This is a genomic window from Pseudomonas sp. DCB_BI, assembly GCF_026240995.1.
Classification (GTDB): domain Bacteria; phylum Pseudomonadota; class Gammaproteobacteria; order Pseudomonadales; family Pseudomonadaceae; genus Aquipseudomonas.
This window is the reverse complement of record NZ_JAPFCG010000025.1, coordinates 1-57,671: the sequence shown is the minus strand read 5'-3', so window position 1 is coordinate 57,671 and position 57,671 is coordinate 1. Positions and strand designations below refer to the sequence as shown.

General features: G+C 57.6%; 53 protein-coding genes and 2 pseudogenes (1 of these 55 running past the window's edge). 16 read left to right on the top strand and 39 right to left on the bottom strand.

Annotated elements, in window-relative coordinates:
* Together OO258_RS23495 and OO258_RS23490 are read right to left on the bottom strand one after the other, a co-directional pair.
* Positions 1-68, bottom strand: the 5' end (the start) of a protein-coding gene (locus OO258_RS23495; protein WP_266033235.1) for a hypothetical protein. 1,318 nt of this gene lie to the left of the window's left edge; 68 of the gene's 1,386 nt are visible here — the first part of the coding sequence; its start codon is at positions 66-68; the stop codon falls past the left edge of the window.
* A 514-nt stretch (positions 69-582) separates the two neighbouring features.
* Positions 583-1,605 (bottom strand): zinc-dependent alcohol dehydrogenase family protein, encoded by a 1,023-nt coding sequence (locus tag OO258_RS23490; protein WP_110744355.1) that lies wholly within the window; start codon positions 1,603-1,605, stop codon positions 583-585.
* 206 nt (positions 1,606-1,811) lie between these two features.
* Between OO258_RS23490 and OO258_RS23485 the strand changes: the two genes are divergently transcribed.
* The gene (locus tag OO258_RS23485) at positions 1,812-2,726 is read left to right on the top strand and encodes a LysR family transcriptional regulator (protein ID WP_110744356.1); all 915 of its coding nucleotides are present in this window, start codon (positions 1,812-1,814) and stop codon (positions 2,724-2,726) included.
* A gap of 150 nt (positions 2,727-2,876) precedes the next feature.
* The gene (locus tag OO258_RS23480; RefSeq protein WP_266033228.1) at positions 2,877-4,151 is read left to right on the top strand and encodes a tyrosine-type recombinase/integrase; all 1,275 of its coding nucleotides are present in this window, start codon (positions 2,877-2,879) and stop codon (positions 4,149-4,151) included.
* A 554-nt stretch (positions 4,152-4,705) separates the two neighbouring features.
* On the opposite strand, the gene OO258_RS23475 is transcribed toward OO258_RS23480, so the two are convergent.
* Together OO258_RS23475 and OO258_RS23470 are read right to left on the bottom strand one after the other, a co-directional pair.
* On the bottom strand, positions 4,706-4,966 hold the full coding sequence (locus OO258_RS23475; protein ID WP_266033225.1) for a 2Fe-2S iron-sulfur cluster-binding protein: 261 nt from the start codon (positions 4,964-4,966) through the stop codon (positions 4,706-4,708).
* A 90-nt stretch (positions 4,967-5,056) separates the two neighbouring features.
* Positions 5,057-5,509, bottom strand: a complete 453-nt coding sequence (locus OO258_RS23470) for a hypothetical protein (protein WP_266033222.1) — start codon at positions 5,507-5,509, stop codon at positions 5,057-5,059.
* Here OO258_RS23470 and OO258_RS27780 point away from each other — a divergent pair.
* Positions 5,405-5,662 (top strand): annotated as a pseudogene (locus OO258_RS27780) (2,3-dihydroxybenzoate-AMP ligase); the annotation flags it as partial. The gene OO258_RS23470 and the pseudogene OO258_RS27780 overlap by 105 nt on opposite strands.
* 513 nt (positions 5,663-6,175) lie before the next feature.
* Here OO258_RS27780 and OO258_RS27775 read toward each other — a convergent pair.
* From OO258_RS27775 to OO258_RS23455, 3 genes are all read right to left on the bottom strand, one after another.
* Positions 6,176-7,012, bottom strand: coding sequence for an alpha/beta hydrolase (locus tag OO258_RS27775; protein ID WP_401081342.1), 837 nt, complete (start codon positions 7,010-7,012; stop codon positions 6,176-6,178).
* A 619-nt stretch (positions 7,013-7,631) separates the two neighbouring features.
* Entirely contained in the window at positions 7,632-7,949 is a 318-nt protein-coding gene (locus OO258_RS23460) for a DUF2790 domain-containing protein (protein WP_266033216.1), read from the bottom strand.
* Positions 7,946-11,110, bottom strand: a complete 3,165-nt coding sequence (locus tag OO258_RS23455; protein ID WP_266033213.1) for an efflux RND transporter permease subunit — start codon at positions 11,108-11,110, stop codon at positions 7,946-7,948. The genes OO258_RS23460 and OO258_RS23455 overlap by 4 nt, the downstream gene beginning before the upstream one ends.
* Before the next feature lie 309 nt (positions 11,111-11,419).
* Here OO258_RS23455 and OO258_RS23450 point away from each other — a divergent pair, with 309 nt between their 5' ends.
* The gene (locus OO258_RS23450) at positions 11,420-12,109 is read left to right on the top strand and encodes a response regulator transcription factor (RefSeq protein WP_266033210.1); all 690 of its coding nucleotides are present in this window, start codon (positions 11,420-11,422) and stop codon (positions 12,107-12,109) included.
* Positions 12,099-13,448 (top strand): sensor histidine kinase, encoded by a 1,350-nt coding sequence (locus OO258_RS23445; RefSeq protein WP_266033207.1) that lies wholly within the window; start codon positions 12,099-12,101, stop codon positions 13,446-13,448. The genes OO258_RS23450 and OO258_RS23445 overlap by 11 nt, the downstream gene beginning before the upstream one ends.
* 2 nt (positions 13,449-13,450) lie before the next feature.
* On the opposite strand, the gene fliE is transcribed toward OO258_RS23445, so the two are convergent.
* The gene (gene fliE / locus OO258_RS23440) at positions 13,451-13,780 is read right to left on the bottom strand and encodes a flagellar hook-basal body complex protein FliE (protein ID WP_266033205.1); all 330 of its coding nucleotides are present in this window, start codon (positions 13,778-13,780) and stop codon (positions 13,451-13,453) included.
* A gap of 473 nt (positions 13,781-14,253) precedes the next feature.
* Between fliE and OO258_RS23435 the strand changes: the two genes are divergently transcribed.
* On the top strand, positions 14,254-14,553 hold the full coding sequence (locus tag OO258_RS23435) for a hypothetical protein (RefSeq protein ID WP_266033202.1): 300 nt from the start codon (positions 14,254-14,256) through the stop codon (positions 14,551-14,553).
* Positions 14,554-14,852: 299 nt separating this feature from the next.
* Here the strand turns inward: OO258_RS23435 and OO258_RS23430 are convergent, their stop codons facing one another.
* From OO258_RS23430 to OO258_RS23420, 3 genes are all read right to left on the bottom strand, one after another.
* Positions 14,853-15,143, bottom strand: a complete 291-nt coding sequence (locus tag OO258_RS23430) for a DUF1330 domain-containing protein (protein ID WP_266033199.1) — start codon at positions 15,141-15,143, stop codon at positions 14,853-14,855.
* A 76-nt stretch (positions 15,144-15,219) separates the two neighbouring features.
* Positions 15,220-15,411: a 4-oxalocrotonate tautomerase gene (locus tag OO258_RS23425; RefSeq protein WP_266033196.1), complete on the bottom strand. Its 192-nt coding sequence runs from the start codon at positions 15,409-15,411 to the stop codon at positions 15,220-15,222.
* 2 nt (positions 15,412-15,413) lie between these two features.
* Positions 15,414-16,217, bottom strand: coding sequence for an NAD(P)H-dependent oxidoreductase (locus OO258_RS23420; protein ID WP_266033194.1), 804 nt, complete (start codon positions 16,215-16,217; stop codon positions 15,414-15,416).
* A 283-nt stretch (positions 16,218-16,500) separates the two neighbouring features.
* Between OO258_RS23420 and OO258_RS23415 the strand changes: the two genes are divergently transcribed.
* Both OO258_RS23415 and OO258_RS23410 read left to right on the top strand, forming a co-directional pair.
* Positions 16,501-17,385, top strand: coding sequence for a LysR substrate-binding domain-containing protein (locus tag OO258_RS23415; protein WP_266033191.1), 885 nt, complete (start codon positions 16,501-16,503; stop codon positions 17,383-17,385).
* 45 nt (positions 17,386-17,430) lie between these two features.
* Positions 17,431-18,168: an AraC family transcriptional regulator gene (locus OO258_RS23410; RefSeq protein ID WP_266033188.1), complete on the top strand. Its 738-nt coding sequence runs from the start codon at positions 17,431-17,433 to the stop codon at positions 18,166-18,168.
* Positions 18,169-18,191: 23 nt separating this feature from the next.
* Here the strand turns inward: OO258_RS23410 and OO258_RS23405 are convergent, their stop codons facing one another.
* From OO258_RS23405 to OO258_RS23380, 6 genes are all read right to left on the bottom strand, one after another.
* Entirely contained in the window at positions 18,192-18,908 is a 717-nt protein-coding gene (locus OO258_RS23405) for an ABC transporter ATP-binding protein (protein ID WP_266033185.1), read from the bottom strand.
* Positions 18,905-19,780: an ABC transporter ATP-binding protein gene (locus tag OO258_RS23400; protein WP_266033182.1), complete on the bottom strand. Its 876-nt coding sequence runs from the start codon at positions 19,778-19,780 to the stop codon at positions 18,905-18,907. Before OO258_RS23400 ends, OO258_RS23405 begins: the two co-directional genes overlap by 4 nt.
* The gene (gene livM, locus OO258_RS23395; RefSeq protein WP_266033180.1) at positions 19,777-21,090 is read right to left on the bottom strand and encodes a high-affinity branched-chain amino acid ABC transporter permease LivM; all 1,314 of its coding nucleotides are present in this window, start codon (positions 21,088-21,090) and stop codon (positions 19,777-19,779) included. The genes OO258_RS23400 and livM overlap by 4 nt, the downstream gene beginning before the upstream one ends.
* A 2-nt stretch (positions 21,091-21,092) precedes the next feature.
* Positions 21,093-22,007, bottom strand: coding sequence for an ABC transporter permease subunit (locus OO258_RS23390; RefSeq protein ID WP_266033177.1), 915 nt, complete (start codon positions 22,005-22,007; stop codon positions 21,093-21,095).
* A 76-nt stretch (positions 22,008-22,083) separates the two neighbouring features.
* Positions 22,084-23,199 carry a branched-chain amino acid ABC transporter substrate-binding protein gene (locus OO258_RS23385; protein ID WP_266033174.1) on the bottom strand — a complete coding sequence of 372 codons (1,116 nt, stop codon included), beginning with the start codon at positions 23,197-23,199 and terminating at the stop codon, positions 22,084-22,086.
* Between the two features lie 252 nt (positions 23,200-23,451).
* The gene (locus OO258_RS23380) at positions 23,452-24,627 is read right to left on the bottom strand and encodes an NAD(P)/FAD-dependent oxidoreductase (protein ID WP_266033170.1); all 1,176 of its coding nucleotides are present in this window, start codon (positions 24,625-24,627) and stop codon (positions 23,452-23,454) included.
* 322 nt (positions 24,628-24,949) lie between these two features.
* On the opposite strand from OO258_RS23380, the gene OO258_RS23375 reads away from it, so the two are divergent.
* From OO258_RS23375 to OO258_RS23360, 4 genes are all read left to right on the top strand, one after another.
* Positions 24,950-25,726: an SDR family NAD(P)-dependent oxidoreductase gene (locus OO258_RS23375; protein WP_266033168.1), complete on the top strand. Its 777-nt coding sequence runs from the start codon at positions 24,950-24,952 to the stop codon at positions 25,724-25,726.
* A 463-nt stretch (positions 25,727-26,189) separates the two neighbouring features.
* Entirely contained in the window at positions 26,190-27,896 is a 1,707-nt protein-coding gene (locus OO258_RS23370; RefSeq protein ID WP_266033166.1) for a DUF5597 domain-containing protein, read from the top strand.
* Positions 27,897-28,430: 534 nt separating this feature from the next.
* On the top strand, positions 28,431-29,588 hold the full coding sequence (locus OO258_RS23365; protein ID WP_138736392.1) for an alpha/beta hydrolase family protein: 1,158 nt from the start codon (positions 28,431-28,433) through the stop codon (positions 29,586-29,588).
* A gap of 16 nt (positions 29,589-29,604) precedes the next feature.
* On the top strand, positions 29,605-30,540 hold the full coding sequence (locus OO258_RS23360) for a VOC family protein (RefSeq protein ID WP_243055402.1): 936 nt from the start codon (positions 29,605-29,607) through the stop codon (positions 30,538-30,540).
* A 96-nt stretch (positions 30,541-30,636) separates the two neighbouring features.
* Here the strand turns inward: OO258_RS23360 and OO258_RS23355 are convergent, their stop codons facing one another.
* From OO258_RS23355 to OO258_RS23320, 8 genes are all read right to left on the bottom strand, one after another.
* Positions 30,637-31,425, bottom strand: coding sequence for a cyclase family protein (locus OO258_RS23355; protein WP_266033155.1), 789 nt, complete (start codon positions 31,423-31,425; stop codon positions 30,637-30,639).
* 44 nt (positions 31,426-31,469) lie between these two features.
* Positions 31,470-32,453, bottom strand: a complete 984-nt coding sequence (locus OO258_RS23350) for a fumarylacetoacetate hydrolase family protein (RefSeq protein ID WP_266033152.1) — start codon at positions 32,451-32,453, stop codon at positions 31,470-31,472.
* A gap of 40 nt (positions 32,454-32,493) precedes the next feature.
* The gene (locus OO258_RS23345; RefSeq protein WP_266033149.1) at positions 32,494-33,699 is read right to left on the bottom strand and encodes an MFS transporter; all 1,206 of its coding nucleotides are present in this window, start codon (positions 33,697-33,699) and stop codon (positions 32,494-32,496) included.
* Positions 33,700-33,708: 9 nt separating this feature from the next.
* Positions 33,709-35,058: a carbohydrate porin gene (locus tag OO258_RS23340; protein ID WP_138736395.1), complete on the bottom strand. Its 1,350-nt coding sequence runs from the start codon at positions 35,056-35,058 to the stop codon at positions 33,709-33,711.
* 95 nt (positions 35,059-35,153) lie between these two features.
* A complete protein-coding gene (locus OO258_RS23335; RefSeq protein ID WP_138736396.1) occupies positions 35,154-36,368 on the bottom strand; it encodes an MFS transporter in 1,215 nt (404 codons plus the stop codon).
* 70 nt (positions 36,369-36,438) lie between these two features.
* Entirely contained in the window at positions 36,439-38,889 is a 2,451-nt protein-coding gene (locus OO258_RS23330) for a glycoside hydrolase family 3 protein (RefSeq protein WP_266033140.1), read from the bottom strand.
* Positions 38,879-39,499 (bottom strand): NADPH-dependent FMN reductase, encoded by a 621-nt coding sequence (locus tag OO258_RS23325; RefSeq protein WP_132845601.1) that lies wholly within the window; start codon positions 39,497-39,499, stop codon positions 38,879-38,881. The genes OO258_RS23330 and OO258_RS23325 overlap by 11 nt, the downstream gene beginning before the upstream one ends.
* An 18-nt stretch (positions 39,500-39,517) precedes the next feature.
* A complete protein-coding gene (locus OO258_RS23320; protein WP_266033135.1) occupies positions 39,518-40,612 on the bottom strand; it encodes an LLM class flavin-dependent oxidoreductase in 1,095 nt (364 codons plus the stop codon).
* A 369-nt stretch (positions 40,613-40,981) separates the two neighbouring features.
* Here OO258_RS23320 and OO258_RS23315 point away from each other — a divergent pair, with 369 nt between their 5' ends.
* The gene (locus tag OO258_RS23315) at positions 40,982-41,626 is read left to right on the top strand and encodes a TetR/AcrR family transcriptional regulator (protein WP_132845603.1); all 645 of its coding nucleotides are present in this window, start codon (positions 40,982-40,984) and stop codon (positions 41,624-41,626) included.
* A 199-nt stretch (positions 41,627-41,825) separates the two neighbouring features.
* On the opposite strand, the gene OO258_RS23310 is transcribed toward OO258_RS23315, so the two are convergent.
* The 14 genes from OO258_RS23310 to OO258_RS23245 form a co-directional block, all read right to left on the bottom strand.
* Positions 41,826-42,737, bottom strand: coding sequence for a LysR family transcriptional regulator (locus tag OO258_RS23310; RefSeq protein ID WP_266033126.1), 912 nt, complete (start codon positions 42,735-42,737; stop codon positions 41,826-41,828).
* Positions 42,738-42,812: 75 nt separating this feature from the next.
* The gene (locus OO258_RS23305) at positions 42,813-44,045 is read right to left on the bottom strand and encodes an OprD family porin (protein WP_266033123.1); all 1,233 of its coding nucleotides are present in this window, start codon (positions 44,043-44,045) and stop codon (positions 42,813-42,815) included.
* Positions 44,046-44,126: 81 nt separating this feature from the next.
* Entirely contained in the window at positions 44,127-44,528 is a 402-nt protein-coding gene (locus OO258_RS23300) for a hypothetical protein (RefSeq protein WP_266033120.1), read from the bottom strand.
* Positions 44,518-45,894: an acetyl-CoA carboxylase biotin carboxylase subunit gene (gene accC / locus OO258_RS23295; protein ID WP_266033117.1), complete on the bottom strand. Its 1,377-nt coding sequence runs from the start codon at positions 45,892-45,894 to the stop codon at positions 44,518-44,520. Before accC ends, OO258_RS23300 begins: the two co-directional genes overlap by 11 nt.
* Positions 45,887-46,321, bottom strand: coding sequence for an acetyl-CoA carboxylase biotin carboxyl carrier protein (locus OO258_RS23290; RefSeq protein WP_266033114.1), 435 nt, complete (start codon positions 46,319-46,321; stop codon positions 45,887-45,889). The genes accC and OO258_RS23290 overlap by 8 nt, the downstream gene beginning before the upstream one ends.
* Positions 46,321-47,103, bottom strand: coding sequence for a LamB/YcsF family protein (locus tag OO258_RS23285; protein ID WP_266033111.1), 783 nt, complete (start codon positions 47,101-47,103; stop codon positions 46,321-46,323). Before OO258_RS23285 ends, OO258_RS23290 begins: the two co-directional genes overlap by 1 nt.
* Positions 47,104-47,118: 15 nt before the next feature.
* Entirely contained in the window at positions 47,119-48,084 is a 966-nt protein-coding gene (locus OO258_RS23280; RefSeq protein WP_266033108.1) for a biotin-dependent carboxyltransferase family protein, read from the bottom strand.
* The gene (gene pxpB, locus OO258_RS23275) at positions 48,081-48,767 is read right to left on the bottom strand and encodes a 5-oxoprolinase subunit PxpB (RefSeq protein ID WP_266033105.1); all 687 of its coding nucleotides are present in this window, start codon (positions 48,765-48,767) and stop codon (positions 48,081-48,083) included. The genes OO258_RS23280 and pxpB overlap by 4 nt, the downstream gene beginning before the upstream one ends.
* Before the next feature lie 71 nt (positions 48,768-48,838).
* Positions 48,839-50,170 (bottom strand): MFS transporter, encoded by a 1,332-nt coding sequence (locus tag OO258_RS23270; RefSeq protein WP_266033102.1) that lies wholly within the window; start codon positions 50,168-50,170, stop codon positions 48,839-48,841.
* The gene (locus OO258_RS23265; protein WP_265979060.1) at positions 50,170-50,811 is read right to left on the bottom strand and encodes a DUF4286 family protein; all 642 of its coding nucleotides are present in this window, start codon (positions 50,809-50,811) and stop codon (positions 50,170-50,172) included. Before OO258_RS23265 ends, OO258_RS23270 begins: the two co-directional genes overlap by 1 nt.
* Before the next feature lie 270 nt (positions 50,812-51,081).
* A complete protein-coding gene (locus tag OO258_RS23260; protein WP_266033099.1) occupies positions 51,082-52,290 on the bottom strand; it encodes a pyridoxal phosphate-dependent aminotransferase in 1,209 nt (402 codons plus the stop codon).
* Positions 52,287-52,916: an RraA family protein gene (locus tag OO258_RS23255; RefSeq protein ID WP_180688135.1), complete on the bottom strand. Its 630-nt coding sequence runs from the start codon at positions 52,914-52,916 to the stop codon at positions 52,287-52,289. Before OO258_RS23255 ends, OO258_RS23260 begins: the two co-directional genes overlap by 4 nt.
* Positions 52,913-53,578: an RraA family protein gene (locus tag OO258_RS23250; RefSeq protein WP_266033095.1), complete on the bottom strand. Its 666-nt coding sequence runs from the start codon at positions 53,576-53,578 to the stop codon at positions 52,913-52,915. Before OO258_RS23250 ends, OO258_RS23255 begins: the two co-directional genes overlap by 4 nt.
* Before the next feature lies 1 nt (position 53,579).
* Positions 53,580-54,242 (bottom strand): RraA family protein, encoded by a 663-nt coding sequence (locus tag OO258_RS23245; RefSeq protein WP_266033092.1) that lies wholly within the window; start codon positions 54,240-54,242, stop codon positions 53,580-53,582.
* Between the two features lie 107 nt (positions 54,243-54,349).
* On the opposite strand from OO258_RS23245, the gene OO258_RS23240 reads away from it, so the two are divergent.
* The 3 genes and pseudogenes from OO258_RS23240 to OO258_RS23230 form a co-directional block, all read left to right on the top strand.
* Positions 54,350-55,246: a LysR substrate-binding domain-containing protein gene (locus OO258_RS23240; RefSeq protein ID WP_266033089.1), complete on the top strand. Its 897-nt coding sequence runs from the start codon at positions 54,350-54,352 to the stop codon at positions 55,244-55,246.
* A gap of 90 nt (positions 55,247-55,336) precedes the next feature.
* On the top strand, positions 55,337-56,146 hold the full coding sequence (locus tag OO258_RS23235) for an alpha/beta fold hydrolase (protein ID WP_047602664.1): 810 nt from the start codon (positions 55,337-55,339) through the stop codon (positions 56,144-56,146).
* Positions 56,147-56,229: 83 nt separating this feature from the next.
* Positions 56,230-57,546: pseudogene (locus OO258_RS23230) on the top strand (alanine/glycine:cation symporter family protein); the annotation flags it as partial.
* Positions 57,547-57,671: the final 125 nt, after the last annotated feature.

The window sequence follows — 57,671 nt, the reverse complement described above, 5'->3', positions numbered from 1 at the left end:
TGGCTCAGCAAGCGTTCGAGCACTTGCTGGTAGATATATTGCATTGCCTGATCGTGAATAGCCGTCACGAAACCACCTCACCTACTACATGTAGCGAACGCAAGCCGTGCCAAGCACTTGAACTTCAACATGCGTCGAACTTGTCCAGAAGAAATTTCCTACATCCAAGCGAAAGTAATCATGTAAAGCATCACTGTCGCCAAGCCATTGAGAGGAAACCACCCCTGCGACCGCCCGCTGCTGCCCTAGACTGCCTTGACTCAGGCATCGCCATGCTCATGCCACGCTCCTTGCGCAAACCATCACCGGGCCATTATCGAGGGATGCAAAGCGAATTGAAGATACAGATCGCGGTAAAAAAACCATTCAGCACGAAAGCAGGATCACATTGAACGCTGCAAGAAAACAGTTCAAGTCGGAATGCTTGGCGGAATATTTCCGAATCGCTTGAAGTTTTCGTCACGCATGTAATCCATGCCGTCTTTTAATGTAGGAATTGTCCTATTTTGATGCCAACAATCATTTATTCGGCGTATAAAAAACCCGGGACTCTGCCCGGGTTTCAAATTACGCAAACAACCGTCAGTGTTGCGCCATGTCCAGCACCACTCGCCCGCCACACGGACATTGATCCATGTAGCGGTGGGCTTCCACCACCTGCTCGAAGGGGTACACCTTGATGATCTGCGGGGTCAGCAACTGGTCAGCGGTGAACTGGTTGATATCACGCAGGGCACGCTGCAAGGCCACCTGGTCCTGGCTGATGCCAAGCTCCGGCTTGCCGGTGAAATTACCGATGCAATGCACGTAGAACTGGATGTTCTTCTGGAATGCCGCACACGCCGGGAACGGCGTCTGGTTGCCGCCTTGCAGACCGTACAGCACCAGGCTGCCGCGAGGTGCCAGCACATCGCCCAGCAGCGACATCTGCGGCCCACCCATGCCATCGAGCACCATGTCCACGCCGCGACCGTCGGTGTACTTGCCAATCTGCAGCAGCAGGTCCTGTTCTTCGGTGACGATCACCTTCTCGGCCCCCAGGCCCAACAGGTACTCACGCTGCTGTTCCTCCTTGGTGGCAGCGAACACCCTCAGCCCCAGCGCCTTGCCCAACTGCACGAAGGCAGGCCCGGCACAATGGCTTGCATCCGTTACCAACGCGGTCTGCCCAGCCTTGGCCCGCGCCAGGTCGACGTAGGCGAAATAGGCGATCAGCAGCGGCGTGTAGTGCACGCTGGCCTCGATCGGGGTGAGCACACCCGGGTAACGGGTGATAGCCGTGCGCGGCAGGACGATGACATCGCCATACACCGGATGGTCGTTGGCACTGGTAGCCGGAAAACTGGCGACGCGGTCGCCTACGGCAATGTCGTCAACCCCTTCACCGACCGCAGTCACCACCCCGGCCATCTCGTGGCCGATTCCCGCGGGCAGACGCGCCTGGGACGGTGCCAGGTTCTGGCGCCAGAGCACGTCATACCAGCTGACACCAACCGCCTCGACGCGAACTTGCACTTCGCCGGCAGCCGGTGACGGTTCGGCCTGCTCCTCGCAACGGAGCACATCGGCAGCGCCGAACTTGTGGAAACGGATCATGCGGGACATCGCATACCTCGCCTTTGTGAACCTCTAATTACCCCTGACTCTATCCGGGCTTTGCCGGTTAGACCATCAGTGGTCATTAATAGTCGACATGCTTGTCATCGATTGGGCACCTGACTTTCCCTGCGATTGGTCCCCCTAAACCCGTGCAGGGTAACAGCCTTTGGCCTTAAGATTCACCCCTGCCCCACTTTAGGCGAAGCGCACCGATGAATCGAAACGACCTGCGTCGCGTAGACCTCAACCTGCTGATCGTGTTCGAAACGCTGATGCACGAGCGCAGCGTAACGCGGGCTGCAGAAAAACTGTTCCTCGGCCAACCGGCCATCAGCGCGGCCTTGTCGCGCCTGCGCAACCTGTTCGACGACCCACTGTTCGTACGGACCGGCCGCAGCATGGAGCCCTCGGCGCGAGCTCACGAGATCTTCGCCCTGCTGTCGCCAGCGCTGGACTCGATTTCCACTGCTGTCAGCCGCGCCGCCGAATTCGACCCGGCCACCAGCAATGCGGTGTTCCGCATCGGCCTGTCGGACGACGCCGAGTTCGCCTTGCTGCCGCAACTGCTCAAGCGCATTCGCGCCGAGGCGCCCGGTATCGTGTTGGTGGTGCGCCGAGTCAACTACCTACTGATGCCGACGCTGCTGGCTTCGGGGGAAATCTCGGTGGGGGTCAGTTACACCAGCGAGCTGCCGGCCAACGCCAAGCGCAAAGTGCTGCGCCGCAGCATGCCGAAACTGCTGCGCGCCGACAGCGTGCCCGGCAGCATCACCCTCGACGATTTCTGCGCTCGGCCCCACGCATTGGTGTCCTTTGCCGGTGACTTGTCGGGTTTTATCGACGAGGCACTGGAAGAGATTGGCCGCAAGCGCCATGTCGTGCTGGCGGTGCCGCAATTCAACGGGTTGGGGAGTTTGCTGGCGGGCACCGACATCGTTGCAACGGTGCCGGATTACACGGCCGACGCGCTGACGGCTGCCGGTGGCCTGCGGGCGGAAGACCTGCCAATCCCCGTGCGCAGTTTCGAGCTCCACATGGCCTGGCGCGGAGCGCAGGACAACGACCCGGCGGAAAAATGGTTGCGGTCGCGGATACAGATGTTCTTTGGGGATCCCGATAGCCTCTGACTGACTTCCATCAAGATCCACAAAAGCCAATAAATTCATCACCTTACCTATTAATCCAATCCAAAGCCGTCCGTCGCATTCCACTCATTACCGACGCGCCGCGGGTATATTTTTGGGTACTTTTCATGTTTCGAAAAAAAGTACCCACACATGACGACATCCCTCCCTACGCCTGCATTGCGTCGAAAACTCAGCGATGCTTTCCTGCGTGCCATTGCAGAACCCGGCAAGTACGCTGACGGCGAGGTGCCTGGACTGTACCTACATGTCCAGGCCTCGCAGAAGTCGAGCAAGCCTGCCGCCAAGTACTGGCGGATGAGGTATCGCCTGCATGGGAAGGAGAACGTGTACGCGATCGGCCGTTATCCCGACATTGGCTTGAAAGACGCCCGCGACCTGGCCCGAGCCGCGCGACAGAACGTAGCCCATCACATCGCCCCGCTGAAGGCCAAACGCAAGAAAATCGCCGATCAATTACTCAATGAGGAACGCACCTTCACTTACGTGGCCGAACAGTGGCTGGCCTTCAAATCGCACGACCTCGTGAGCAAATCCCTCGCGGGCTTCCGCGGCGCGTTGAACAATCACATCCTGCCCACGATCGGCAGTATCCCCGTCAGCGAGATCAAGCTGGATCACATCATCGAGATAATCGCCACCTTGCGCCGCGCACGTACACTGGCCATGGCCAAACGCGTACGCACCATCATTCGTGCCGTGCTCGGTTTCGCCGAGGGGCGGGGCTGGGTGGAGCGCAACGTAGCCCTGAGCAACACCGAGGAACTCAAGGTTCGCCACGTGGTAACCAGTAATCCGGCGATCGAGCGACCGGCCGATTTGGGGAAGTTTTTGCTGCGCCTGGATGAACTTAGCCCGAGCAGCGTAAGCATCGCGATGCGCCTGCTGGTGATGCTGCCGGTTCGCCCTGGAGAGTTGGTGAAAATGCGCTGGGAAGATGTCGACCTCGTCAGTGCCGACTGGCGTTATGTCGTCGGAAAAACCCGCCACCTAGACAAAAGCAAACACATCGTGCCACTGCCTGAGCAGGCCCTTCTGCTGTTGCGTGAGCTCCATGAACGGCGGGTGGTCGATGAGGCGGGCAATGGCTGGGTTTTTGTCTCACCGGTCTACCCGGGCACCCCAATTGACGCCACTTCCCTGGCCAAGGCTTATCAGCGGATCTGGCCGGACTACCCGATTACTGCGCACGGATTCCGCGCGACCTACCGCACTATCGCCCACGAGCATTTAAGCGTCGATCCGATTGTATTGGAGTTGTCGTTGTCTCACCGCATGCCGGGCGCGCTGGGCGCGGTTAACGCGCGGGCCCAGTTACTGCCGCAACGCAGGGAGGCCGCTCAACAATGGACAGACTATTTGGATCGGCTTCGAAAAAATGCAGTGCTGGTAGCGCACACTGATTGAACCAGCATGGTGGTAGTGGCGCTGCACTAAGCTCGACTTGCTCCGCCGCCATTCTTGCGTCCGTAGACGGCTATCTGGGTCGCTACCGCGACCCGAATAGCCCAGGCAGCACCCTGGTGTCCGACTCAGGTAGATCTGCACTTACATCCGCTGATGTTGGAGGATATCCTAGCTTCTTTCGCTTTTCGACGTACCTACTTGCGTTTTCACACAGCCTGGGCCGAGAGGTGAGATTATAATTGATCGACCATTTCAGCCCTGGTCGTAGCTACCCATAGCACATAATCAATTGATCTTAGTTCTTGAATATGAAATGCACGGTCGGAAAGCTTATTATCCCAACCCTACTAGATCTCATAATTAAATCTTATCCGACCCTATTGGCCGATAAACTATATTATAATACGTTCAACGCACTAAATAATACATCTCGTGATTATGGCGACGAAAGTCACCTAGGTCACTAGATGCCTTTGCCTCACGGTAGCCTTGCGGCCGAATAGGCGTTCGTCTTTGCCGCTCCTGCAGCTCAATTACTAGAGCTCGGTTAGTGACTACAGGTCGAGCGTGAGGGTCGGCGTGAAAGCTCGAGAAACGCACATCGTCATCACGTTTCCCTGCGCCCGCTCGCTTTCACTGAGCAGCAGGTCGCGATGATCCGGCACCCCATCCAGCACCCGCGTCTCGCACATGCCGCACACACCCTGTTCACAGGATGACGCCACTTCGTACCCCGCCGCCCGCAGCGCCGGCATCATCGTGCAACCGAGCGGCACCTGCAGTTGAGTGCCGCTGCGAACAAGAATGATCGTCAACGCTTAACCACCCTGCTCCACCGGCGCCTGCACCGGGGCGAAGCGCTCCAGGTGCAGGCGCTCCAGCAACCCTGCCTCGGCAAAATGCCGTCAGGTCATCCAGCAGCGCTGCCGGCCCACAGCTGTAAACCTGACGCCCAGCCCGTGCAGCGGCCACAACGGCGTCCAGGTCGAGCAGGCCGACCTCGTCATCGGCACGACCTCGACACGACCCGCGCCCATGACCTGCAGCTCATCAATGAAGGCCATCGACTGGCGCGAACGACCGCCATAGAGCATTTGCCAATCGAAACCCGCGCGCTGGGCGGTCTGCGCCATGGCCATGATGGGCGTAACCCCGATGCCGCCAGCGACAAACAGATAGGCTTCACCTTCCTGCATCGTGAAGGCGTTGCGCAGCCCGCGTATAGCCAGTTGCTGGCCCAGACGCAAGGCACCATGCACCTCACGCGAACCGCCCCGGCCATTGGCCTCCAGCAGCACGGCGATGCGCAAGCTGCGACGCTGCTGGGCGGCGCCAAGCTGCATCGCGAACTGGCCCACAAGGCGATTGCCAATGCCAGTATCCGGCTTCAGCAAGTTTTCGGCATGGCTGAGGGGCTGGTCTGTTACACCTGTACAAACGACCCAACGGAAGTCGTGGCGTCCATCCAGGGTACTCCCATGTCCGAGCTGGATGAGGTCGAGCTGCGGGGCCAAACCGATACTGCTGGAGAACTCTGTGCCCGCGGTCCTTGCATGATTCCAGGCTATTTCAATGACCCGCATGCCGATCGACAGGCATTCGATCAGCGAGGGTTCTGCCGCAGCGGGAACCTAGTACGGCATGCTCATGGCGATTATTTGGAAGTGATTGGCCGTAGCGTAGAAACCCTCAACCGCAATGGGGAAAAGATTGACCCCCACGAAGTTGAAAACGTGATAATGAAGCATCCAGCAGTGATTGATGCCGTTCTGGTCGGGCTGACTGCAGCCGATGGCACGCTGCGTCTGGTACTCTTTGCCATTGCCACTCAGCCGCTCACGCTGGTGCAGGCGCGCGCATACCTAGTATTGACTTCCCGCAGCGCTCTGGATGTCGAGCGCCTGATTTCTACCGACCACCTGATGGCCCATGGACTGACCTCCATGGAGATGCTCCAACTGGTTGACTATTTCAACGACCAAGACTTTTTGATCTCGGCTATGCCGACCTTTACCGTCAATGCTCTATCCGCGATTGGCTGGTTTTGCTGGCAGGGCGAATTGAGGCGCATGGAACCAGTGAGCCAAGTCGCGAATGACAGTACCGGCGATGGGCCTGCGGCGGGCGTAGTCCTGCTCGGGACGCCCCGACTGACTACGTTTGAACAGATGGTCCAGCCCCTCGTACGCTCGCCATTGGCAAGCAGGGCGCTGGTCGGCGGCGCTCACCCATTGCTCAAAGTCGAGCTGCGGAGAGATCTGCTCGTCAGCCAGCCCCTGCAACAACAGCAGGGGCGTATGAGTGTCGATATTGAGCCAGACGGCAGGATGGTGCTCACGTATGGCCGCCAAATAAACTGAAGACATGCCAAACGCAAGCTTTTCTGACCCACGCGGTGCGCTGGCTACTGTACGCAAGCACTCAAGATCCCGCTGCAGATCCTGCGCCTCGTTTTCGTTCAACAAGGGCAACAGTCCGTTGGCTTGTGCTGCTATAAGGTTTTCCAAGGTACGCCAGGGTGCCGCCATCGCAACGACGCCGGCAAGTGGTGCTCCTATTTGTGTCTGCCGCCAAGCAATAAGTGGCGCGACATAGCCACCCAGACTATGCCCCAGGAGATAAACCGGACTGTCGGGTAGATTGAGAGCCAAGGCGCGGAGGATCGCCATGACGGGCAAAACGTATTCTTCATGGACTGTGCCGCTAATTACCGCATTAGCTGGCATCCTTTTGTCAAAGCGCACCGTGCCGATGCCCCGCCCCGCCAGCTCCCAGGCCAACTCAGAAAAAATATGACTGGGTCCGATGGTGTAGTCGGCATTCTGAGGACCTGAACCTGGAAGTAATACTACGACGGGCATAATGCGGTACTGCCGTCGAGGCAGGCACAGTAAGCCTAATAGTTGCTGGGTATCCGGATGATGCAACCGTTGCTCTCTGAAACGGCGCCCCCTGGCAAGCCTGAAAAAGGGAACGGCAGCCAGCCCGATGATGCTGTCGGTGAAGCGCGCGGTGAAACGCACGCTGGTGCCACCTACGCGCATTAGACACTCGATGCGTCCACCTGGCCGTTCGCGCAATGAGCGCGGCACTGCCACTGTCACCAAAGCCTGTAACGGTCGTAAGACATCGTCTGTTAGGCGCTCAACAACCGTCGAGTGCGCTTCCTCACGAATCCTGTCGAAGTACCCTGCGCGCAAATTGCTCAACAATCGTCGGAACCGTTTGCGCGGTGAATAATCCTTCATGCACCACCCTAGATTTCTTGGCCCACCACTACGGTTTTCAGACAGATAGGCCGATAATAGATGGCAAGTACTTCCGTGCAATCAACCAGACGCGGGATTGCCGTTCGCTATGAGGCCAGATGGCACATTCAGCGATCGCGACCGCGTTGAATATCCTTACCGTCTGTACAAAGTTATTGAAGACTGACGACCGAGGCACACCACGTCTCATGGTGCGCCTTCACCCTTCCTGTCAGCTTTTGGGGCACGTTCCCATTGCCGAATACAGCACCGTCGTTAGTTGTCCGGCTCTATCCTCGTACGTCATCGCCATGGGGACTAGCTCACAAGAGCTGAGCGCATCGGTCATGCCAATCATTCTGGCAATATCGAGTTTTTCGCCGTAGGCATAGTCTTTTACCACCGGTTTAGCTTTTCCTGCCTTTTGCGCGTAGGCCAGCATGGCCTCGTGATGGTCTTGCAGGCGCCCATCTTGACCGGCTGCAGCCGCGCTGGCCACAAAAAATCCAAATGCGCAGATACTCATGCGTGAATAGTAAAGCCAGCTCACTGGTTCGACTCCTTTGGTGTAACTATTGGCGGACGCGCCGCCGTTGAGATGTTCTGGGCCGGCCTGTTGCGCTGGAACATTGAGCTGACAGACAGGTAAAACAGCGGTACCCAGAAGATCGCCAGCAAAGTGCCGGTAATGACGCCACCGATCACACCTGTACCAATGGCATGCTGGCTGCCCGCCCCTGCCCCGCTTGAAAGCACCAAGGGCACCACGCCCAGCGTAAAGGCAAGCGATGTCATGATGATTGGCCGAAGGCGCATACGACACGCCATTACCGCCGCATTGAGGTGGCTCAAGCCCTGCCTGTGTAGGTCAGTGGCGAACTCGACGATCAGGATTGCGTTCTTTGCAGAGAGGCCCACAGTTGTAAGCAGGCCCACCTGGAAGAACACATCGTTCGACAAGCCCCGCATGCTGGTAAACAGCAGTGCGCCGATTACACCTAGCGGAACAACCAGCATCACGGAGAACGGGATTGACCAGCTTTCATACAGCGCGGCCAAGCACAGGAACACCACCAGCAGCGAGAGGATGAACAGTGCTGGAGCCTGATCCCCCGACAGTCGTTCCTCGTAAGACTGGCCAGTCCACGAGAAGCCCACCCCAGGCGGTAGCTCTTGAGCAATTCGCTCGATCGCTGCCATGGCATCACCCGAACTGTACCCGGGAGCCGGTTCACCTTGGATCTCCAGAGCTTGCACACCGTTGTAACGCGAGAGCTTCGGCGGACCATAACTCCATTCACCACGGGCAAACGTGGTCAGCGACACCATTTGCCCACTGGCATTGCGCACATACCATTTGGCTACGTCTTCAGGGCTCATACGCGAAGTTGCTTCACCCTGAACGTAGACCTTCTTGACTCTGCCGCGGTCAATGAAATCGTTGACATAGTTTCCGCCCCAGGCAATCGCGACGGTGTCGTTGATATCAGACAATGACAGGCCGTGGGCACGCGCACGTTCATCGTCGATGAACAGGTTGTATTGCGGCTCGTCGCGCGGTCCATTTGCCCGCACGTTCGCGAGTGCTGGCTCCTTGGCCGCCAACTCGATCAACTGGTCACGAGCCAACCCCAACGCCTCGTGCCCCAGCCCTGCGCGGTCTTGCAGGAACAGGTTGAAGCCGGTCGCATTGCCCAATTCCATTACAGCCGGCGGGGCAAATGCGTTCACCTTCGCATCGCGCAGGCCGGCAAAGTGCTGCTGCGCACGCTCCGCCAGTTCGAAGACGCCCTGCCCCGGCTCGGTACGCTGCTCCCAAGGTTTCAGCATGACGAATGCCATGCCAGAACTCTGCCCGCGACCACCGAAGTTGAAGCCGTTGACATTGAATACCGAGGAAACAACCTCCCCCTCCTCTTCCAGCAGATACCGGCGGACTTCATCTATGACCGCCTGAGTGCGCACGGCGGTAGCTCCGGAAGGCGCTTGAATCTGCGCGTACAAGACACCCTGATCCTCTTCCGGCAAAAACGCTGTAGGAATTCGGGTAAACATCCAGGCCATGGCCATTACTATTACTGCATACATCATCAGGTAAGGCAGCTTGCGCTTGAGCACGCCTACGACAGCGCGCTCGTAAGAACCAACGACTTTGTCGAACGTGCGATTGAACCAACCGAAGAACCCGCGCTTGTGGTTGTGGTCAGCGGCCGGCTGTTTGAGCATCGTGGCGCAGAGAGCCGGGGTAAAGACCAACGCGACCAATACCGACAACGCCATCGCCGACACGATAGTGATAGAAAACTGTTTGTAAATGACCCCGGTGGAACCGCCGAAGAACGCCATGGGAAGAAACACGGCCGTGAGCACCAGACCGATCCCCACAAGCGCACCTTGGATTTGATCCATCGACTTACGCGTCGCCTCCAACGGTGGCAGCCCATCTTCGACCATCACGCGCTCGACGTTTTCCACCACTACGATGGCATCATCGACCAACAAGCCGATCGCCAGCACCATGGCGAACATGGTCAGGGTGTTGATGGTGAAGCCAAACATCGCCAAAACACCGAAGGTGCCCAGCAGCACCACGGGTACCGCCAGCGTCGGGATCAGGGTGGCCCGAAAGTTCTGCAGGAACAGGTACATCACCAGGAATACCAGGACTACCGCCTCGACCAGCGTCATCAGTACGCCCTGGATGGAGGCCGAAACTACTGGAGTCGTGTCATAAGGGAACACCACCTTCATGCCCTGGGGCATGAACGGTTCCAATTCGGCGACCGTGGCACGGATGGCCTTTGCCGTATCCAGCGCGTTGGCGCCGGTTGCCAGTTTTATCGCCATACCCGAAGCTGGAAGCCCGTTGTACTGGGCGCTGACGTTGTAGCTCTCGCCGCCCAGCTCAACACGCGCCACATCGCCCAAGCGTACTTGAGACCCGTCAGCATTGACTCGGAGCAGGATGTCGGCAAATTGTTCCGCCGTCTGCAGCCGCGACTTGGCAGTGATGGTGGCGTTCAACTGCTGATCAGGAGCGGCCGGTAACCCGCCGATCTGGCCGGCAGAAGTCTGTACGTTCTGCTCCTGAATGGCCGCCTTGACGTCCACGGGGGTCAACTGGTAGCTGTTCAGGCGTGCGGGGTCCAGCCAGATGCGCATGGCGTACTGTGCACCGAACACCTGGAAGTCACCTACACCTGGGGTACGTGCGATGGGGTCTTGGATATTGGCAACCACATAGTTGCTCAAGTCCTGGTTGGTCATGCTGCCATCTTCGGAGACCACCCCGATGACGAGCAGGAAATTCTTGACCGCCTTGGTGACCCGAATGCCCTGCTGCTGGACCTCCTGTGGCAGTAACGGGGTCGCCAACTGCAATTTGTTCTGGACCTGAACCTGAGCGATGTCCGGATCGGTCCCCTGTTCAAAGGTCACCGTAAGGCTCATCCGGCCATCGGAGGTACTGTCCGACGACATGTAGCGCAGGCCGTCAATGCCGTTGAGCTGCTGTTCGATGACCTGGACGACAGTGTCCTGCACCGTTCGAGCAGACGCTCCAGGGTAGTTGACCTGGATACCAATCGCTGGTGCCGCGATACTGGGGTACTGGTTGACCGGGAGCTTGAGAATAGACAGGGCGCCCGCCAGCATGACCACCAGAGCGATGACCCAGGCGAAGACCGGGCGATCAATGAAGAATCTGGACATCAGTCTTTACCTCCGCTTGCTGCCGGTAGCCCATGTGCAGGACGCAGGCAACCGCTCATGTGGGCATGAGAGTTCAGCGAGATGCTGGAGGGGATTACAACGTTCACGATGAAGGCGCTCCTCAGTGCTTCAATCAGCGCGCTCCATAGGGGCGCGCAGGTATGAGGGAGGCAATCGTGTAGCGAAGCGAGTATTGAGCGTTAGCTAAAATAAGTTAACTATGAGCGAGAACGCTGCTGCTTTACGATTGTAAGGACTACTGCTGCGCCGGAACCGGGCTGACCACTGCCCAATCACCCGAGGATCACTGTGAAGAGCGCCTTATGCATCGAAGATGATGCGATCACCGCCGAGGAAATCGTCACCGAGTTGCGGCGTGCCGGGTTTCGGGTGGAGCACACCACCGATGGACAGAAAGGGCTCGACCTCGCTCTTAGTGGGCATTATGACGTCATCACCCTTGACCGAATGCTCCCCAACTTGGACGGCATGGCAATCGTTGCTGGCCTTCGTCAGGCTGGGCTCAACACGCCTGTACTAATGATCAGCGCCATGGCGACTTTGGATGACCGGATTCAAGGCCTACGTGCAGGAGGCGACGATTATCTGGTAAAGCCGTTCGCCTCTGAAGAAATGGCCGTGAGAGTTGAATCTCTTCTACGCAGGCAAGCGCACGATGAGCGCAAGACCCAGCTGCAATTCAAGGATCTCCATCTCGATTTACTTGAACGAAGGTTGACCTGTGCGGATCGCCATGTCGACCTTCAGAGCACGGAGTTCAAGCTTCTGGAGTTTTTGATGCGCAATGCTGGTCAGGTGGTGACGCGCGGTTTGATCTTCGAGACAGTGTGGGGATATAACTTCGATCCAGGCACCAAGTTGATAGATGTCCACCTCACCCGTCTGCGGCGCAAACTGGTTGATCTGCAATGTACGCCCTCGATCAGGACGATACGAGGCTCTGGCTTTCTGCTCGACGCGGGCGATCATGAAGCCTAGCCTCTGGCGGACCACTGCGTTCAGGCTGACGGTTAGCTACGCGGGGGTTCTAGCACTGGCCATGATGGTCCTGCTGGCACTGATCTATTGGCGCTCCACCGACTATTTCAGTCAAATTGGCGAAACGTTCGTTGTCGGCCAGGCGCGCTCGCTGCTGCATGTACCTCCTGTAGAGCTTCCGCGCGAACTGGAGCAGTTGCAACGTGGCGATATCCGCGGCATCGCCCACTACGGTCTGTTTTCAAGAGATGCACATTACATTGCCGGCAACATCAAGCATTTGCCCTCGGATTTGCCGCTGGACGGCATGCCACGTGCGTTGAACGAGCCAGGCTTTGAGTTTGGCGCCAAGGCCTCTGCTCAGGTGGTCGCAAATGGCGATATCCTGGTCGTCGGCTATGACGCCAAGACATTGAGTGGCATTAGCGACATGCTGCTGGCTCTTTTGCTCTGGTCAGGGGGTTTGAGCATAGCCGGTGGTATCGGGCTGGGCGCAATTCTAGGCTTACGCCCATTGCGCAGAGTGAAGACGGTTCAATACACAAGCCAGCGTATTGCAGAAGGTAATCTGGGTCTGCGCTTGCCTTTGTCGCGCCGAGGGGATGAGCTGGATGCGCTGTCCGCGCTGGTCAACCAGATGATGGACGAGGTTGAACACTTGATGGGTGAGGTGCGCAGTGTCGGCAACAACCTCGCGCACGACCTGAGAACGCCCTTGAATCGGTTAAGAGCACAACTACGCCGAACCATCGAGGATTTTCACTCCGAGTCCCCCGAGCGTCAGTTATCGCGCCTGCATGAAGCTTTTGACGCCACGGAGCAATTGTTGACGCGCTTTCGTGCTATCCAGCGCATTGCCGAAATTGACACACATAGCCGCCGAGCCGGTATGAAAATGCTGGACCCAGGCTCGCTGATCAGCTTACTCGCTGCAGACTTCAAACCTGTCGCAGAAGAATGCGGTGTTACGCTCCTGGTCGACGTGCAAGCTGGGCCACCGCTACTGGCTGACGATGAACTACTCATGGAAGCACTGATAAACCTTTTAGACAACGCGCTGAAGTTCACGCCTGTGGGGGGCACAATCCGAGTTGCGCTGGAGCAATCCACTAGTGGTTCTAACCTGATCGTTGAAGACGACGGGCCAGGCATCCCGGCCGAGGATCGCGACCATGTGCTGTTGCGCTTTGGTCGTTGCAGTCGCGATCAGCAGGTCTTGGGAGCAGGTCTTGGCCTTGCCATCGTTGCGGCAATTGTGCGGCTGCACGGGTTTCAGCTGCGCCTGGAAGATGCATCGCCGGGGTTGCGAGCAGTTATTCAATGCGCACGGGGGCGGTAGCTTCATACGGGCATTTGCATGATGTCCTGATAAGCCTGGACTACCTTGTTGCGCACCTGAACCAGCGCTTGAGTGGAAACGCTGGCCTTCTGAGAGGCGATCATCACTTGTGTGAGATCTACACCCGTCGTGCCTAGCTCGAATGCTTTAGCCAACTGCCCGGATGCCTGTTGGTTAACATGCACTTTTTCTAACGCCTGCTTGAACAAATCAGTGAAGCTGTTCGGATTCGCAGCCCCTATCGCCAGATGGGAGGTCGTCGACAGAGGGAGCGCGGACTGCATAGAGCGCATCTCCAGTAACAGCTTGTTCACTTCAAGACCTTGTACCATTGGGCTTGTCTCCATGAGGTTCGAAAGCCACAACGCTAACCTGCCAAGCTCCCCTCCCCCAGTTAAAAAAATTTAAATGGTGGCTTGCAGAGCTGGCCTTGAATGAACGAAGTCGGTCTGCATCACCCCATTGACAGAAATGCGTGTCGGCTACGGATTGCCGCCGGTCGCTGCACTTCACCAAGCCAGATTATCCGTGACACTCGGTATTGATATCCTGGTTTTGAGCGGTAATGCGAATCCCTTCTTGCTGATGCTGAATGACAGGCGCACAACATACTGAAGCACGAGCACCGCAAACGCAGCGTCCACGCATCCGACCGCTTGAGATCATAAGCGCAATCCCACGGGCTGTTGCTCACAGCATATGGCCGGCCCAAATACCCTGCTCGACCAACCGGGACGCCAGATCTACAAAGGTCTCACCCACATAGCGTGTTGCCTGGCTTACCTTCCTGTCAGCCGGTGACACCATGACCACTTTACGCATCGGGGTTGGCTCCACCAGCGGAGCAGCGCAAAGCGTACCGCTCTGCAGGGTACATAACGGCTTCGGCTCGAGCATTCTGCCGTTGACGCCCATCTATGCGCGGGTACTGGACAACCACTTCAGCGCCAGCCCGCTGTGCGACCCCACTCCAGAACGACGCCTGGTACTGGCCTTCCCCGCCGATCGACCGATGAGCCCAGCCAACCGGGTGGTGCAGGCCATTTTCGCAGAAGTGACCCAGCGTCTGATCGATGGGCAGGTCTGGAAAGCCCGTCGGCCATAGTCTCTCGAAGCGTATCGGCAGACACGCCCAGTCACCATGAAACTGGTCGATCGCGGCGACATCCACCCTGTTCGCGGAGACTGACGGCAACCCTCAACATGAACTAAAGCAAACAAAAAGTAACCCAGCGGCCGTTGTACTCTCGCTGGGGTCGATCATCACGCTACCCGATAGACAGCCATCTCCTCACTCGGATTCACATCAGGCCCGCTGCGGTCGAACACGTGGATAAGCTCATGCTGGCCTCGCGAGTGCCTCCTCGCTAGAGCGGCGAGACACTCGACTGTCGGCGAAGGAGCCTACTTCAAGTCGGCTTCGATGATGATCATTTCACGACGTGAAGCCCGCTGCGCAAACTGTTTAGCCTCGACATAGGCGGGATCGTGATAGCAAGCTTTGGCCTGCTGGTAATTCGGAAACTCAACTGCCAGTACGCGATACGTACTTTCTGATTCGACCAGAGCGCTTTCCTCCAGTACTTTGAGTTTGGCGCCATACTGGTCACTGATCGGCTTCCACAAACGCCCGTACTCCTGTTGAGCTTCAGTGTCGATCACGTCAGACGCAAAAATGATCCAGTAGCCCTTCACTGAGCGGTCCTCTTTTCAATGGTGTGATTGAAAGGCGCCAGTGCTTGGTGCCTAGCCGCGGTTGAACACTTGCGCGTTACTCCGGTGCCTGTGCGAGAAAGGTGCCCCCGCGAGCCCACTCGTGGGGGGGAATTTCCAGGAATAGGATGTCAACAGACTCCGGTTTGCATCCGAGGATCTCTGCCGTTACGCGCGTGACCTCTTCGACATAGCGGATCTTTTGTTCTCGGCTACGACCTGGGCTCAACTCAATTCGTACGGTCGGCATGATCAAGCCTCCTTCACATGCGAAGGGGTGTACTGCTGAGCTGCGTCCTCACGGCATTGCTCGGCGCTAGGGTTCCACTGTACGCCAGATCGTGCCACTACCCCCGGTTTGAGGCGTTGGGTCTCGTCATAGTCCTGCCACGGGTGGAAGTACAGTGGTTCCAGACTATCCAATGTGCCAAGGTGCTCGGCATAACCTTTCAGATAGGCCCCGCGTTGCGCTGCCGAAACGCGAGCCGGCATCCACGCAGCGAAGGGTGGCAATACGGTAAAGCCGGTATAGGCCAGGATTCCATTATGAATCGGCCAAAGAATGTGATGCAGATCGCCGTCAATGCCATTTGGCTCATACAGAGTGGACGCTGTGCCAGTCGTGAGGCACAGCATTGCCCGTTTGCCCTTGAAGTGGCCGCTTTCGTACTTTTTGCCCGTGGAGTAGGCAAAACCACGCGCAAACACGCGATCGACCCAGCCCTTGAGAATCGCAGGCATCGAGAACCACCATACGGGGAACTGGAACAGGATGAGATCGGCACGAGCGACTTTGTCCTGTTCTTGCAGCACAGCCTGGGCGTAGCTGCGGTGTGCAAAGGCGTACTCCTGCTCTACCGAAAGATCCAGGTAGTCGGGATCCGCCCGCGTCCCGGCGAAGTCATCAGGGCCAAGCGCCGCTTGCCAATTCATGGCGTAGAGGTCGCTGACCTGCACATGATGGCCAGCAGCAGACAGGGTTTGAATCGCAGTGTTCTTCAGCGCGGAGCTGAACGACTGCGATTCTGGATGGGCAAAAACGATCAATACATTCATTCACATCTCTCCAGATGAGGATAAGCGCCGCATGGTGGTTGTGCAGAACACCGCAGAAATGGCACGGTTTGATATCAAGCTCGGCCTGCCTGCGCCTGCGAGAATGTCAGCGATGCTTCCCAAGTATCACGTCCCGAGAGCGGCGGACATGGATGACTGGCAAAATCAGGCGCTAGTATGGTTGGATGACCATTCGCTCCAAAGCCTCCCAATCCATTCTTGGTGGGACGCCGAGCAATGACAACCGATCGTTTCTCAGTTAATAAGATAGAGTTTCTGCGCCATGAGAACTGATCTACCGCTGAAGGCCGTAGCGTATTTTGACGCCGTAATGCGGTACGGCAGTTTGGTCACCGCTGCCCAGACACTGTGCGTAACGCCGGGTGCCGTTGGTCAGCAGATACGTCGACTTGAAGAATGGTTGGAAAGCCCCCTGTTCATCCGTTCGGTCAGACAATTGCGCCCCACCCGGGAGGCGCATGCTCTCTGGAACAACGTCAGACCAGCGCTTGACCAGTTGAACGAATCCTGCGTGCAACTGCGTGATGGGATTGGACAGGAAGTACGCCTCAGTCTGCCGCCGGCACTTGCTAGTAAATGGTTTGCTCGACGAATGCCTGCCCTACTGAAGGCCTTACCTCAGGTGAGGCTGAATGTAGGAGCAACCGAGGGCCTGTTAAATTTCGATACCGATGAAGTAGACCTTGCGATCCGTCATTGCGACGGAAAAGTGCCAGGGCTGAACGCCCAGCTGCTGTTAGCCGATGATTTGCGAGTCTATTGCAGCCCACGGTATTGCGATCAGCTTCAGTTGGTGGCGATTCAGGATATAGGCCGGGCGAGGCTGTTGCACACGGCATCACACAATCACTGGTCACGTTGGCTTGGGGGTGCAGGTTATACGGGACCGGTGCCACATTCGAGTATGCAGTTCGATCAGTCGCTGCTTTCCATTGATGCAGCCCGACGTGGCCAGGGGTTAGTGCTTACCAGCCCTTGGTTGGTGGAGGACGAGCTGGAGGCTGGGCTACTCGTGCAACTTTTCTCTCACACCCTGTCAGTGAACCGAAGTTTCTATCTCTTGCATCGCGACGATTCCATGCTGCCGCCTAGCACCGTCGCGGTACAGCGGTGGTTGCTCCAGGCAGCTGGCCTGCAACCAGCCTAGTGGTTTGGCTGAGCAACACCGTTCACCTCAAGGAGCGTAGTAGCCGTGGTAACCCCGAAAGAACTGTTGCATTGGCTTGATCATGATCTGACGTTGCTGGGTAGGCTGTTCGACCGGCTGCCTGATGTGATGTTTTTTTTGAAGGATGTCGATGGTCGCTACGTGGCGGTCAACGAAACGCTGGTGTACCACAGTGGCCTAAGAGGCAAGGACAAAATCATCGGTTTGACCGCCGATGAGGTGTTTCCGGTGAGCAACACCAGCATCGGCTCGCAGGATATGCAGGTCATTCATTCGCGTCGGGACATCATCGACGCCATGCGTTTATTCCGCTCTGCCGATGGCAGTAAACAATGGTGCCTGAGCTCCAAGTTTGGAATTTTCGATGAGCGCCGCAACCCGATAGGGCTGGTTGGCATATCACGCATCCTCGCGCGGCCAGACGAAAAACACTACGGCTACAAGCGGCTGCTGGAGTTCTCTCGCCAGATCCAGGAAAACCTCGGCCAACCTGTCCTGATCAGCGATATCGCCCAGCAGGTCAATCTGTCCATGGACACCCTGCAGCGTTTGACCCGCGAGGTCTTCCAGCTCACGCCAAAGCAGATGCTGATGAAAGCCAGGATTGATCGAGCGTGTGAGCTTCTTGAAAACTCAATGACAAACATCACCGATATCGCTAGCGAATGTGGTTACTCCGATCACAGTGCATTCAGTAGGCAATTTCGTGCCGCGTTGCATTGCACGCCACAAGAATACCGGGCCAGCGTGCGGCGCCCGTAGCGCGCCGCGTCATGCGCCAGCGCTTAGTGCCCGCCCAGGTAGGCTTCACGAACTTGCTGGTTGCCCAACAACTCTTCGCCAGTACCGCTGAGGCGAATTTCACCATTGACCATGACGTAACCACGGTCTGACAGCCGTAAGGCATGGTTGGCATTCTGCTCCACCAGAAACAGCGTCATGCCGTTTCGCGCTAATTCACGGAGTATCTGGAAGATTTGCTTCACCACTATCGGTGCCAGCCCCAGTGATGGTTCGTCAAGCAACAACAGGGTTGGGCGGCTCATCAGCGCACGCGCAATGGCCAACATTTGCTGCTCTCCACCGGACATGGTCATTGCACGCTGATTGCGTCGCTCCTTCAGCCGAGGAAACATTTCGAACATCCGCTGGAGGTCTTCCTGTGCATGCGCGGTACCGATAGGAATCGTCCCCATCAAAAGGTTTTCCTCCACCGTCATATCAGGAAAAACTCGACGCCCCTCTGGGGACTGAGCGATACCATTGGAGGCCACATAGTGCGCACTGCTCTGGCTTATCTCGCGCCCTTGGTAGACGATTGACCCACCACGCGCCCGTGGCTGACCAAAGATCGACATCAGCAAGGTAGATTTGCCGGCACCATTGGCACCAATCAGGCTGACGGTCTCCCCTGCATGGATTTGCAGGCTGACTTTACGCAGTGCCTGGATTGGCCCGTAGAAAACATCGACGTCCTTGAACGCCAGCAACGGTGTGCTCATGCCAGCGCCTCCTCTTCTGCGCCCAAATACGCCGCTATCACCACTGGGTTGTCACGTATTGCTTGTGGCGGACCTGCCGCAATCACTTCGCCATGATCCAGCACCACGATATGGTCGGAAATATCCATCACCATGCCCATGTCATGTTCGATCAAAAGGATGGTCATATCATGCTCTTCGCGTAGGCGACGGATCATCTGTGTCAAGGCTACGGTTTCCGCCGGGTTCAACCCTGCGGCCGGTTCATCCAGGCAAATCAACTTCGGTTGGGTGCACATGGCGCGGGCGATTTCCAAGCGACGCTGCTGCCCATAAGACAGCTCGCCGGCCAGCCGATTTGCACAGTCCACAAGATCGACTACGTCCAGCCAATAGAACACCCGATCCAGGGCATCGCTTTCTGCTCTGCGGTACGCAGCGGTATTCAGCACTCCCGCCAATAAACTGCGATTGATGCCCATGTGTTGCGCAACCAACAAGTTTTCTACAACAGACATCTCTTTGAACAGCCGGATATTCTGGAATGTCCTGGCTAGCCCGGCCCGGTTCACCAGGTGCGTGCCACCAAACATCTTGTAGTGCAACCGGTTGATGAATCGCAGCGGATGGATGAAGTCTGATGCCTTGAACGGTTCTCCCAACACACCGATTACGTTCGTGCATCGACCATGTGCAAAGAGCTGAATAGCCCCGCCTGTCGCTTGGTAGAAGCCGGTTATGCAGTTGAAGACCGTTGTCTTGCCGGCGCCGTTGGGGCCGATCAGCGAAGTGATGCTGCCACGTCTGACATTGAGGTTTACGTCCGTCAACGCTTTGATGCCACCAAACTGCATGATCAGGTGTTCGACGCGCAGGATGATTTCCGAATTCATGCGACTTTCCCCTTGCGTGCCTGGTAACCAATGCGACTGATACGGACAAGGCCACGCGGCCGCCAGATCATCATCAACACCATCAGCACGCCAAACAGCAACACGCGGTACTCAGCGAAACTGCGCAGCAGCTCCGGTGCGACGGTCAGCACAAACGCCGCTATAACCACGCCTAGCGTTGAACCCATTCCTCCCAGGACGACGATTGCCAGAATAAGTGCCGATTCGAAGAACGTGAACGACGCTGGATTGACGAAGCCTTGGTACGTTGCAAAAAACACCCCGGCAATCCCGGCGGTGCTCGCGCCAATCGCGAATGCGGAAAGCTTTACCAGGACGTGATTAAGGCCCATTGCTCGGCAGGCGATCTCATCTTCGCGCAATGCCTCCCAAGCTCGGCCGATCGGCATACGTGTCAACCGGTGTTTCAAGTGCAGTACCAGCAACACGGTAAGCAGCAAGGCGCCGTAGATGACAATGAATTTGAGATTGGGTGAATACGCAATCCCCAATGCCTCATGGATCGGGGTACCACCCTCCTTCGCGATACGACCGAACTCATAGCCAAACACGGTCGGCGCGGGCACGGGCATACCGTTCGGGCCGCCTGTCACGGGTAGCCAGTTGTTGAGTATCAGGCGAATGATTTCTCCAAAACCCAGAGTGACGATGGCTAGGTAGTCACCATGCATGCGAAGCACCGGAAACCCTAGAACAGCCCCCGCAGCAGCGGCCAGAATTGCCGATAACGGCAGCACGCTCCAGAAACCAAGCCCAAGGTACTGGTATCCGAGAGCCAAGCCGTATGCGCCAATGGCATAAAACCCGACGTACCCTAGGTCAAGGAGCCCAGCCAGGCCGACAACGATATTCAGTCCCAAACCAAGCAATACGTAGATTAGCCCCAGGATCACCACTGTGAGTACGTACTTATCTGCTACGAATGGCAGTGCCAGCGCGCACATCAAAACCATCGGCGATAGCCAGCGAACGCTTGATTTGGCGCCCGGCGCCGCCACCTGCACGGCCTGGTTGCTGCTGCCGAATCGCGTTGCAAGCGGCTGCAGAACACCCGCCTGATCCAGCAAACTGAAAGTCAGCCTGCCCAACATCACAATGATGGTGAGGATTGCGACGCGACCTGGCTCCAGATTGAAGCTGTAGCCGTCCAGCACCACTCCCACGATAGGGCCGAACACCACAAGGGCAAGCAACCCAGCCACGAGGGCATCCAGAAGTGCACGAGCAGGTTGCAGTTTTGGCCGCGGCTGACCTTTCACCGCCAGGTCATTCAATATCAGCGTTTTCATAGTCACACCTTCACTACGATGGGGCGGCCAAGGAAGCCCTGGGGGCGGAAGATCAAGATCAGAACAAGGAGACCAAAACTGAAAGCATCCTTGTAATCACTGTTGATCAACCCGGCGAATTGCGTCTCGGCGAGGCCCAGTACTAAGCCGCCCAACATGGCACCTGGCAGTGAGCCAATGCCGCCTAGAACTGCAGCGGTGAAGGCCTTGATGCCGATGATGAAGCCCGCATAGAAGTCGAACGACCCGTAGTTCAAGGTAATCAGAACGCCGGCAAGTGCCGCCATGGCGGCACCGATCATGAACACGTAGCTGATGATCCGATCATTATTGATACCGAGGATCGAAGCCATCTTGGCATCCTGCTGCACGGCACGGCACATGCGACCCAGTTTGGTGTTGCCGATGATGTAGGCCAACAGCGACATGCCCGCGAGCGCCGCGAACAAGATGAACAACTTGATATGAGTGACCTGGATGAACCCGCTGCCCAGTTCTATTCGCAGGGTGCCTTCCAACAATGTGGGTATACCCTGCTGGCGACTGCCTTGGGAGACCTGCACGTAATTTTGCAGAATGAGCGACATACCGATCGCGCTGATGAGGGGCGCCAGGCGCGTTGATTTTCGCAGAGGTCTGTAAGCGATCCGCTCTATGACCAACCCATACACACAAGTCACGACCACGGCAAAGATCAAGGTGCCGAAGACCAGAAATGGAAATGACTGGATTCCAAAAAAGCTCAGAACAGCGAGACCGATCGCCGCTAGATAGGCAGAGATCATGTAGACCTCGCCGTGGGCGAAATTGATCATGCCGATCACGCCGTAGACCATCGAATAACCCACGGCGATCAAACCGTACACTGCACCTAGGGTCAGGCCATTGATAAGTTGTTGCACGAATAAGGGATCCACGATTACTTGTCCTCACCAGGTTCCGGCGGGCGTAGCTACCCCTCACGCAGAGCGCGAAGGGCATGCTGCGCAAGGATTAGAGTTGTTTGTACGTGCCGTCTGCGGACCACTGATACATCACGTAATCCGAGTGAGTGAGGTCACCCTTAGCGTCCCACGAGCGAGCGCCGAGCGAGGTAGGAACCGGATTGCTCTTCAACCATTTCGCAGCCTGGGCAACATCGAGATTGCCATTGGCTTGGTAGGCGGCGGCAATGGCCTGAAGCGCGGTGTAGGCGTATAGCGTAAAACCTTCCGGCTCGTAACCCCGGGCCCGGAAACTATCTACCACTGCCTTACCGGCCGGGTTTAGCCTGGGGTCTGCGCCAAAGGTAAACAGGACACCCTCCACGAACTGTTTACCACCCGCAGCGGTCACCATGTCGTCAGTCATGATGCCATCGTCCGAGATGAATGCGGCATTGAGCCCCTGCTCCCGCATTTGTCGCACCAACGGACCCGCCTCTGGATGCAGGCCGCCAAAGTACACCGCGTCGGCCTCCAGCGCGCGCATCTTGGTAACCACCGAACTGAAATCTTTCTCGCCGCGGGTCAACCCTTCGTATAGCACCGCCTCAATACCTTTTTTGCGCAGCTGAAGACGAGTTGCGTCAGCGATACCCTGTCCGTAAGTGTCTTTGTCATGCAGGATGACGATACGCCTGGCCTTGAGAACGTCGGCGATGTAATTGGCAGCCACAGCCCCTTGTTGGTCATCTCGTCCACAGTTGCGGAACACGGTATCCAGCCCTCGCTCCGTCAATTGTGGACTTGTCGATCCAGGGCTCATCGCAAGCACACCGGCATCGGCGTAGATGTCGGAAGCAGGAATGGAAGAGGAAGAGCAAAAGTGCCCTACGACTGCTGTCACCTTGTCCGCATCCACCAGTTTGTTCGCTACTGATACCGCTTGTTTGGGTTCGCAGGCATCATCGCCTTTGACCAGGCGGATTTTTTCACCGTTAACGCCACCTGCAGCGTTAATCTGTTCTGCAGCTGCGGTTGCGCCTCGCCAGAGTTGCTCGCCGTAATTCGCATAGGGTCCACTCATGGGGCCGGCGACGCCGATGACCAGGTCGGCATGGGCAACGTTGCCAAGTGCCAGTGTGGAAAAAGAGAAAGCGCACAGCAAAGAAGGTTTAAACACGTGCATTTCGTTCGCTCCAGTGCAAGGAACCGATCAAGACGTGCCGTTACAACCACGGTGGCTGAAGGCCCGGCATGCTATCGAAACAGCAGTGAATGCAGGGCCTGGGATGACCATGCAGCTTGAGCCATTATTTGTTTGGTAAACGACGGCAGGCTCTCGCGTCGTAAGTTATTTTGCGACTCCGCCGGTGCAATAGCTTGTACGCAGCCGGCACCGTGTTTGCGGTTTTTTGCATAGCCGCCGCAGCCGGAGTGCTTAGTAGACCACGCCTTCTCGAATCGGTTGGTTGCGCACGACTCGGTCAAACGACAGCGCACTTACGTCGATGCTGCGGTATTCGCCGTGGGCAATGTGCTCCGCAACCGCACGCCCGGTTGCAGGTGAGTGCATGACGCCATGGCCAGAAAATCCAGTCGCCAACACGAAATTACTGATCTCGGGATGAGCGCCAATGAATGCGTTGTGGTCGAAGAGATTCATTTCGTAGTAACCGGCCCATGCCCGTTGTACCCGCAACTGCTCGAGGGCGGGAATGCGATGAGCCAGCAGTGGCCAGACCCTGTCTTCCAACAGGTAGTGATCCGGCTCGAAATCTCCGTCTTCGCACTGGTCCAGATGCTCCTCGGGAGCAATGCCGCAGATAAAGCCCTCGCCTTCAGGCCTGATCCACGCACCCGTTGAATCGAAGAGCATGGGAAAGCCGGCCTTTTCAAGAGGAGCCTTGATGTGAAATGCGGTCCGCTTTCGTGGCTCCACCGGCAATTGCAGCCCCGCCATTCGCGCAAGCATCCCACCCCAGGCGCCAGCGGCGTTAACGCACCAGTCACAACTCAATCGCTCGCCGCTATTGGCTAGGCGCAGACCCGTTATACGCCCCCCCTGAACGTCCAGGCCCACCACTTCGTCATGGATGTATTCAACGCCCCTTTGACGAGCAGCACGCCTGACCAGTTGCATCAAAGCCCAAGCATCGAACCAGCCTTCGTTGCGGGTGCCGTATGTTCCAATGCCGATATCCTCTACATTCATCCATGGGAATCGCCGGTTCACTTGCTCCGGGTCGAGAATATCGATCTCGGCGCCCAACTCGATTTGCACCCGCGCGGCATTGCGATGACGTTGCTCATGGCCTTTGTCACCCAAGATCAGATAACCCTGCTCCACAAAGCCTATGTCAGCATCCTGTCCGAACCACTGCTTGATGTTGCGGAACAGGTTCGCGCCGAACAGGCTCATGGCGATGTTATAAGGCTGATGAAATTGACTTCGAATAGATGCGGCGGATAGTGCCGTTGAGCAAAACTGATACGTACTATCACGTTCGACTACCTTGATCTGGCCTGTGAATCCCTGTTCCCGCAGGAAGAATGCGGCAAAGCTGCCAATCACTGCGCCGCCGACGATCACTACGGTTTCTGAAGTTTCGGGCATTCCGCCCTCCTTGCGCCTTTATGGTTTCAATGAATGACTCACTGTTTTCGCAGTGAACGCTCCCTCATTGTGCGGCCTCCTCTACCGGCTGACTTGTATTCACGGCTTGGCAAGCTGGCGGTATTTAGCACAACGAGGGCGATGCACTCTCTATCGCGTGTCATCGCACAACCAACCTGGCTTGTGCAGAAAGCCGCAGAAGAGGTGGTGCGTTCATACAAGTCAGATTCCTTCTCCAGCGGCACCATATGGCTACCGCACAGTCGTGCTCCTCGTTCGAGTGCAGGGGGGCTGTGCCAAGTAGTCCTATAGGAGTAAACAGATGAAGCATGCAGGCAAAGTGGTCATCGTCACCGGTGCAGCTCAAGGGTTGGGGCTGGCGTGTGCACAACGCTTTATTGCAGAGGGCGCGAAGGTGCTACTGGTGGATGTGCAAGAGGGCAAACTGCACGAGCAAGTAGAGCGGCTGGGCGAAAATGCCGCTGCGTTCACTGCCGACCTCGATGATCTGAACGCAGGCAAAGCCAAGCAACTGGTCGAGCATGCACTGCAGCACTTCGGCTCGCTGGATATTTTGGTGAACAATGCCGGTGTCATCCACACCGCAGAGTTCGTCGATTTTCCGGAGGACCAGTTCGACCGAACACTGCGGGTCAACCTCAAGGCACAATTCCTTATCGGTCAAGCCGCTGCCCGTGTGATGATCGAACGCGGCATCAAAGGCGCCATTGTCAACATGTCGTCTATCAATGCCGAGTTGGCCAACCCTACCGCCGTGGCGTATGCCGTCTCCAAAGGCGGAATCAAGCAGCTGACTGCGGTCATGGCTGTGGGCCTTATCAGCCACGGTATTCGAGTCAACGCGGTAGGGCCAGGAACCATCAGCACGGACATGGTTCGCAACGCGATCATGTCGAACCCTACCCAGCGTCACGCCGTTCTCTCCCGCACGCCAATCGGTCGTCTTGGCGAAGCCTCTGAAGTCGCCAGCGTCGTGTCATTCCTGGCCAGTGACGACGCATCGTACATGGTAGGCCAGACTGTTTACCCTGACGGTGGCCGCCTTATCCTCAACTACACCGTGCCAGTCAACGAGTGACACGCCAGACGGCGCTGATGTAGGCAACGTCTCTGCCGGGTGTCGTAATACTTTCTCTCATGCTGAAAGCCCCCGGCTGCTGCGCAGCCGGTACCGGGGCAAGCGCTTGTTGGTTCTGGATGTCGAGTGTGTCGACATCTGCGCTCGTTCGCTCTGCGATGGAGGAGCACGGTGCTCGCGTTACCAGTCCCACGCGCACCAGGGTTATGACGATTCACTTCATCGTCGACAATCCTGGTGCTGCTGCCCCCCTTCGTATCCCATGCGTTCGCCAGTGCCTTACGATTGACGCCCTCCGCTTCCAATGCTAGCGTGCAATTTATAGAATCTTCGTTCTATTTAATGCCAATGCTTATCCGATTAACCCTCTGTAAAGGGTTTATTACGCGAACTATTGTTCTATTAGCACGGGCGCGCCGGATAGCAACGCGCTGCACCTAACAAAAATAATGAGGACGTTTTGATGTACAAAGGCACGAGATTTCCGCTTTGGCAGGGCATGAGTTGGCTGATACTGGCCGCCACACTGAGCTTGGGAAGCGCCTATGCGAAAGATTCGCCGACCCCTGAAGTACGTCGTAACAATGGACTATTGCAGCTCATGGTCGATGATCGCCCCTACATCGCACTTGCCGGTGAGGTGCATAACTCCTCGGCTTCAAACACTCAGTATATGAAAGCCACCTGGGACAAAATGGAGGCCCTCAACGTCAACACTGCAATCATCCCCATCTACTGGGAGTTGACTGAGCCTGAGGAGGGGCGTTTTGACTTCGCTTTAATCAAGGATCACTTAGCTCAGGCTCAGGCCAGAGGCATGCGGATAGTACTATTGTGGTTCGGTAGCAAGAAAAATGCGCGCTCGACCTATGCCCCTGACTGGGTGCGGGCTGATCCCAAGAGGTTCCCTCGCACCGTTATCGGCTCGCCCGGCCTGCAGCAAAAACAAGGTGAATTGCCGGTACTCAGCATTTTCAGCCAATCGACGCTCGACGCCGACGCCAACGCGTTCGCTCAAGTGCTGAAGTTTCTTGCGACACATGACAAACAACACACAGTCATCGCCGTTCAGGTGCAAAACGAAACGGGGCTGCTCGGCGATAGCCGTGAGCGTTCACCGGAAGCAGAAGAGGCCTGGAAGCGTGAGGTGCCAAGCGAATTGATGGCTCACCTTGAACACAACAAGCAAGCCCTATCGCCGTTTATCAAGGAGGCATGGGCCAAGCAGGGTTACCGGACTACCGGCACGTGGCCTGAAGTATTTGGTGACGACATGAGGGGAGATGAAATTTTCATGGCGTGGCACCAGGCACGGTCTGTCGATACAGTCGCCGCTGCGGGCAAGAAACAACTTCCACTGCCGATGTATGCCAACGCCTGGCTGGGCCCACAAGCTCCACAGGACAGCGCAGGCACGTACCCTTCCGGGGGGCCGGTGCCGCAGGTAATGGATATTTGGACCGCTGGGGCACCCCAGCTTGACTGGCTGTCACCCGACATCTACGTAGATGACTTCGATGCATGGGCCAGCCAATACACAACTTCCGACAATATGCTGTTCGTCCCCGAGGCTCGATTTATCGTGGGCAATTTATTCAAAACGATCGGCCTCTACCGCGGCGTCGGCTTTTCACCTTTCGGCATTGAGGACGGGTTTCTGGGCAACGAGATCGCAGAGGTTTACGGCCTGTTAGGCCCTATGACAGAAGTGATTGCGCGTACACAGGCGGACAATAAAATTCGCGGTTTCGCGCTCGAGCCCACCAGCCAGGAACAATTCACGTTCGATAATTACACCATTACGGTTAAAGGCCAACATGAAAGCCTATTGACTAAATTGCGTGACATGGGGGTCCCTCCGCCAGTGGATCGCAGAGCCAAGAAACAGCAAGCTGACTCGAGCGTTGCTCCCGACAGTAGCGACCTGCGTCCCAGCGGCTTGATCATTGAAACAGGTAGCGACGAATTTCTGATCGTGGGCCGTGATCTTTATTTGGAGTTCAAACCCAAGCAAGGCAGTCAGGAGTCTGTAGAGATTTCTCGCGTCGAGGAAGGTAGCTTCCAAGCGGGCAAGTGGGTCGCAGGCCGCGTATTAAACGGTGATCAACGCTTGCGACTGGTCCCTCCGGATCGCTTCGGTATCGCTAAGATCAAGCTGATACGTCACTAAGCCTTGGTGTGCTAGGGCTTTGGGCGGCCCTAGCATCGAACCTCACAGTTGCCCTATTCACGGTTGGCAGCGTCGAAGAACAGGTCAGCACTCCCTTGCGGTACCACCATGCGACCACACACGCGGCTAACAAATGCCTGCGGCGCTGGCGTCAACGATCACCTGTTGACGATCTACCTCCTGCTTGCGCTGCAGGTTGCCCCCCCCTCCGCACCTCGATGTGATCTTACACAGCCAGGCATGGGACGCTTAGCAAGCCCAAATTGGAAGCAGAGCGCATCGGCAGCAGCCCTCGGTACGGTTGCCCGCTGTCCAGCAAAGCACGGTGTTAACAGCGATTAAAACCTAAAAAGCTGGCTAAATCAGAATTGTGATTCTAGTATTGGCATTCCAGGATTAGCTCAGTGGCAGCGCATCACTCAAACCTGCACCTGCGGGGTGAGCGTGGGAAGCCCGCGCTTCCTGGGCATCAGCTACCAGCACCTGTTGAACGTGTGTTGTTAGTCGTTTAGCTCCAAGAGGAAAATAATAATCATGTTCCGATACTTCCCCACCAACTACGCGTGGAACTTGTCCGTGGATCTTGCCTTGGAAATGGGTGCCCGTATCGGCGAAATCGTCGAAATGTGCGAACCCCTGCAGGACGCCGCAAAGCAGCCGGACGCAGCAGGTACCCAGGCGTTTCGCGAAACGTGGTCGAAAATGGCAGACAAGCTGTGCGACCTCGCAAGCGAGGACCTTGCCTTGGGCCGAAGGTTGTCTGCCGGTGAAAAGTACAATAGAGCGGCCATCTATTACCTGACATGCGAGCGCCTGCAAGCGCACAACACCCCCGGTAGGCTTGCCCTCTACCAACGGTTTCTGGACACCTTCGCCCGCGGCGTCGATCTGTCGAGAGAGAACTGCGAACGTGTCGAGATTCCTTATGCAGATGGGGTGCTATCTGGGTTACTGGTACGCGCCGAAGGTGTAACCGGGCGTGCCCCCTTGCTGGTACAGCTCAATGGCCTGGACTCCGTAAAAGAGATGAAATATCGAGTTGGGCTACCAGCCTGGCTGGCCAAGCGTGGTGTGGCCTCGCTCATACTCGACCAACCCGGGACCGGCGAGGCGCTCCGTTTGCATGGCCTCAAAGCGCGCTACGACGCTGAACATTGGGGCAGCCGCGTGTTCGACTGGCTCGAGACGCGTGACGATGTAGATACCCAGCGCATTGGCTGCGAAGGCGTTTCTCTAGGCGGTTACTACTGCCCGAGGATTGTCGCCTTCGAGCCCCGTTTTGCCTGCGGCGTGGTCTGGGGCGCCAACCACGATTGGCGAGACGTGCAGCAACGTCGCCTGGAGCGAGAAGGCGACTTCCCCGTGCCACATTACTGGGATCACGTGCGCTGGGTCTGGGGCGGTAAAGACATCGATGAATTCATGAGCATCGCTGAAAACGTTCATCTCGACGGTGTAGTCGAGCGGATCAAGGTGCCGTTCTTGGTGACCCATGGCGAGCAGGACTCGCAGATCCCAGTCAAGTGGGCGTACCGCACCTTCGAGCAGTTGGTGAACAGCCCCAAGCGCGAGTTGAAGATTTTCACCGCGCGCGAAGGCGGCGTACAGCATTCGAGCTTCGACAACTCCATAAACGCGGGACACTTCATTGCTGACTGGGTTGCCCAGACCCTTGGCGGCCGCACGGCCTGACAGAAGAGAGACAATCATGAACATCATTGGACCCGATTACCTGGTGTTTGGCGTGGACGACGTCCAGCAGTGTGTCAAGTACCTGACCGACTACGGCCTCAAGCCCGTCGATGTAGATCAGCATGGTGGTTACCTGGAGGCGCTGGACGGCACCGGTGTGCTTGTCCGTCACCGCAGTGACGGGCGTTTGCCAGCGCCCATGGAAACCGCCACTATGCTTCGCGAAACCGTCTATGGGGTCGCCGACGAACAAGCCTTGCAAGCCATCGAAGCCGAATTGAGCAAGGACCGTGTCGTTGTCCGCGGTGAAGATGGGGTACTGCGAGCCGTGGACGACATGGGCTTCGCGCTGGGCTTTCAGATCACTCGTCGTCAAGCACTCCAGCTCCCCGGCGAGATCAGTAATGCGCCGGGGGCGCAGAGTGGCCGTCCAGTCAACGACCTGGGAGCCAGCGACGCGATCGAAGCTCTCCCGCGTAGCCTGTCGCATGTCGTGTACTTCGTGCCCGACTACGCCAAGGCGGAGGCGTTCTATGCTCGACTCGGTTTCGTCTGCACTGACCGATTCACTGGGGTGGGGCCGTTCCTGCGGCCTGCTGGCACACTCGATCACCACACCTTGTTCCTGATCCAGACCCCACCCTTCCTGAAGGGTATCGAACATTTCACCTTCCACTTGGGCGGCCCGACTGAAGTGCTACTAGCCGGTAGCCGTTTCGTCAAGAAAGGCTATGAGTCGTTCTGGGGCCCGGGACGTCATCAGTTGGGGTCGAACTGGTTCTGGTATTTCAATAGCCCGCTGGGCTGCCACGTAGAGTACGACGCGGATATGGACCTGCATGATGACGACTGGGCTGCGCGCGAGGCGCTGCCGGGTGCCGACAACTCGCAGTACTTCCTGTTCAGTCACCAGGAAAAATGGGCGCCAGGGGGGCCGCCACCCAAGCATTGATCGCACATAACGACAAAGGGCTAAGTCTGTATCCCAGACTTAGCCCTTTTTTATGTCCCAGAATCAAAGCTGGCGCCTTTTTGCAGGGCCCGCTCATCACTGTTCGAAAATCGCTACCGCCCTTACGAAACCTGCCGAAGCATGCTTGATCTTGTAGGGAAAGCACGAAACGAGAAAGCCTTTGGCTGGCAACGCCGCAAGATTTGCGAGTTTTTCCATCTGGCCGTAACCGATATCCCGACCTACCTTGTGCCCTTCCCAGATCAACGAGGCGTCACCGCTTTCAGCGAACCGTTCACGGGTGTATTTGAACGGCGCGTCCCAGCTCCAGGCGTCGGTGCCCACCACCTTGACGCCTCGATCGAGCAGATAGAGCGTGGCCTCACGCCCCATACCGACCCCGGCGTCCAGATAACCAGGTTGTCCAAACAATTCACCTGCGCGGGTGTTGACCAACACGATGTCCAACGGCTGCAAGTCATGCTCGATACGCAGCAGCTCGGCCTCAACTTGCGCTGCAGTTACCACATGCCCATCCGGCAAGTGACGAAAATCCAGTTTCACACCAGCTTGCAAGCACCAGTCCAAGGGCAGTTCATCGATACCGAAAGCTGGCTTGCCGCCGTCGGTGGTCGACGCATAATGCCATGGCGCATCCATGTGAGTGCCGCTGTGCGTGGTAAGGGTCAGCCGCTCTGCCGCCCAGGACTCTTTGCCGGGCAACTGCTCCAGGGTTAGGCCGGGGTACATCGCCGCCATTTCCGGCCATCCCTGCTGATGGTCCATATAGTCGATGTGCGGTAGTAACGGCGGCGGGTCGGTGTACGGGTTGTTATCCAACGTCACGGAGAGGTCGACGAGGCGTCGTTTGCCTGGAAGCGTCATGCGCTGAGTCCTTGAAGAATGAGTTGAGGGTTGGCAGCGCTCAGTCAAATACCGGCGCGCACCACACGCTGATCAATCGCGCCAAACAAGGCCTGCCCTTGCAGGTCTCTTGCCTCCATGCGCACCCGGTCGCCGAAGCGCATGAACGGCGTCCGTGCCGCACCCTGCTCCAACATCTCCATGGCGCGGCGCTCGGCAATACATGCCGAGCCGACATTGCGATCGGCATTGGATACCGTACCGGAGCCGAGCACGGTGCCTGCGCTCAAGCGCCGAGTCAGCGCAGCATGAGCGATCAGTTCATGAAAGCCGAAATTCATAGCGCCACCGTGGGGGTGGCCGAACCATTCGCCGTTCCACTCCACGCTCAATGGCAAGTGCACCCTGCCCTCGTGCCAGGCGTCACCCAGCTCGTCAGGGGTAACCGCCACCGGAGCAAAGCTGGAGGACGACTTGGCTTGCACAAAGCCAAAGCCGGTTTTCATTTCGCGCGGCCCTAGCGCGCGCAAACTCACGTCGTTGAGCTGGACCAACAGGCGGATATGGGCGAGCGCCTGATCGGCCGAACAGCCCATCGGCACTTCATCTACCAGCACGCCAAACTCGCCTTCAAAGTCGATGCCATGCGCGTCGCTTGGCAGTGCCAGATCATCCGTCGCCCCCAGAAAGTCATCCCCAGCCCCTTGATACATCAATGGTATGGACTCGATGCCATCCAGCGGTTCAAGTTGATATGCGCGCTGCATGAGGTCGGCATGGTTCAGAAAACACGAGCCGTCTAGCCACTGCCAGGCCCGCGGCAATGGTGCCATCGCCTGGTGTGGGTCGAAGGCCAGTGCATGCCCCAGCTGGCCAGCATTCAAAGCTTCATAGCGCTTCTCCAGGGCAAAGCTTACAGTGCCCCAACGCTCGATTGCTGCTTGCAGCGTGGGTGCGATATCTGCGGCGCATACCATTTGTGTGAGGTCTCGGGAAATCAAATGCAGACAGCCATCGCGACTGCCATCTCGAAGCGTTGCCAATTTCATTTCAAGAAGCTCCCTGTAATTTTGCAGAAAGACTGAACGGTCATGAGGGGGTGCCTGCCACGTGTTCGACAGTCCGTTCAGATGTCACGGAACGCAGCATGATCACACCACTCAAAAGCACCGCGACAAACAGTGCCGCCGCCAAGGCGGTTGCACTGGGCTCCAGGGCGGGGCACAAAAATGCCGTGACCGCGGCAAAGAAAAGCGTTTGCTCGAAAGACAACAGAGAATTGGCCATGCCTCTATAACCGGCGTGGCGTTCCACAGCCATCAGGCAGATGCATGGGTTGAGCAGCGCAAAAGCCAAGCTCGCCAACGCCAGTGCCAGTACAGCGAAAGGCACCTGTGGCGAATCGGTACAAATGAAGTAGGCGCAGTTGCAAGCACTGGATGTGAGCATCAGCCCGTAGCCCACCAGCATTTGCTTGCTGCGTGACCAGCGCGAGGCCTGCCGCGCACTGACAGCGGCGCCGAGCATGGCACCCGCCACCAGGGGAATGAACACCCAGCCGAACTCGGTCACCTGCAACGCCAGTACCTGCAGAACAAACCAGGCGGCGGCGCCGATGTAGAGTGAGAAGATCATGAACGTCAGGCTGCCGGCCAGGACCATTGCCTGATACTGCGCGTCCCTGGCGACCGCCAGGTAAGTGCGGCCCATGGCGCGCATACCTAGCCTTACGCGATGCGCTGGCTGCAGCGTTTCGCCGAGCTGCACTAGTGCCCAGGCGAACAACGCGGCAGCGAACCCGGCCTGAGCCAGGAACACCGCGCGCCATCCCAGCGCGTCGAGCAGATAACCGCCTAATAGGGGGGCAATGGCGGGCGCCAGCACGAACGCCATGATTACCTGCGACATGGCGCGCATGGCTGCCGGCCCTTGCAGCGTATCCTGAATCAGTGCGCGGCCGACAACACCTCCGGCCCCGGCAGATAGGCCCTGCAAGACGCGGAACAGCAGCAGCTGCTCCGCATTCTGCGAACAGGCTACCGCCAGTGAGCAGAGGCTGAAAGCGGCCGTAGACCACAGCAGGACAGGTCGCCGGCCGACGCGGTCGGAAAGTGCTCCGTAGACCAACATCATTGCTGCCAGCCCGACCAGGTAGGCGCTGAGCGAAAGCTGCACGAGCCAGGACGCAGCACGCATTTGCTCGGTGATGGTCGGCATCGCAGGCAGGTACATGTCGATGCCCAGTGGTCCAAGCATGCTCAGCCCGGCCAACAGCAGGATGTGGGTGAACTTCATTCAGACTCCTCAGAAACTCAGGTTCAGACCCGTTTGGAAGATCAGCGCGTCATCGCGCGCTGGCGAGAACGTGGGGCCTTCCTGGTAAGTAAGACCGTTTACCCAATACACCCCACGGGTCATACGTGCCGCATAGGACACGGACAAGGCAGTCGACGTGCGCTCGGCATCGCCTCCCCCCGCCTCTACCGCATCGTGCGCGTACGTGCTGAAGTAGCTCCGGGTAAAACCAATCGACGCCATGTCACGCTGGCGTGTCTCGAAGGGACCGATGTAGAAGGCCGTGAGCTGGAAGTCCTTGGTGTAGAGGTTGCGGTCCTCTGGGGCATAGTTGATCTTGGCGTCCAGATACAGGCCTCGGGGGCCAGCCTTGTTCGGCTGCGTCAGTTGATGCGTAACGGCCGCATAGCCGCCATAATTGTTATCGGTCATGCCGCCGTTACGCATGTCGCTGTAGTGACTGGTGTTGTAAATCGCCCCTGCCCTCGCCCAGAACGCTGGCCGATTAGCCCCCGCATCGATTTTGTAACCCACCTCGTCCACCAGCAGTGCGCGAGAACCCTTGACCTTGATTTCAAAACCGCTTGGGTTCTCGTCCAGGTCGTACTGAAAGCGGTTGGGGCTAGCACTCCGTGCCACAGACGCGCGGTTGTACCAACGTTTGCTCGAGTCCTTGATGCCAACTGTAATCGCCGGGCTTGGGGTAAACAGTGACAAGCCAAGTTGCACCGGAATCACACTGGTCGGGCCAAGCGCTGCCGCAGAAGAGTTCCCACCCAAGACCATCCCGTAGTATTCACGGATCAAGTTGTAGTAGCCGTATTGAAGCTCCAGTCGGCCATCGTAGAAGCGCTGATTGACAGCGAAGCTGGACATCGTCGCGAAGTTGGGGTTGCCTGACTTGTAACTCCCGGACTCCCAGGTGCCGCCCAGTACAAACTGGGCATCGCCACCCCACCCCATGCGGGTCAGGTCGTACGTCAACTTGAAGGTTGTCGATTGCCGGTAGGTTGGGTTCTGTCCGTTATACAACTGTGGCTTTTCATTGTGGCCGAGTACGTCATAACGGAAGTTCGGCTGCACATTCAGAGCCAGCCCCATACCGTTTTCGGCCAGCGTCGAACGCAATCCGAACAATTCGGGAGCGATCGTCTCGCAGGGTTGTGTCTGATGAAGCACCGCTTCGGTGCGTGGCATGAATTTGGCGAAGTCCTGACAGCCATCCGCTGCAGCAGGCAAGGCACTTTGTGGCAGGTTACCCGGGCCGGTTCTGCTTTCGGCCGCCATCGGGGTCACGGCTAGCGCCACAGGAGAGGTTGCAACGCACAGCAAGGCAAACAGCATCTTCGAGAACTGCATAGCTCCATCCTTTATTGTTTTTGATAGATCAAGGTTTCAGGCGCGCAGAAGCCCGCACCGCCTGTAGCCAGGCAGTGGAGGACAGTGGTTGTAGATCAGCCGGTTTGCGTAGAGGTGTGGCGCAGGTTTCGTGGGATAAACCAGACAACCAGCAGCGCAACCGACGCAACTCCACCCATGGCGACAATTGCTGTCGCCAGACCGCCGAACGCAGAGGCCAGCAGAGTGACTGCAAACGGGCTGACGAACTGACCGATAAAGAATGCGCCCGTCCAGATACCCACCCCACGGCCGCGGTGTTGTGCATTCAGGCTGCCCAGGCACCAGTTGATCAGCGCGGGGATCAGCATGCCGCAACCCACCTGCGCAACAAACGCTGCGCCAACGGCCCAAGGTATGGTACTGGCTTGGCCAAGCCCAACCAGGCCTATGGCGAACAGGGTAAACACCGTGAATACATGAACGTGGATGTCCTGTTTCGACAGCTTGGCGAACAGCAGCGCGCCCAGCGGCACACCCAACCCGGCAATCGCGCCAGCCAGGCCGATATCTGCTGTGCTGGTCAAACCGAGCAAGTGGAACACCTGACTGACCTGCAACACTTCAACGTAATACAGCACCGCACAAAACAGCGTGACCAAGGCAATGACGCCCATTTTCCGCACCGGAAAGCAAGCTGCGCCGGCAAAACCTGAAGGCTCGCGATGGGCAACCGGCTCCCAGGTAAAAAACAGCAACATTGCAAAGATCGGGAACGCCAGCAGGTAAAGCAGGAAAGGCCCTTGCCAGCCATAGCCTCCGAGTACTCCGCCGAGGAACATCAACGTCGTGCCTGATAGGGAGCCCACCGCACTTTGCACAGCCAGCCACTTACGCCGCGGCTCGGGCGGATAGAAGTCGCCCATCAGGGTGTTTGCCACGGTCATGATGACTGCCTCGGTGATCCCCAGGCCAAAGCGGCTGATGATAATCGAGGTGAGGTCATGCAAAAAGTACGGAGCGAACCCGCAGATGCCATAGCCAAACACCGCAGCGAGCAACAGACGGCGCCTGCCCAGGCGGTCGGCCAACCACCCCGCCAGCGGCGAGAGCAATGCGATGCAGGCGCTGGGCGCGGTGATTAGCAGCGGAATCAAGAAGCGCGCTTCATGATGGCTACCAAACTGTTCGAACAACAATGGAACGATGGGGATCAGCGACAGCAATCCCATGATCGGCAGTTGCGTGGTAAAGACCAGTATCAGCGCTTGGGCCGCGCCAGCTTTTCGCTCGGCTGATGAACCCTTGCTGCTAGAGACCGCATTGGACATGATCGACTCCTGGCACACTTGAGGTGCCTTTTGTTTTTGTTGTGGATCACACAAAGGCTTGAATCAATGATCAATCGTGAAGTACTTCAACATCCCCCTTGTGCCCCACCGCCAGGCTGTACTGAATCAACGCGTCATCGACGGCGTGTCCGATCTGCAGTTGATAACGCCCTGCGATCAATACGCTGCGGTTGGCACGGCTGTCCCAGCGGGAGAACGCATCTGCCTGCAGCGTGAGGCGAACCTCCTGCTCGGCCCCGGCTTGCACGAACACCGCAGCGAAGGCTTTAAGCGACAGGCGTGCAGGTTCATCGGCGGCTGATGGCTCCAGCAGATACAACTGGACCACCTCCTTGCCCGCCCGCGCGCTGATATTGCGCACCGTCAGCGAGATCACCAGTTGATCCACCCGTTTGCCGTGCACAGCGCCAGGGCTGTACGCGAAACGGGCATAGCCAAGCCCATAGCCAAAGCTGAATGCCGGATGAGTATCACGTGCGATAAAGCTGCGATAGCCCACCCACCAGCCTTCGTGATAAGCAAGGTCGCCATTGGCAGCAGGGGTCAGCGACCACACCGGATAGTCGGCTTCATCTCGGGCGAAGGTCACCGGCAGGCGCCCTCCCGGTTCACGCTCGCCAAATACCACGCTGGCCAGCGCGGGCCCAAACTGCTGCCCTGGATACCAGGCAACGATGATCGCCGCGGCATCTTGCAGGCACTCCATATCGACCGGATGGGCGACATTGAGTACCACCGTGGTACGGTTGTTCACAGCGCAGACCCGACGGATCAATTCTTCCTGCGCGGCAGGCAAATGGGTACTGGAGCGGTCGACGCTCTCAAGCCCGGCGTCTGCCGTTTCGCCGACCACCAGCAGAACGTGGTCGGCCTCTTCCGCCAACGCAATCGCCTGCGAAAGAAGGTCGCAAGGCTCTGGCACCTGGCAGCCCAGCCACAGACCGTGGGCAAGGCTGCGGGCGATGTCCATGGTCAAACTCAAACGGACTGTTTGCCCCTGTTCAAGGTTGAATGCCGCCGTCGTATGGGGCGCCTGCATCAATTTGCCCATTATGTCGCCTTCGGCAGTAGCACCATCGAAGGTGCCCAGCAACGCACCATCGAGCGTCAACTGCACACGCCCGGTCCCGCCCCAGTAAAAGCGATATTCACCGCTGCGCGGGGCAACGAAACGAGTGTTTACCGTCACTTGCGCCTGGTCTTTCAGGGTCAACAGCGGCCCTATACCCGGCATGTCCTTGAACCAGACCAGCGAACTCGCATGGCGGATTTCGCGGTGGCACGGTTGAGCAGCGCCGGGGGCGAAAAACTCAACCAACAAGCCTGGCTGGCCTTCCCCACACGACAAATCAAGTTCAGTGATCGGCGGTATACGGTGCTCGGCTGCAGCACCCTGGGCATAAATGACTCGTTTGCCAGTGTCCGCCAACGCCTGATTGAGGGCCTCGAGCGGCGAAACCACATCGTCGGCCAAGGCGACCTTGGCAAAGGTCCCGCCCTGATAGCACGGCCGGATCGCATTAGGCCCAATCACCGCGAGCAGCCCTTTTGAGTCAGACTCCAAGGGCAGCAGATCGCCCTCATTACGCAGCAATACCATGCCCGCTGCAGCCGCCTCTTCGAGTACTTGCAGGCGCCTGTCAGTAGCCGCTGCCGAGCGGTCAGGTGCCTGTGTCGGTTGTGCCCGTGCGGTCAGTCTGCGCAGACGTTCGATTGCATCGTCCAGACGCGCTTCGTCCACGGCATGAAGGCTAGGGTTACCCAGCAGCGCAGCCCCCATGTGTCGGCCTGGTCCAGGCATCTCGAGGTCCAGACCGTTATTCAAGCTGACGATGCCATCCTGCGTACCGAACCAGTCCGACATGACCAAGCCGTCCCAACCCAGGTCGCCCTTCAGCCACTTGCGCAGCACCTGTTCATGCTCGGCACACGCCCGACCATTGACCCGGTTGTAACCCGTGAGCATTGCCCATGCACCGTGGCGCGCAGCATATTCAAAGGGCTTGAAGTAGACATCGCGCAACGCCTGTTCATCGACCACCGCATTCATGCTGCGCCGGTCGGTTTCGGAGTCATTGCACACCACGTGCTTGATTACTGCGGCAACGCCTTCTTGCTGCACGCCCTGCGCCCAGGCCCAACCCAGTTGTGCAATCAACAGCGGGTCTTCGCCGAACAGTTCAAATGCTCTACCGGCCAGCGGGCTGCGCATTAAATTCAGGTTGGGTGCCAGCACCGCCTGAACGCCCATGCGCACGGCCTCTTCGGCAATCACCTGACCAACACGTTGTACCAGCTCGGCGTCCCACGAAGCCGCTAATGCCAAGCCACACGGGGTCAATAGGGCGACATCGCGCTCGTCTACCCGGCCACCTGTGACGCCCATCGGGCCATCGGCCATGCGCAACGCGCTCAGCCCCCATTGCTGATCCGTGCAGGTCGACCACATGTCGGCACCGGCGGTGAACATCAGCTTTTCGGCGAGATCTTCACCAGGCATTTTCAAGCTCCGCAGCCACAACCCGTACAGGGGCTGCCAACGCCTGTTCGGCCACCAGTTGCAACGCTTGGGTGACCCGCTCATCAGTGCAGCTGCCACTGGTGTCGAACAGCTTTACGCCGGCGGTGTTCAACGTCACGCCCAATGGCGTAGGCCAGCCGCGCATCGCATGGACGATCGAACGCAAGGCTCCCAACGTTGTATTGCAACCCTGCCAGCCGGCGGCGGTGACGATGCAGCCTACCGCACGCCCGTCGAAGTACACACGGGTGTCGTCACGCAGATCTTCGAGAAGGTCCAGCGCATTTTTTACCAGCCCCGAGACACCACCATGGTAGCCAGGTGTGGCGAGGATAATGCCGTCCGCCTGGCGCACGGCTTCGATCAGCGCCAACTGTCCAGCGCTGCGGGTATTATCCTCGGGGTTGAATGCCGGCAGCTGTGCAAGCTCGGCGCCGCCGAACATGAGGGTGCGGGCACCGCATTGCCTGGCATGCTGCAAGGCAAAGGCAAGCGCGCGCTCGGTGCTTGAGCCGGAACGGGTAGTGCCGCCGATACCGACGATGAGTGGCCCTTGTTTCAAAGGTTTAAGAGTATTGGCTTCTGTCATGGGAAAGGGCTCCGGCGGTCACTGAAAACGAGGCATGACGTGTTTGGCAAACAGCTCCATGGACTGACGGCCATAGCGCACTCGCTCTTGCGTGAGGGGGCCATTGGTGAAGCCCATCAGCACGTTGCCGATACCCAGCTGACGGTGCTTTTCCAGCTCTGCAGCAACGGTTTCCGGGCTACCGTGCAGGCACCATGTCTTGATCCATTCACGGCTGAAGCAATCGGGGTGTGGATGCAACTCAACGCCGCTGATCTGCTCGGCTCGCTTGTTGAATTCATACTCGCGGTCGATCGCGCGCTTGTATGCCTTGAGGATTATCTGAAGCTCTTGCTCGGCCTGTTCATCGGTTTCTGCGATGTGCACGCATTGGTAGGTGTGAGTGGTCCAGGACAAGCAATGGTCAACCACCTGCTGGGTATGCCCGGCGGCCTCCAGGGCGTCGCGGTAGCGCGTGAAGTACCGACTAAGGTGCTCGAAGGGCTCGGCGCTGGCGGGTACCGGAGGAGTGAATGCAGGGATGAACGCCGGCCAGCCCATATCAGCGGCGCGCTGCATGCTGGTTTCACGCAGTGCCACTGGCATGATGCGATTGAACGGCCGCTGGAACGCCGTAGGTACGATGCGCTGTACCACTGCCCCTTTGTAATGGCTGGTCTCGAAGGTAATCGGCTCATCTTCGACGCGCTTGTCCCAAAGCCGTTGCACCAAGTCGAGGTTTTCCTGCAAGAGAGCCGATGCTTCCTTGTAGTTCACGCCAAAACCGATCATCTCTTCAGGTGTAGTACCGCTGCCGATACCTACCAGCAGGCGGCCCTCGGTCAACTGATCGAGCAGGTTGACACGTTCGGCAAAACGCACCGGGTGATGCAACGGCACAGTGGTAACAGACATGCCAAAGTGCACGCGTTTGAGCCGACTGGCCAGATACGCGGCGAACATGAACGGGTCACTGGACATCGGTGCGTAGCCCGTGAAGTGGTGATCGGGCATGAAAATCGCGTCGAAACCCAGGGTTTCAGCCTGACAGGCGTGATCGATCAACGCGTCCATGACCGCCTTGTCGTCTTCTGCGGCGGTGGAGCGGCCTACAAGGAACACTGAAAAACGCATAGAAAAACCCTTCTTATTTTTGAATCGGAATTCTGGTTCTAGATAATTGTCGAAATTAGACCTGAAGTACGGTGCCAGGGAAGATCTCAGAACACGTGCGCCAACGTCTGCAGCACTGAAAACAAGCCGTCATTTGACAGCCGCGAGAGACAAGGATGGAGGATGGTAATGGGAGCCATGGAATAATTACCTTTTCTTGTTATGCGTGAGCAATCCACCTAAATAGAATGCACGTTCTATTTGCAGAAAATAGCAGCTCGTCCAAAGCTCGTCAACACGTCCAGATGCCCGCTAATGTATGACCTTCGCGACACAATCTTTCTTGCAGCAGTTAAAATCAGCGTTTCATTTCCAACCAGAGGCAGATCCATGTCCATTGCGCCTGGCGCCAAGCAACCCAAACAAGACCGCAGTCGAGCCTCCCTTGAGCGCCTGATGGCCGCTTCACGTGAGTTACTACGCGATGGCACGTTTGAGCAGCTCACCATCGGCGCGATCAGTAAGCTCTCAGGGGTCTCGGTGGGGTCAATCTACGCGCGTTTTCAAGGCAAGGATGATCTGTTCCTGGCGGTAATGACCAATGTACTTGCCGAAATCGATGCGGAGTGGGCCACCCTCTTAAGCGCCTTACGCGCGCGCGAGCTGCCACTCGACAAGCGTGTGCCTGCAGTGGTGGAGATGCTCGCCGAACACCTCAAGACCCATGCCAACCTGTTGCGTCCGCTGATGGGCCGCGCATCGGACAAGCACGTCGCCAATTGCGGCAAAGCCAGCTACCTGAAAGCTGCCCATGGTTTTCAGAGCCTATTGCTGGAGTGCTGCGCTGATATCCGCCATCCGAATCCGCCCCATGCGGTAGAGGCGTGCTTTTCGATCACCTATGCCGCACTGGCACGATTCCTGGGGCTTGGCTCTGCGGCCGAAGCCTCTGGCGAGGGTAATTGGGAACAATTGAAAAAAGACCTCGGCATCATGTGTCGGGGTTTCCTTTGCCTGGAAATGGACCACAGTTGATCGGCTTTGCCTTGGTTTGCCGCGCGCAGTGCCCACTTAGCTGGGTCGAGTGGCAAGATATCGACATCCTGCTCTCCCCAATCCAGGTTCACCGATGCGTACCACTGCCTCAGGGGCTTCTTCGGTGATGCACGCCGCGCGTTCGGAGAGTTTGCGGTCTATCACCCTGTTTGAATAGCGCTGCATGAATTCGTCAACGTCAGGTAGCAGCGTACGGAGGCACCAAGGCTCGTACGTATTGATCGCATTCACGGCACGCAAGCTCTGCTACCAACCGAATAGCCTCGGACGAATGCGCTTGGGTATAGCTTACAACCAACGGCTGGTTGGGGATTGCCAGCCCGCAGTCCACCAGCCTCACTTGACCCGACTCGATGGCATAGCGCACCGGCGCAAGAGGAACAAACGCGTTGCCAAAACCAGCCTGAACCAGTTGCACCAGTGCGGATATCGAACTGACATGGTGCGTCTTGCCGACCGGGAGGCTGAACCTGCGGTAAAGCTCTTTAAGGACCAGATGGGGTTGTGAGTTCTGGCTCATGGTGATGGTCGGCTGCCCCAGCAAATCCAGAATGGGTTGCTGGGCACTGATCATCGCCTGGTTGCTGACTATCCACCCTGTGGCAATCGAGAGGCAGGGAATGCTGGTGATACCGTCACCTTCGATAGGATGCGTCTGCAGGGCGATATCGATCACCCCATCACGTAATGCCTTATGAACACCGGCGCTGGTTTCCGAGGTCAGCTGAACCTCGATACCCGGGTAAGTCGACTGCAGGCACTTCAGGAAGGCAATCAGCCAAGTATGCACAACGCTGTCTACCGCACCAATGCGCACTAACCCCAAAACTTCGTGACTGGGCCGACCCAGATGGCGGATCTCTTGTTCCAAATCCAGCATGCGCTCGCCATAGTCGACCAGCCGCGAGCCGACCGCAGTCAACTTGAGCTCTCGTGTTTCCCGCTCAAACAACCGAGCACCGATCTCTTCTTCAAGCGAAGCGATCCGGTTGGATATGGCAGCTTGGGTCAGGTGCAGATGCTCGGCCGCGGCTCTGAAGCTTTTCAGCCTTGCAATCTGTAAGAACGCCTCGATGAAACGCGTATTCATTGATTCCCCACGAACTCGATCCGGCGGATAGCCCCGCTACCAAGCGGGGCGTTCGATCTATGAATCGATGATCCATCAGAACAGGCTCAGTGGGTAGCTGATCACGAGGCGGTTTTCGTCGATATCATTACCAAAGGTTGAGCGGACAGTTGCGTTGCGCCATTTGATTGAGGCGTTTTTCCATGAGCCGCCCTGAATGACATAGGTGAGCTCACTATTGCGCTCCCATTCTCGTCCTTCGCCGCCGCTCGAAAGTTGTACTTGGTCGCCCCGGACGTATCGGCTCATGAAGCTCAACCCAGGAACACCCCATGCGGCCAGATCCAGATCGTAGCGCAACTGCCATGAACGCTCTCCAGCATTGGAGAACTGCAGGATCTGAACGAAGTTAACAAGGTAGGGATCGGTTCCGTTTACGTACGGATAAGCATCGTGCCCGCTCATCTTCTGGAAGCCCAGACTCAATGTGTGGTGCTTCTGGCGGAACCCTACCAAGGCGCCCACTGCCCTGTTGTCGATGTCGCGAAAGTCCTCTACCTCTTCCGCCTTCGCCCAGCGCAAATCGAAAGAGAGGTGTCGATCCGCCGTGAAATCGACGCGCCCTTGGTAATTGGCCAGCGTGTGTTGGTAAATGCCGTCCAGCTTTCCGTAATAAGCCCGGACTTGGCTTTTGTCATTCAGCGCGTAATCCGCTCCGTACAGGGTGAAATCCTCGCTGCGCCCGCCATAGCGGCTGGTCAGCCGCTCCCAGTTAGATGAATCCAAACCCATCGTTTTGGTCACGCGTGCAGCCTGAAGGGTGAGGCCCGCCAGCTCACTGGATTCCAGCGTGGTGGCTTTGAACAGCCCAGGTAGCAGCCGAGAGTCGGCGCTTTGAAGCACGGGCTTACGAAAGGCCATGACGCCCGAGCGAACAAGCGTCTTGGAGTACTTCAATTTGAAGCTCGCGCCCAGTCGGCTGAATTCATCATCCGAACGTCCGTCACGCTCAGTTGGGAACATACCGGTGCCTGCACGATCTGGGCTGGAATCGAGTTTGAGGCCGGTCATGGCGACGCCATCGATCCCCAGCCCAAACGTACCTTGAGTAAATCCGGATTGGAGTGTCAGAACGGCGGCTTCACCCCACTCCCGTGCTTGGCTTTGACCGTTTGCACTGTTACCTCCAGGCTGGCGAAAGTCTCGATCGAAATACAGGTTTCTGAAGTCGACGTTTGCCCGGCTGTCTTCGAGAAAGCCAGCGGCTCTCAGGTCCGTTGCAAAGGTCAAACACAGGACAGCAGGTACCACGGGCCAATGTGCACGCATGCAGCGACCTCTTCTTCTTGAATAGATGAATACCGCAGGAGGGAGTGCGCACGATAAGGTCGTGCGCGTGCTGGCATTCCCTTAGGAAGGGATCAGCCTTGCGATTGGCGCCCCGTAGCCTACAAGCTCGCCGTCGACCGGGCAGTAGCCGACCATGACGCCGGCAGCTTTCACTTTGACGGGTTGAAGGGACTCCCCAACCTGAATGAAGCCGATGATTGCACCCGCCTCGACAGGTTCGCCAACGGCCGCCAGAGCGACGCACTGCAAAGGATGGGAAGACAAGAACCGGCCGGCCTTCGGAGCCTCGACTAAAGTATCCTGGCGACCCGGGACAGGCAGTTGAACCGGTTCCACGACAGATGTACGGGATTGTAACGCGAAGACCACAACCACTGACCCCTGCTCAGTTTCGTACTCACATCTCGCAATACCTCGCCCCTGCAACTGCTCAATCAGTACCGCGAGTTCTTCAACGCTCATGAGGGCTCTCCGCAGACTGACCAAAGCCTTGTTCGAAAAGATGTTCCAGGTGATGGATGTTGTAGCCGCCAGCTGTGAACCCAGGTTCATCCATCAACCGTCTGTGCAGTGGAATGGTGCATGAAATCCCCTCCAGCACGGTTTCTTCTAGTGCCTGGCGCATCCTGTTGACGGCCTCCTCGCGGTTGCTGCCATACGTAAGTATCTTGGCCACCAGCGAGTCGTAGTGGGCCGGTACTTGGTACCCGGAATACAAGTGGGACTCGACACGAACTCCCGGGCCGCCAGGCGCAAGCCAATGGTCAACTGTGCCCGGTGCCGGCGTGAACCGCCATGGATCCTCGGCGTTGATGCGACACTCAATCGCGTGCCCGGTCACGGCGACATCTTTCTGGCCGAACGACAGAGGCTCCCCCCGGGCGATTCGCAACTGCTCCACCACCAGATCGATACCGGTCACCAACTCAGTCACCGGATGCTCGACCTGGATTCGGGTATTCATCTCGATGAAGTAGAAAGCCCCGTCTTCGTAGAGAAACTCGAAAGTGCCCGCGCCGCGATAGCCGATGTGCACGCAGGCGTCGACGCAGCGTTGCCCGATCTCTGCGATCGCCTCTCTTGAAACACCGGGGGCAGGAGATTCTTCGATCACCTTCTGATGCCGCCGTTGCATGGAACAGTCACGCTCACCGAGCCATACCGCATTGCCGAATCCGTCTGCCAGGATCTGGATTTCGATGTGCCGCGGATTTTCGAGAAAACGTTCGATGTAAAGGGCCGGGTTACCAAACGCACGATTGGCTTCTTCCCGCGTGGTGATCACCGCCTGAGCCAACTGGCTTGGCTCGCGGACGATGCGCATTCCCCGCCCGCCTCCACCACCTGCTGCCTTCACAATCAGCGGATACCCCACATGTCGGGCTATGTCAGCCACCGCCTGTGGGTCGCCAGGCAGAGCGCCGTTCGAGCCGGGCACGCAAGGCACGCCGGATTCCAGCATGGCCTTTTTGGCACTGACCTTATCGCCCATCAGGCGAATGGCTGCAGCGGTGGGGCCGATGTACACTCGACCGGAGCGTTCTACAGCCTCGGCAAAATCGGCACGCTCAGACAAAAAGCCGTAGCCGGGGTGGATGGCGCCCGCACCGGTTAGCTCGGCGGCCTCCAGCAGGCGACCGATATCCAAGTAACTTTGAGCCGAGGCGGCGGGGCCAATGCACAGTGCCTGATCGGCCAATTGCACATGGCGCAGATCGGCGTCTGCCGAGGAATGCACGGCAATAGTCCGAATCTGCAATGCCCGGCAAGCACGCAGGATTCTCAAGGCGATCTCGCCTCGGTTGGCGATCAAGACTGAGTCAAACATGGCCATCCTCCATCGATTGCAGCTCGAACAGCGGCGTCCCTGCCTCTACCGAAGCACCGTCCTCTACCAAGATGCGCACCACACGCCCGCTGCGCTCGCTTTCGAGCACGTTTAGCATCTTCATCGCCTCAATGATTCCTACCTGCTGGCCTTCCTCAATGACAGTGCCAACATCGACGAAAGCGGACTCATCCGGCGAAGGGGCGCGGTAGAAAATGCCAGTCAATCCGGCATCAATGGTCCAACTCGATTGGCGTATCGGCGTTGCCATTGATGACTGCGCTTCAGGTGGGCGAGGCTGCAGGGGCACCGTCCACCCCGACTCTTTGACCAACCGAATACGGGTGCCGTCTGCCGAATATTCGATTTCACTCAATGCGCTGTTTTCGAGCAGGCTGACGAGCCGTTCGACAAGGGGTTTGTCCATCAGCGGGATCCCTCAGCGAAAGCACAAACCTGGACGCCGGCCAACTCCAAGGTCTTGCGTAGTACCCGTGCCATGCTGATTGCACCTGGCGTGTCGCTGTGCACACAGATGGTGTCGATATGAACTGGAAGCATGCGTCCGCTCACCGTTTCGATACCGCCTGCCTGAACCATGCGCAGCATGCGCTGGGCGGCGAATTCCACGTCGTGGAGCACTGCACCAGGCTCCTTGCGATGAACCAGATGGCCCGCCTCGGTATATGCACGGTCCGCGAAGACCTCTGCACGAGTTTCGAGGCCCATATCATTGGCAATCGGAATCATGAGTCCACCCGCGAATGTGACGCAGACGAGCTTGGGGTCGACGGCTTTGACGGCCTTGGCGATCGCCTTGGCAACCTCAGGGTCCGTTTGGGTGAGATTCCCGAGCGCACCATGGGCTTTGACGAACGTGATGGGGTGACCGGCGTAACTGGACAGCGCCACAGCTGCACCGACTTGGTAGGCAACGAAACGCTCAATTTCGCCGATCGTGTGCGGAATCACTCTTCGACCGAAACCCCACAGGTCTGGAAAACCGGGATGGGCTCCCACTGCTACGCCCTTGGCTTTGGCCTGGGCGAAGGTGGTAGCCATGATCTCAGGGTCGCCGGCATGCAATCCGCAGGCGACATTAGCAGATGTGACCATATCGAGGATGGCTTCATCGTCACCCATTTTCCAGGGGCCGAAGCCTTCGCCCATGTCCGAGTTGATATCGATGCGTAAAGTTTTGTTGTTCATTGTCTGTTCCTCGAATCAGGCTGATGAGCTGACGCCCAGGTGTCGCTGAATGTTTGCGAGTGCCGCACGGTGCTGGGCATGGGCTTCGATGCCCTCGGCTACAGTGACGGGCTTGAAATGGATGCTGCAGCCGACGCCTGCTTGGGCAAGGCGCCATAGGTCGCAATCGAGCACCGTGGCGATCTTTGGATAGCCGCCACAGGTATTGGCTTCTGCCAGTTGCACGATGGGTTGCCCTGCCGGCGGCACCTGAACAGTGCCCGGCGCAATGCCATGAGAGAGCAATTCGATGGGTCGAACTGTATGCAGGGGTTGGCCCTGGAGGCGGTAACCGACCCGGTTGGACTGCGGAGTGACTTCGTAGGGAGTGGAATAGAACGCGTCCAACGAAGTGGAGGAAAAGTCGTCAGCCTGAGCTGCAGCGATCGCCCGCACCGTCACCTGCTGGCCGCGCATAGCCTCTGCATGCTGCACCCGCTCAAGGGGCAGGATGGCACGTCCTGCTAACGAAAGGCTTTGGGGCAACAGTTGAAGACGGTCACCACGATTGAGGCCCCGCCCTTCATGACCGCCGAACCCCGCTTTCAGATCTGTCGCACGGGAACCCAATTGCACCGGTGCGTCAACACCACCTGAAAACGCAAGATAAGCCCTGACACCCAAGCGTGGGCGCTCAACCACAACCTGTTGGCCAGCCCTGATCTCCAGGCAAGTCCAACTGGGTACGGGATACCCATCTACCTTCAGTGCGCAGTGTGCACCGGTGCAACTGACGAGTAACTCGCGTTCCGCCTTGAAACGGAACGGAAAGATGGTCACTTCAAGCCCTGCAGCGTTCTCCTGGTTGCCAACCAGCCAGTTGGCAATCATCAGTGCGGGCGCATCCATGGCGCCACTGCGGCTCACCCCCATCGCCATGCACCCCGAGCGCCCGAGATCCTGGACCAGGTTCAGCGCACCACCACTCAGTACTTCGATCATGACGCGACCTCCCGAACCAGGAACCTGACTTGATCACCGGGCAACAGCAGGCATGGCTGCTGTCTTTGAATGTCGAACAGATCGACGTCAGTGCGCCCTATCGCGTGCCAGCCTGAGGGTGCGGTGCATGGCATTACACCGGCCTGCGCCCCACCAATAATCACAGTACCTTTGGCGAGCTGTGCCCGCGGCGACGCTCTTCTGGGTTTCGCCAGTTCAGCGGGTAGCCCGGTCAGGTAGGCGAAGCCGGGCATGGAGCCGACACACGCCACCTCGTAGGTCGCGTTACTGTGATAGTTGATCCACTGATCAATGCTGAGCCCCGCGTGCTCGGCGAGCATGGCCAGGTCCTCACCGGCTTCACCGCCGTAGATCACCGGGATTTCCATAACCCTGAGCGTGGAAGGAAGCGCGTCGGGATACAGCCAAAGGCTCTGAATCAGTTGCTCAATCGTCGAAGGTGAACTAACGAGCGGGTCAAACATGACCAACAGATTGTTCACCCCAGGCACCAATTCAGTGATCTGTTGATCAGTTTCCAGTGCGCGCGCCAGTGAAAAAAACTTTCTTTGCACGCTTGGCGAAAACACCGACAGGGAACTATCAACAAGCACTGCACCACACCCTGACGGGCTAAACAGTAATTCGGCGGCAGGCGTTTCAATAATGTCTATATCTCGCATGGCTTGATCCCACAGCGAAGGCTTGACAGGCAACCCAATTGGGCATCAGGAAGTTGCCTGTCTATTTCGGATTATTCTTCCAACGGTTTCTTCGCGGTTTCACGCGCGAATGCAAGCGCTATCAAGGTGATGATCAGCCCGCCGGCGATATAGAGGCTGACTGCGAAGGAAGACTCGTAGACCTTGAATATCCCCGTGATAACCAGTGGGGCCAGTCCGCTTCCGACAATGCCGGCCAAGGTATAGGCCAACGACGATCCGGCATACCTGACGCGAGTAGGGAATTGCTCGGTAACGAAAGCAGCCTGGGGGCCGAACATCATTGCCTGGAAGATCATGCCGACAATGACTGCCAGGCAGATGAGCACAGGGGATGCGGTATCCAGCAAGACGAAGAACACGAACCCCCAACCAATCGATAGCACAGCTCCCAACGCGTAAACCGGCCGGCGTCCCACTCGGTCGGAGAGCATGCCGAACAGCGGAACACTGACGGCATGGAACACGGAACCGATAATCGTGGCTGTCAGCGCAGTAGAGCGAGGTAAGTGCAGGACGTTAGTCACATAAGCGAGCGTGAATACCACCAGCAACGCGTAGACGATGTCCGAGCCGATACGTGCGCCGCCTGCGACCAGCAACCGCCGCCAGTGCCCAACGAACACTTCCCGCACCGGTGCGTCGACTTTGGCTTCCTTCGCCTCCATCGATTTGAATACCGGCGTTTCATCTACACCACGACGCAGCCAGAAACCGAGCATCACCAACAGCACACTGGACAGGAATGGAATACGCCAGCCCCATTCCTGGAACGTTTCTGGCGTCATGACGAAAGTGATCAAGGCGATGAACCCGGCGCCCAACAGGGTTCCGCAGGCCGGCCCTACCTGTGTGAATGAAGCATTCCGACCACGATGGCGATCTTCGCCATGCTCCATGGACAACAGTACCGACCCGGCCCACTCCCCACCAATAGCCGCCCCTTGCAGGAAACGCAGCAGGACCAGCAGGATTGGGCTCCAAATACCCCAGGTTTCATAGGTAGGTAACAACCCCATCAGCCCGGTCACCGTGCCCATCAGGATCAGTGTCGCCACCAACACCCAGCGCCGGCCGAGCTTGTCGCCCAGGCTGCCGAAGACAATCCCGCCCAGAGGGCGCGAGATATAGCCCACCGCGTAGGTGGAGAACGCAATGACGGTACCGGCCAACGGGTCGAACGAAGGGAAGAAGATGACGTTGAAGACCAGCGCCGCCATCAGGTTGTAGACCGTGAAGTCATACCATTCGAGCGTAGTCCCGATCGAGCTGGCAGCGGCGAGTCGCCTGATGTCGGCACGCTTGCCAGAATTTTCGCTGCTGATGGGGCCTGACTGATCCACGGATGCGATCGAAGTGTTCATCAACGCACCTCCCCGACCGAGTCCTTGCTCAGGCTCTGATACACGCCAAAATGGGTGCTACCGGTGGGCAAATGGATCAGGCTGGATTCGGCAGCCTGTCGCGCCGCACTTTCGCTGGCGCATTCCACTATGAGCATGGGAACCATCGGCCGCGGGTTGCCGGCTTCTTGGGGCAACGGCAAGCTCAGCGCTGGCACCGGACTTATAGAGTAGCTCTGGATATACCCTGGGATCTCGGCAAGTGCTGAATGAAGCGTGTTCAGCGTGCGAAGCTCAGTTGCTTCGGCTGCTGCGACGACTGCCACCCAGTCCCCTCCAGGCTGGTCAAATTGCCCGAAAGCTTCACCGATGCGGCGGGTGGGGTTCTGCATGAGCGGAAGAATCTTCTTGGACCAGACAGACTGGTACTTGAACGCATGCGCATATTCCGGGCAGTCGAAGGCAGAGATGCCCTCTGCCCAATAGAGCGCGAGGTATTTTGGAAAATCGGATGGGGATTTAAAGCGTGTTGCCTTAATCACTCCGGCCATCGATGCACGGTCCGGAAGATGCTCCTCGTCGTACCAACGGTTGAATTCAAGTTCATGCACTGCATCAATGTCAGATGCAACAAATAACATACCAAATGGTGAGCCGTTCATTGTTATTTTCCTCAGGGTGGCTTGACCTTGTGGCTATGTTCATCGATAGAAAAAACTTAGGCAAACGAGTTTTTTTACCCATTTTTGATAGAAAAAACTTTTCAAACAGCTCGTGTTTCTGCGTCTTTTTGAGTCATTAGATAACTTGTCAGCACCCATCCAGAGCGGACATTGGCTGCGTCCAAACAAAAAGGCTGCACCACCTGTATCGCACGTATGCAATTCAGGAGGTGCAGCCTTCCGCTGCTCTACTTCAGCGTCGTTATCTAGCTATCGAGCGTCCTCACAGAAGCGGTGGATGGCCTGGCACGCCGCACGCAGCGAGTCATCATCGAGCGCGTAGGCAATGCGTAAGTAGCCTGAAAGACCAAAAGCACTGCCCTGAACGACTGCAATGTTGGCCTCCTCCAGCAAGGCCAGGGCCACTGCCTCATCATTGACCAACTCACAACCGGCGGGAGAACGTTTGCCGATCAACCCTGAACAGTCGGCGAAAGCGTAAAAAGCCCCACCTGGAATTTCGCAGTTGATGCCCGGCGCTTGGTTGAGCAACTCGACCATGAAATCGCGACGCCGCTGGAAGACTTCGCGGCTATGGGCGATGAAATCTTTCGGGCCGTCGAGGGCAGCGATTGCTGCGTGCTGCGAGATGGAACACGCGCCTGAGGTCTGCTGACCCTGAAGCTTCTCCATCGCCTCGAGCAGCCAGCGGGGACCGGTAGCAAACCCGATTCGCCAACCCGTCATGGCATAGGCTTTCGACACGCCATTCATGGTCAACGTTCGTGCAGCCAGACGTGGTTCAACCTGGGCAAACGTGAGGAAGTCACGATTGTCGAAAATCAGGTGCTCATAGATGTCGTCAGCGAGAATCAGAACCTGCGGATGGGCCAGCAACACCTCAGCCAGAGCCTGCAGTTCGTCGCGATCGTACACAGCGCCTGTGGGATTGGACGGCGAATTCAGGATCAGCCAGCGGGTGTTCGGGCCGATGGCTTCGGCCAGTGCTTGCGGGGTCAGCTTGAAGCTCGATTCGGCGCCGCAAGCGACAATGCGCGACTCGCCACCACACAGCTCAACCATTTCTGGATAGCTGACCCAGTACGGCGCGGGGATCACAACTTCGTCGCCTTCGTTGAGGGTTGCGGCCAGGGCATTGAAGATGACTTGCTTGCCGCCGCTGCAAACCAGCGTATCCTGCCAACTGACGTCAAGACCATTCTCACGCTGGTATTTACGCGCGATGGCTTCTCGCAACGTACGAAGGCCGGCCACCTGGGTGTAACGTGTATGACCATTGCTGATTGCACTGATGGCTGCGGTACGGATGTGCTCCGGCGTATCGAAGTCAGGCTCACCCGCGCAAAGCGAAATGATCGTCGCCCCTTCTGCGCGTCGCGCAGCCACGCGGTCGATGATCTTGTAGGTTGCCGAAGGCTTGGCAGCCTCCAAGCGACGGTTCAGCGTTTCCAGGCTCACGCGTGTTCCTCCGGATGAGTAAGGCCCATCAGGTCCATGGTGGTGTGACCTTCGCGCAGCTTGGCCATGAACGCTGCTTCTTTGTCCGCACGTTTCTGGCCTTCGCGTAGCGTGCGTTCGACTGCATCCGCCGGGATGATGATCACACCGTCCTCGTCCGCGACGACCAGATCGCCGGCGCTTACTTGTGCACCGCTGAAGTCGAACGGTTTACCTACTGAAGGCGTAGTCGCCTTGACAGTACCTTTGACCGATATACCCCGCGCGAACACCGGGAAGCCATGCGCTTCAAGCGCGGCGATGTCGCGTACGCCGCCATTGATTACCAAACCGACAATGCCTGCGGCTTCCGCCGCCACCGTGAGCACTTCACCCCAGTAGCCAGCAATGAAGTCGGCGCAATCACATACCAAGACGCTACCGCGCGGCGCTTTTGCCACGGCCAAGTGCAAGCCCAGGTTGTCACCAGGCGAACACTGCAGCGGGTAAGCGGGGGCGGCGATGAAGGCGCCCTTCCAGACAGCGCGAATCTCGCGGTCGACTGCAGATGGCAGCCCAGAGGCCTCATACAGGGTGGAACTACCGAGGACCTTTGCAATGTTCTGATAATCGTGTGGAAGGCTCATGGCTGTTTGCTCTGCAGGGAGTGGTATCCGAGGGCGGCACGAGCTTCTTTGAGGCTCTTGCCGGTAGCGATCTGTACGCGGATCTGCGCTTCGACGTGTTCTATACGACGTGCCGTTTCAGCGACCTCCTGAGCACGATTACGCGGGACGATGACGACACCATTGGCATCAGCGACGACGATGTCGCGGGCGCAAACGCGGGCTTGACCAACCGACACCGGCTGGTTTACAGCCACGACTTCCACGCGGTCCTTGCCGGTACGCATGAAACGGCCTTTGCTGAACAGCGGGTAGCCTTCGCCCAGCGCCTTGTTCACATCGCGGCAGACACCGTCAATGACCGTGCCGGCTATCCCCCGGGCCAGTGCGTACTGGGTCATGATGTCGCCCCACACCGTGCAATCGGTACGGCCATCATTGGCGATGACCACCACATCGCCTGGTGCTACTTCATCAATGAAGTCACCGACAGTACCGGGCGGTGTGCTCGCGCTGACGTACTGAACAGTGAAGGCAGGGCCGACGACGACCTGGTTGTAGTTGGCCAATGGCGAGATACCGAAGGCCTGGCCCGGTAGGCCCAGTTTATCCATCGCGTCGGACACACCCGGGGTATCCAAGCCTTCGAACAAGGCAACCAGGTCTTTATCAGAAAGGCTCATATCAGTGCTCCACCTTGATGGCTTCGAATTGCGTGTCGTGCATGACTTCTTCGACTGAGCGACCGGCGCGAACAGCGGCGACCATGCCGGCTTGGCGACGGTCAATACGCTCGGCCAGATCAAGCACTTTCTCGATGGCATTGGCCGGAACGAAAACGGTGCCGCATTCGTCGGCGATCACGTAATCGCCCTCATCAACTTCAACACCAGCCATGCGAACTTTGACGGCCGCGTCAATCTGGATGAGTCGGTTGCGCGCGCTGATCATGGTCACGCCGCGACCGAAGACCGGGTAACCGATATCGGCGCTGCCGCGGATGTCGCGGCTGAAGCCATCGATGATCGACCCACGGATGCCTTTGCGCTGGGCTGCGTTGGCGAGTATGTCGCCCCAGCTGGAAATACCGTCGACACCACCGGCGATCACCAGCACTCGGTCATCGGTGGTGACATGCTCCACGACCGGGGTAATCAGGTGAACGGTGGGCGCCACGTCCTGCTTTGGCCCCAACTGCACGGTGCTGGCTCGGCCGACGATTTTGGGGCAGTTCCAGAGCGGCATCAGGCCATTAGTGGCGCCAGGCAGTTCGAGGAAGTCCAGAGCGTCCGACACTGTGTTGGTATCGAGCGCAGCCAGGCGTTCAAGCGGGGCTTTCAAGCTCATCTGTTGCAGGCCTCTTATAGGTGAGGCTTGAGTATCGGCGCTGAGATTTGATACGTATATTACGAAGAAGCTAAGCTTGTTATATCCTAAACCTATGGAAAAGCGCCGTGATCAACTTTCGCTTGATACGCCACCTTTGGCTGTTCCTGGCTGTGGCAGAAGACCAAAATTTCAGTCGCGCGGCCAAGCGGCTGGGTATGTCGCAACCGCCGTTGACCGAGCAGATCCAGGCGCTCGAACAGTCGCTACGCGTTCAACTTTTTACCCGTTCTCGCCGCGGTGCACAGCTGACCGCCGCCGGCGCCGCGATTCTTCCCGCGGTCCGGAAATTCGCTGATCAACTGGAGCGACTAGAGTTGGCGGTTCACGAAGCCGTCGCAGGCCATGCCGGCGTGGTGACCATCGGAGCGATTACATCGGCCATGATCGACGTGCTACCCCCGTTGATCGAGCGCTTCAAGCAGAATCATCCCTTGATTACGGTATCGGTTCGGGAGATAGATAGCGCGGAAGCCATACCCGCACTGGAGGCGGGTGATATCGACATTGCATTCGCACGCCTGGAAGGGAATCTCGGTCGACATATTCAATCATTGCCGTTGTCCGAAGATAGGCTGGCTGTCGCACTACCCAAAGACCATCCCTTAGCTGCAAGGGAGTCAATCTCTCTACAATCCCTCGCGGACGAAACCCTGGTCATGGCATCACGGGATGTGAGTCCTGTGTACTTCGACTACCTGGTTGGGCAGTGCAAAGCCAGCGGCTTCGCACCGCGCATCGTCCACCAGGTGCGGTCCGTATCGTCACAAGTCGCCTTTGTCAGTTGCGGACAGGGCATCGCATTGGTACCGACGTCTATGGGTAAACTCGCGCCGGAGAACGTCCTTATCCGCCCCCTGCATCCCGAAGTGAAAGTGGTGATCACGGCCATGGCCTGGCATAACGAGCACAAAAATCCGCTGGTAGAGGCAATGATCGACCATGCAAAAGATTTGCTGTCATAGGCCAGGCGTATGACAGGCTTCGTGGCTTCGTATTTTACAAATCATTTTGCGAGTTCAACATTGGGGACTCTGTTATAGGAGTTTGTATCCGTGTCCCATGCAGCTCGCTTCACGTACGAGAAAGTCCCACTGAACATCGATGGTGTACAGCTCGATGTGGCGGTGATACACCGCACCGGGCCAAAAACGCCCATCCTGTTCCTTCACGGTTTCGGTTCCACCAAAGAGGATTACGCCGATATCACGCTGCAGGCGTCTTTCGAAGGACACCCCTTCATTGCCTATGATGCGCCAGGCTGCGGTGAAACGGAGTGCGCCGACCTCTCGCGCATCAACATCGCATTCCTGGTGAAAACCGCGCAAGCCGTGCTCACGCATTTCGGAATCGACAAGTTCCATCTGGTAGGCCATTCCATGGGGGGACTTACCGGCTTGGTATTGGCTCACGAGGAGCCTGATCGCGTTAAAAGTTTCGTTGATATCGAAGGCAACATTGCACCTGAGGATTGCTTCCTCAGTCGACAGATCCATGATCATAACCGTGATGACGACGTGGGCTTCTTCCGTGACTTTATCGATCGCACTCGGCTGGCTTCGGATCCTGCAAGTGCACTCTATGCGGCCAGCCTTGCGCATAAAGTACGGACCGGCGCGGTGCGTGGCATTTTCGAATCCATGGTGGATTTGTCCGACAACGCCAAGTTGATGGACAAGTTCCTCGCACTGCCCTTCCCGCGCCAATACATGTATGGAGTCACCAACTCACACCTGTCGTACCTTGACCATATCGCAGCACAAGGCGTGGAACTGGCGTGCATCCCTGATTGCGGTCATTTCCCGATGTATTCGAATCCCGCCCTGATGTGGAAGCACATCAAGGCTTTGCAAGACCGCGCCTGAGCGAATCATATCTTTAAACACGCGGCTGAGTCGGCCGCGTGAAGCTCGCACTCCCCCAGTAAAAATAACAATGAGGTTGCGCCATGCTCGAAGCCATCAACGGTTTTCTTTCGGGAAAGCTGCTCATCGTCCTGGTCGTCGGACTAGGCACTTATTTCACCCTCAAGACACGCTTTGTGCAGCTTCGGTATTTCCTGCACATGTTTAAAGTTTTCAAAGACAGCCTCACCAGCAGTTCAGCGCAAATCAGCTCGTTTCAAGCGCTCATGTTAAGCCTCGCGGGTCGGGTAGGTGCAGGCAACATTGCTGGCGTTGGGGTTGCTGTAACAATGGGTGGTCCGGGTGCTGTCTTCTGGATGTGGGTCACAGCCCTGGTTGGAATGGCGACCACCCTTATGGAATGTAGCTTGGCCCAGTTGTACAAGCGTAAAGATGCCAGCGGCCAATTCTATGGCGGACCGTCCTTCTACATTGAATACGGGCTGAACAAGCGATGGCTCGGCGTACTGATGGCAATTTTGCTCATCGTCACCTTTGGCTTTTCATTCAACGGTCTGCAATCGCATGCCGTATCCCACTCCCTGCAAAATGCCTTCGGCATTGATCCTACTCATTCGGGCGTCGTCCTGGCAGTCGTGCTGGGGCTGGTGTTTGTAGGCGGTATCAAGCGTATCGCGAAGGTGGCAGACCTGTTGGTACCGGTGAAGACGCTAGCCTACGTAGCGGTAACACTCTACGTGATTGTTTTGCAGATCGATCACGTGCCAATGATGCTGCTGACCATCATCAAAAGCGCCTTCGGCCTGGACCAGGCTTTCGGCGGCCTCATTGGCAGCGCCATCGTGATGGGAGTCAAACGCGGCGTGTTTGCCAATGAAGCCGGCCTGGGCAGTGCACCAAACGTGGCGGCAGTGGCCGATGTCAGACACCCAATTTCTCAAGGAGTGGTACAGGCGTTTAGCGTGTTCTTCGACACGTTCGTCATTTGTACCTGCACTGCTCTGCTGATCCTGCTGTCCGGCTTCTACACCGCTGGCTTTGCCGGTGACGGTCTCATTCTGACCCAGAACTCACTAGCTGCGGTTGTGGGCGACTGGGGGCGCATTTTCATTAGCGCTGCACTGGCATTGTTCGTGTTTACCTCGATCCTCTACAACTACTACCTCGGCGAGAACAACCTGAAGTTTATCCTTGGTGAAAGCCGCAAGGTCCTTCTGGGCTACCGCGCCGTCGTGCTAGCACTCATCCTCTGGGGCTCGATGGAAGACCTATCAACCGTATTCGCGTTTGCCGATATCACCATGACCCTTTCCGCCCTGGTGAACCTGATCGCCCTGACGCTACTGTGCAAGGTTGGCCTCAGGCTGCTCGCAGACTACGACAAGCAACGTAAAGCGGGGGCGGCCGCGAAAACTGAGTGCAACACCTGACCTTTCCGGTACCGTGCTGCCCCTATGTCCTATTCCGAACTCAGCGTTGAAGAACGCGCCACCATTCAAATCGGCCGTGCCCAAGGGTTCAGCCT

Coding starts and splice junctions, on each gene's coding strand:
- OO258_RS23490 (WP_110744355.1), bottom strand. CDS start 1,605: ATGTCCCGCATGATCCGTTTCCACAAGTTCGGCGCTGCCGATGTGCTC.
- OO258_RS23485 (WP_110744356.1), top strand. CDS start 1,812: ATGAATCGAAACGACCTGCGTCGCGTAGACCTCAACCTGCTGATCGTG.
- OO258_RS23480 (WP_266033228.1), top strand. CDS start 2,877: ATGACGACATCCCTCCCTACGCCTGCATTGCGTCGAAAACTCAGCGAT.
- OO258_RS27775 (WP_401081342.1), bottom strand. CDS start 7,012: ATGCCCGTCGTAGTATTACTTCCAGGTTCAGGTCCTCAGAATGCCGAC.
- OO258_RS23455 (WP_266033213.1), bottom strand. CDS start 11,110: ATGTCCAGATTCTTCATTGATCGCCCGGTCTTCGCCTGGGTCATCGCT.
- OO258_RS23445 (WP_266033207.1), top strand. CDS start 12,099: ATGAAGCCTAGCCTCTGGCGGACCACTGCGTTCAGGCTGACGGTTAGC.
- fliE (WP_266033205.1), bottom strand. CDS start 13,780: ATGGTACAAGGTCTTGAAGTGAACAAGCTGTTACTGGAGATGCGCTCT.
- OO258_RS23435 (WP_266033202.1), top strand. CDS start 14,254: ATGACCACTTTACGCATCGGGGTTGGCTCCACCAGCGGAGCAGCGCAA.
- OO258_RS23425 (WP_266033196.1), bottom strand. CDS start 15,411: ATGCCGACCGTACGAATTGAGTTGAGCCCAGGTCGTAGCCGAGAACAA.
- OO258_RS23420 (WP_266033194.1), bottom strand. CDS start 16,217: ATGAATGTATTGATCGTTTTTGCCCATCCAGAATCGCAGTCGTTCAGC.
- OO258_RS23415 (WP_266033191.1), top strand. CDS start 16,501: ATGAGAACTGATCTACCGCTGAAGGCCGTAGCGTATTTTGACGCCGTA.
- OO258_RS23405 (WP_266033185.1), bottom strand. CDS start 18,908: ATGAGCACACCGTTGCTGGCGTTCAAGGACGTCGATGTTTTCTACGGG.
- OO258_RS23400 (WP_266033182.1), bottom strand. CDS start 19,780: ATGAATTCGGAAATCATCCTGCGCGTCGAACACCTGATCATGCAGTTT.
- livM (WP_266033180.1), bottom strand. CDS start 21,090: ATGAAAACGCTGATATTGAATGACCTGGCGGTGAAAGGTCAGCCGCGG.
- OO258_RS23385 (WP_266033174.1), bottom strand. CDS start 23,199: ATGCACGTGTTTAAACCTTCTTTGCTGTGCGCTTTCTCTTTTTCCACA.
- OO258_RS23380 (WP_266033170.1), bottom strand. CDS start 24,627: ATGCCCGAAACTTCAGAAACCGTAGTGATCGTCGGCGGCGCAGTGATT.
- OO258_RS23375 (WP_266033168.1), top strand. CDS start 24,950: ATGAAGCATGCAGGCAAAGTGGTCATCGTCACCGGTGCAGCTCAAGGG.
- OO258_RS23370 (WP_266033166.1), top strand. CDS start 26,190: ATGTACAAAGGCACGAGATTTCCGCTTTGGCAGGGCATGAGTTGGCTG.
- OO258_RS23365 (WP_138736392.1), top strand. CDS start 28,431: ATGTTCCGATACTTCCCCACCAACTACGCGTGGAACTTGTCCGTGGAT.
- OO258_RS23360 (WP_243055402.1), top strand. CDS start 29,605: ATGAACATCATTGGACCCGATTACCTGGTGTTTGGCGTGGACGACGTC.
- OO258_RS23355 (WP_266033155.1), bottom strand. CDS start 31,425: ATGACGCTTCCAGGCAAACGACGCCTCGTCGACCTCTCCGTGACGTTG.
- OO258_RS23350 (WP_266033152.1), bottom strand. CDS start 32,453: ATGAAATTGGCAACGCTTCGAGATGGCAGTCGCGATGGCTGTCTGCAT.
- OO258_RS23345 (WP_266033149.1), bottom strand. CDS start 33,699: ATGAAGTTCACCCACATCCTGCTGTTGGCCGGGCTGAGCATGCTTGGA.
- OO258_RS23340 (WP_138736395.1), bottom strand. CDS start 35,058: ATGCAGTTCTCGAAGATGCTGTTTGCCTTGCTGTGCGTTGCAACCTCT.
- OO258_RS23335 (WP_138736396.1), bottom strand. CDS start 36,368: ATGTCCAATGCGGTCTCTAGCAGCAAGGGTTCATCAGCCGAGCGAAAA.
- OO258_RS23330 (WP_266033140.1), bottom strand. CDS start 38,889: ATGCCTGGTGAAGATCTCGCCGAAAAGCTGATGTTCACCGCCGGTGCC.
- OO258_RS23325 (WP_132845601.1), bottom strand. CDS start 39,499: ATGACAGAAGCCAATACTCTTAAACCTTTGAAACAAGGGCCACTCATC.
- OO258_RS23320 (WP_266033135.1), bottom strand. CDS start 40,612: ATGCGTTTTTCAGTGTTCCTTGTAGGCCGCTCCACCGCCGCAGAAGAC.
- OO258_RS23315 (WP_132845603.1), top strand. CDS start 40,982: ATGTCCATTGCGCCTGGCGCCAAGCAACCCAAACAAGACCGCAGTCGA.
- OO258_RS23310 (WP_266033126.1), bottom strand. CDS start 42,737: ATGAATACGCGTTTCATCGAGGCGTTCTTACAGATTGCAAGGCTGAAA.
- OO258_RS23305 (WP_266033123.1), bottom strand. CDS start 44,045: ATGCGTGCACATTGGCCCGTGGTACCTGCTGTCCTGTGTTTGACCTTT.
- OO258_RS23300 (WP_266033120.1), bottom strand. CDS start 44,528: ATGAGCGTTGAAGAACTCGCGGTACTGATTGAGCAGTTGCAGGGGCGA.
- accC (WP_266033117.1), bottom strand. CDS start 45,894: ATGTTTGACTCAGTCTTGATCGCCAACCGAGGCGAGATCGCCTTGAGA.
- OO258_RS23290 (WP_266033114.1), bottom strand. CDS start 46,321: ATGGACAAACCCCTTGTCGAACGGCTCGTCAGCCTGCTCGAAAACAGC.
- OO258_RS23285 (WP_266033111.1), bottom strand. CDS start 47,103: ATGAACAACAAAACTTTACGCATCGATATCAACTCGGACATGGGCGAA.
- OO258_RS23280 (WP_266033108.1), bottom strand. CDS start 48,084: ATGATCGAAGTACTGAGTGGTGGTGCGCTGAACCTGGTCCAGGATCTC.
- pxpB (WP_266033105.1), bottom strand. CDS start 48,767: ATGCGAGATATAGACATTATTGAAACGCCTGCCGCCGAATTACTGTTT.
- OO258_RS23270 (WP_266033102.1), bottom strand. CDS start 50,170: ATGAACACTTCGATCGCATCCGTGGATCAGTCAGGCCCCATCAGCAGC.
- OO258_RS23265 (WP_265979060.1), bottom strand. CDS start 50,811: ATGAACGGCTCACCATTTGGTATGTTATTTGTTGCATCTGACATTGAT.
- OO258_RS23255 (WP_180688135.1), bottom strand. CDS start 52,916: ATGAGCCTTCCACACGATTATCAGAACATTGCAAAGGTCCTCGGTAGT.
- OO258_RS23250 (WP_266033095.1), bottom strand. CDS start 53,578: ATGAGCCTTTCTGATAAAGACCTGGTTGCCTTGTTCGAAGGCTTGGAT.
- OO258_RS23245 (WP_266033092.1), bottom strand. CDS start 54,242: ATGAGCTTGAAAGCCCCGCTTGAACGCCTGGCTGCGCTCGATACCAAC.